Here is a 49,224-nt window from a genome sequence, read left to right on the forward strand (position 1 = left end):
GTGATGAGCAGGGAGGGGTCGCTCATGAGCCGTCCGAGGCGGGTCAGTTCGTCGAAGGTGCGGGTCCAGGCGCCGCCGAAGGAAAGGGTGTGGTGTGCCAGCTGCGGCCACGTCCGGCGGGTTCCGGCGTGCAGCACGAACGCGGAGGGCGACCAGCGCAGCCGTACCGGCCGCCGGGGGACGCGACCGAGGAGCCGGTACGCCACCGGCAGGTCGGGGGTGAGGACCACGGCGTCACAGGCGAACCGTTCACCCTCGGCGGTGCGTACGGCCGTGACCCTGCCGCCCGTGCTGCGCTCCAGGACGGCCACCTCGCTGTGGTAGCGGAGGTCGGCCCCCGCGCCGGCGGCCTCGGCGGCGAGCGCACGGGCCACGGCGTGCATGCCGCCTCGTGGGAAGTACACACCGGCGACCGTGTCCATATAGGCGATCACGGCGTACGCGGCAAGCGCCCGGGCGGGTGGCACTCCGGCGTACAGGGCCTGGAACGAGAAGACGCGCTGCAAACGCTCGTCCTTGACGAAGCGCGCGATGCGCGGCTGGAGCCGGCCGAATCCGCCGAGCGCCGCCAGCCGGGCGAGGTCGGGGGTGAGCAGCGACAGGGGCGAGTCGAAGTTGACGTCGATGAAGCCGCGCATCTGCACCCGGTACAGCTCGCTCAGCCAGCGCCGCAGCCGCCGGTACCCCAGTGCCTCCCGCCCGCCTGCGAACCGGGCGACCTCGGCCTCCATCACGGCAGGGTCGGAATGCACGTCGAGGGCGGAGCCGTCGGCGAACTGCGCGCGGTAGGCGGGGTGCAGCGGCTGTAGCTCCACCCGCGAGGCCAGGGTGCCGCCGGTGGCCGCGAACGCTTCCTCGAGGAGATCGGGCATGGTCAGTACCGTCGGCCCGGTGTCGATGCGGTAACCCCCGAGCTCGAGCAGACCGGCGCGGCCCCCGGGTCCACCGGCCCGCTCGAGAACGGTCACCCGGCGACCCGCGCCCAGCAGGTGCAGTGCAGTGGCCAGCCCGGACAGCCCTGCGCCGACGACGACCACGTGATCGGTGGGGCCCTGAACGGACCTCATCAGCAGTCCTCCTGCGACTCGGGGGCGGGTGGAACCGGCGGCGTCATACGACGGCGACCGCACCTATACGGCGGGCCAGCCGGGCCAGGGAACGGACGCCCTGCGGTTCGAGGAGCCCGGTTGTGAGGAGACCGGCGGCCTCGTCGGCCAAGGCGGCGATCCGGGTCTCCACCGCCTGCACCGCACCCAGGTCCCGCAACAGCCCGCGGAGGCCGTCGAGCGCCGTCTCGTCCGCATCGGGGTTGCCGAGCGTCGCGCGGATGCGGGCTTCGGCTGCGGGCGAGCCGGACCGCCGGGCCAGTTGCAGCGCCACGGCCGTCAGGTACGTGAGCTTTCCCGAGCGGATGTCGTCGCCTGACGGTTTGCCCGTTTCTGCCGGGTCCCCGTAGACGCCCAGCAAGTCGTCACGGAGCTGGAAGGCCAGGCCGATCCGGCGGCCGAACTCGTGCAGGACCTCGGTCGTGCGGTCGTCCGCACCGGCGGCGACCGCGCCCACTGCCAGCGGGCGGGCGACGCTGTAGAGGGCGGACTTCAGTTCGGCGGTACGCAGGGCCGCCCTGGGGTCGTCCGAGCGTTCCGCCTGCAGGCGCAGGTCGAGGTGCTGGCCCGCCACCATCTCGGAGCGCATGGCCTGCCACAGCCCTTCGACCTGACGGCGCACCACGTCGCCCAGCGGCACGGTCCTGAGGAGGTCTTCCGCCCACACCAAGGCCAGGTCGCCGGCCAGCACCGCTTGCGCGAATCCATAGGCCGCCGCGTCCCCGGACCAGCCCGCCCGCAGGTGCGCCTCGGTGAACTGCGCGTGCACCGCCGGCCCGCCCCGGCGTGTGTCCGAGCGGTCCATCACGTCGTCGTGGATCAGCGCGCAGGCCTGCAACAGCTCCAGCGCCGCCCCCAGCCGTACCGGGGTCACGACCTCGTCCCGGGCGACCGGCCCACCCGCCGCGAGCCAGCCCCACCACAGGCAGCGTGCGCGCAGCCGGGCGCCACCACGCGACACGAACTCCGTGAGGGTGCCGGCCAAGGTGGCGTCCGCGGGCAGGACACCCGATCCGGTGAGGCGCCGTTCCGCCATGTAGGCGGACAGTTCAGCCTCGACCGCTTCCACCACCTCGGTGTCCGCTCCCGTCTCCGAGCTTCCCACGGCGGCCTCTCGGTCGATGCCCCGGGCGGCCGCGTCCCGCGCGGAGGCGGCTCCCTCTGACGACCGCTCCCCACCTCCGCGGCCTCGGAGCCTCGCGGGGTGATCACGGTCGTTCCCGACTCTGGCACCGGCTCGGCCACCGCGCATCTGCAGCCGTCCGTCCGAACCCGCCAGGGGAGGCGATCAGCCCTCGGCGCCGGTCGGGGCGGGTGGCGTCCCGTCGACCGCGAGGGCCTGTACAGGGCGGTCAGGCGATGGCAGAAGGTGATCAGCCGGAGGAGACGCTGCCGGCCACACCGACGGCCCTGAGCCTCGTATGCCCCGGCCTTCTCCGGTACGACGCGGAACAGGGACGCGTACGGCCGCACGCCCGTCATGCGGGAGTGCGGCCGCTGCCCCGCGTCTCGTCGACCGATCGCCCGGGGGAACCGTGGGGTTCGTGAGGCGGATCAGTTCTCCAGGGCCGCCTGCTTGGCCACCGGGGCCGGCGCGGCCTCGGCGTCGCCCGACGCGGCGCGGGCGGCCGGGATGGCCATGGCGACGAGCGCGGCGACCAGCGCGATGCCGCAGCCGATCACCAGGCCGGTACGGAAGCCGTTCTCGGAGGTGAAGGTGTAGCCGCCCACGGTCGTGGTCATCTGGGAGAGGACGACACCGATCACGGCGGCGCCCACCGAGGTGCCCAGCGAACGCATCAGGGCGTTGAAGCCGTTGGCGGCGGCGGTCTCCGACAACGGGACCGAACCCATGATCAGGGCGGGCATCGATCCGTACGCGAGTCCCACGCCGCTGTTGACGACCATGACCGCCAGCATCAGACCCCAGGCGGAGCCCGTCAGCACCAGCGACAGGCCGTACCCGGCGGCGAGGACCAGGGCGCCGCACATCAGGGTGAACTTGGGGCCGCGGGCATTGGTCAGCTTGCCGCCCAGGGGAGAGACGATCATCATCATGATGCCGCCCGGCAGGAGCCACAGGCCCGCCGCGAGCATGGACTGGCCGAGGCCGTAGCCGGTCGCCTTGGGGAACTGCAGCAACTGCGGGACGACCAGCATCCCGGCGTACATGCCGAAGCCCACGAAGACCGAGGCCAGGTTGGTGATCAGCACCCGGGGCCGGGCCGTGGTCCGCAGGTCGACCAGCGGGTCGCGGGTGCGCAGTTCCCACCAGCCCCAGCCGGCCAGCACGACGACGGCGGCACCGAACAGGCCGAGCGTGGTCGCCGAACCCCAGCCCCAGTCGGCTCCCTTGGAGACGGCGAGCAGCAGGCAGACCAGTCCGACGCCCAGTCCGAGCGCGCCGGGCACGTCGAAGCGCTGGCCCTTGGCGCCGGCGGGAACCTCGGGGATGAAGAACCAGATCAGCACCGCGACGACGGCGGCCAGGCCCGCGGAGCCCCAGAAGAGCACGCGCCAGTCGGCGTACTGGGCGATCGCTGCGGCGATCGGCAGGCCCAGACCGCCGCCGATGCCCATGGAGGCGCTGACCAGGGCGATGGAGGAGCTGAGCTTCTCCGCGGGCACCACGTCACGGAGCAGGGCGATGCCGAGCGGCACCATGCCCATGCCCATGCCCTGCAGACCCCGCCCGACGATCATCGGCGTGACGGAGGACGACAGGGCGCACACCACCGAGCCCGCCACGAGCGGCACCGAGCAGACCACCAGCATGCGCCGCTTGCCCACCAGGTCGCCGAGGCGCCCGAAGACGGGCACGCACACGGCCGCCACCAGAAGGGTGGCGGTGATCACCCAGGCGGCGTTCGAGGACGAGGTGTGCAGGATCTGCGGCAGCTCCGTCAGCAGCGGGGTGACGAGCGTCTGCATGATCGCGGCGGTGATGCCGGCGAGGGCCAGCGTGGCGACCACGCCCCCTGCACGGGCTGTGGGTTGTGGGGCGTTCATGACGGCACTCCTCGCCTGACGGTCCTGCGTTCGGGATCGATGTGCATCGTACATAGGAAGTGCATCACGCACATGATGTGGCTGGTGCACGCGCTGTGCGAGGATGACAGCGGGCGCCGCACACGCACACCGGCGGCCCGGCGGCCCGGCGGACGGCAGGAGGCGGAAGAGCTATGGGCAGGTCCACCCACGAGGTCGAGTACGAGCAGATGCTCCTCAGCCGCCACGAACTGCTGCGCCACAGGTCCGGCGCCCTGGACCGCAGCGCGTACATCCTCCTCAGCCGCATCCGGGTCCAGGGGCCCATGTCGATCGGCGAGCTGAGCGAGGCCTTCGCGCTCGACGCCTCGACCCTCAACCGGCAGACCGCCGCGGCCATGCGCGCCGGGCTCGTGGAACGCATCCCCGACCCGGAGGGCGGCATGGCGCGCAAGTTCCGCATCACGCCCCAGGGCGCCCGCATGCTGGACGAGGAGCGCGACGCCATCATCGGCGGCCTGGACAAGGTCATGGCCGACTGGCCGGACCAGGACATCGCCGCCTTCGCCTCCTACCTCAGGCGCTTCAACACCGACATCGAACGCCTCGCCGGACGGCCCTGGCCCCGCCCCTGAACCGCCGGGCGCCCGGCCCGCGGGCCGCCAACCCACCTCGTCGGCAGGATATTTGACGGGGCAAGCACTCCTCGATTTACTTGACGTAGCAATCACTTCTGCGACCGGTCCGGCTCGCCCGCGCCGTCACGCGCGGAAGTACCCGTCATTCCTTGGAGGTTGTGCAATGGGACGTCTACTGGGCCGCGCCGCGCTCGTCACCGGTTCGACGAGCGGCATCGGACGTGCGGTCGCGGAAGCCCTGGCACTTGAGGGTGCCACCGTCGTGGTCACCGGGCGCAGCGCGGAGCGCGGTGCCGGGGTCGTCGAGGGGATCACGGCACAGGGGGGCCGGGCGCACTTCGTCCAGGCCGATCTGGCGGCGGGCGGTGCGGAGGTCCGGCGGCTGGCGCAGGAGGCGTCGGCGGTCGCGGGCGGGCCGATCGACATCCTGGTGAACAACGCCGCCTACCTGGTCCCGCCGCAGTCGATGACGGAGGCGACCGAGGAGCAGATCGACGAGGCGCTGGCGGTCAACGTCAAGGTCCCGTTCCTGCTCGCGGCCGCGCTGGTGCCCGCCATGGTGGAGCGCGGCGCCGGATCGGTGATCAACGTGGGGTCGATCAACGGTGTCGTCGGCATGGACTTCGCGGCGCTCTACGGGGCCACCAAGGCCGGTCTGCACTCGCTGACGAAGTCCTGGGCGGTCGAGCTGGCCTCCAAGGGGGTGCGGGTCAACACCGTCGCTCCCGGCCCGACCGTCACCGAGGCCAACGAGGTCTACCGCACCCTGCTGGAGAAGCTCGCCCAGAACTACCCCGCCAAGCGGCCGGGCACCGCCAAGGAGGTCGCCGCCGCGGTGGTCTTCCTCGCCGGCGAGGACGCCGCGCACATCCACGGCGCCACGCTCCCGATCGACGGCGGCGCCCTCGCCCTCTGAGGCGGACACCCAGGCCCCGCCTCCGGCCCGTTCTCCGGCCCCACCTGCGGTTTCGCGCGTGGGGCCGCGTCGTCGCCACAACCTGACGAGCTCTGACTTTCATTATTAAATCCAGATGCTAGCCTGGAACCGCGGACCCCGAAGGGCCGCGTGCTCGAGCCGTGTCCGGTGCCCTGCCGAGAGGGCGTGTCGCAAAGGAAAGCCGTATGGACATCAAGGGATCCGTCGCCCTCGTGACGGGAGCCAACCGAGGGATCGGGCGCGCGTTCGCCCGGGCGCTCCTGGAGCAGGGCGCGGCCAAGGTCTACGCCGGCGTCCGCGACCCGAAGAGCGTGACCGATCCGGACCTCGTCCCGCTGCGGCTGGACGTGACGGACGAGGCGCAGACAGCCGCGGCCGCCGAGGCGGCGGGCGACGTCTCCATCCTGGTCAACAACGCCGGTATCGGAGGCGCGACCACCGGGCTGCTGTCGGGCGGCCTCGACGGCGCACGGCAGGCGATGGAGGTCAACTACTTCGGCACCTGGGCGGTGTCCCGGGCCTTCGCCCCGGTGCTGGCCCGCAACGGCGGCGGGGCGCTGGTGAACATGCTGTCACTGGCCTCCTGGGCCGGGCAGCCGCAGTTCCCCGGCTACGCCGCGTCCAAGGCCGCGCAGTGGTCGCTGACGGACGCCCTGCGCAAGGGCCTGCACGACCAGGGCACCCTGGTCGTCGGTGTGCACTGCGGATTCGTGGACACCGACCTGAGCGCATGGACGGACGCGCCGAAGATCAGCGCCGCCAGCGTTGCGGAACTGACCATGGAGGCCCTGGCCCACGACCGGTTCGAGGTCCTCGCCGACGAGCAGACGCGAAGCGTCAAGGCCGCCCTGTCCCAGCCCCCGACGGTGGGGCCCGCAGCCTGATCCGGCCGGCCCCGGTCCCGCCGCGCGGCAGGACCGGGGCCGCATCGGCCAAGCTGACACCTCCTCACCTGGCCGGTTCCGGCGACGAGATGACGCACGCGAACGGCTTGTCAGGGATTCCCTGACGCTCTAGCTTGTCAGGGAATCCCTGACAACCAAGGAGTGAGCCGTGCCCCCCTCTGGCATCCAGGACGCATTCACCCGGTGCTCCTTCTGCGGCAAGCCGGACCGCGAGGTCGAGAAGCTGGTCGCGGGCGCCGGCGTGCAGATCTGCAACGAATGCGTGGCGCTGTCCGCATCGATCATCGACGGAAGCCTGGGCACCCCGCCGGGAGCTCCCCTGCCGCTCTGGGCATCGCTGACCGACGCGGAGATGCTGGGCCACATCCCGCGCGTCGCCGCGCACATCGACCGGGCCGAGGCCGATCTGCGCTCATGGGTGCAGGAACTGCGGCGCCGCGGTGTCACCTGGACCCGGATCGGCGAAGCCCTCGGGATCGCCCGGCAGTCCGCGTGGGAACGGTTCTCCGGCGAGGAGTGACCGGCGCCGCCCCCTCCTGCCCGACCACGCGACGACCGGCGCGTTCGGAATAGAACGCTCCGGATGAACGTAATAAGGATGTAAAAGTCGCTGGTCAAGAGCACGCCGTCCGCAGGGGTGGGGTGCAGGTCGCCTGGGAGGCAGGAGTGGGCATACGGCGGACGACCCTTCCGGGCATCGGCACGCAGTACGACGTGACCACGCGCACCGGGCGGAACCTGTCGGTGGTGGTCCACCAGGACGGCCGGAGGTTCCTCGGCTTCTACGAGGCCGACGATCCCGACGCGTGCGGGATGTCGGTCCCACTGGAAGCCGACGAGGCCGCCGGGCTGGCACGGTTGCTGGACCCGACACCGCTGGAGGCGGTGCGGACGGAGGGCATCGGGCTGGTCACCGAACAGATCCCGGTGGACTCCAGGTCGCCGTACGCGGGGCGCCCGTTGGGTGACACCCGCGCCCGGACGCTGACCGGGGCCTCCGTCGTGGCCGTGATGCGCCGGACCACCGCGCACCCCTCCCCCGGGCCGGACTTCCGGCTGGCGATCGGGGACACGCTCGTGGTGGTCGGCACGCGTGAGGGCGTGGACGCACTGGCCGCGATCGTGGCGGGGCGGTGACGATGCACGACACCACCGCGCTGCTCATCGAGTTCGGCGCCGTCATCCTCGGGCTGGGCCTCATCGGGCGCTTCGCCGGCCGGATGGGGCTGTCGCCCGTGCCGCTCTACCTGCTGGCCGGACTGGCCTTCGGGCACGGCGGCATCGTGCCGCTGTCGGCGAGCGAGGACTTCATCTCCGTGGGGGCCGAGATCGGCGTGGTCCTGCTGCTCCTGCTGCTCGGCCTGGAGTACAGCGCGTCGGAACTGGTCACCAATCTGCGCGCGCAGTACCCGTCGGGGGTCGTGGACTTCGTCCTCAACGCGGTACCCGGCGCGGTGGCGGCGCTGTTGCTGGGATGGGGGCCGGTGGCCGCCGTCGCGCTGGCCGGGGTCACCTGGATCTCCTCGTCCGGTGTCATCGCGAAGGTGCTCACCGACCTCGGCCGGCTCGGCAACCGCGAGACGCCCGTGGTGCTCGGCGTCCTCGTCATCGAGGACCTGGCCATGGCGGTCTACCTGCCGCTGCTGACCACCCTGCTGGCGGGCCTGGGCCTGGCTGCCGGAGGCGTGACGCTGGCGATCGCCCTCGGCACCGTGGGCACGGTGCTGTACCTGGCGCTGCGCCACGGCCGACTGCTCAGCAAGGCGGTCTCCTCCGACAACCCCGAGATGCTCCTGCTGGTCGTGCTCGGCCTGGCGCTGGTGGTGGCGGGCATCACCCAGAAACTGCAGGTGTCGGCGGCCGTCGGGGCGTTCCTGGTGGGCATCGCCCTGTCCGGTGAGGTCGCGGCGGGAGCGGGACGTCTGCTGACGCCGTTGCGCGATCTGTTCGCCGCCGTCTTCTTCGTGTTCTTCGGGCTGTCCACCGATCCGGCGGCGATCCCGCCCGTGCTGCTCCCGGCGCTGGCCCTGGCGCTGGTCACCACGGGAACCAAGATCGTCACCGGTTGGTACGCCGCCCGGCGGGCGGGCATCCACGCGCGGGGCAGGCTGCGGGCGGGTGGCGCGCTCGTCGCACGCGGGGAGTTCTCCATCGTCATCGCGGGCCTCGCCGTCGCCACGCAGCCCCGTATCGGCCCCCTGGCCACCGCGTACGTCCTGATCCTGGTCGTCGTCGGGCCCCTGGCGGCCCGCTACACCGAACCCGCGGTCACCACGCTCGGCCGGCGGCTGCGGCGTGACGCCTTCGCGCAGCCGCTGCCGGGGGCCGTCGAGGCGTTCGAGGTGACGCCCCCCGAGGACTCCCCCGCCCGGCGGTGACGGCGGTCATCTCCGTCGGAGATGACAGATATCGTGATGCATCTTCCTCACCGGGGAAGCAATCCTCCGGTGCGGGCGCTGCAGCATTCGTCCGAGCGGCGCGAGGGGTTGCTCGGTCGCCACTCCACCCGCCCGAACCGCACCACCGGTTCCCGACACGAGGAGGTCCTCGTGTCCGCTCCCCGCACGACCAGGTCCGTGCGTCGTCCGGCGCCCGCCGGGGCCGCCCACGGCGTTCCGGGATGGCTGGTCGGGCTGCTGGCCGTCGCCTCCGGGTTGACCGTCGCCAACCTCTACTACGCCCAGCCGCTCCTGGCGTCGCTGAGCACGATCTTCCACCTCGGTCCGGCAGCGGCCGGCACTTTGATCACGGTGACGCAGGTCGGCTACGTGGTCGGCATGGTCTTCCTGGTCCCGCTCGGAGACCGGCTGGAGAAGCGCCGGCTGGTCACCGCGCTGCTGACCGTCACCACGGTCTCCTTGGTGGTGGCGGGTTTCGCCACGAGCTTCCCGATGCTGCTCGTCGCGTCCCTGGTCAGCGGTGCCACCTCCGTCGTCGCGCAGATCCTGGTGCCGTTCGCGGCGGGCCTCGCGCCCGACCGCGCCCGCGGCCGCATCGTCGGGCGGGTGATGAGCGGACTGCTCGCCGGGATCCTGTTGTCCCGCACCGTCAGCAGCCTGGTCTCCGACCTCGCGGGCTGGCGCTACGTCTACCTCGGCTCCGCGGTCCTGATGGCGCTCCTGGCCCTGGCGCTGCGCGCCGCCCTGCCACAGCACGCCCCGACGACCTCCCTGTCGTACGGGCGGGTCCTGCGTTCGACGGTGCAGTTGGTGCGGACACATCCTGCGTTGCGACGCCGGGGGCTGTACCAGGCGGCCATGTTCGGCGCGTTCAGCGTCTTCTGGACTCCCGTCTCCTTCCTCCTCACCGGCCCGTTCCACTACTCGCCGATCGGTGTCGCGGTCTTCGCGCTCGTGGGCGCGGCGGGTGCCGCGGTGGCACCGCTGGCGGGCCGCTGGGCGGACCGCGGCCTCGTCCGCCCGGTCACGGGGACCGCCCTCGGCGTCGCCGCCGTGGCCTTCGCCGTCGCGGGCTTCGGGCAGCACAGCATCATCCTGATCGCCTTCGCCGCGGTCCTCATCGACATGGCCGTGCAGACCTCGCTCATCCTCGGGCAGCACACGATCTACCAGCTCGACGCCGCCGCGCGGTCGCGGCTGAACAGCGCCTTCATCGCGATCTTCTTCGTGGGAGGCGCGCTCGGTTCGCAACTCGGGGCACTGGCCTACCACGCGGACGGCTGGAGGGCGGTCAGCGTCCTCGGGGCCGCTCTGCCCCTGATCGGCCTCGGCTACTGGGCGACGGAGCGTCGCGCCGCCCGCAAGAGCGCGGAGGCCGCGACCGCGCAGGCCCCCTCCCGGTAACGGGTCCGGCAGACTCCACGAGATGACCAATCGTCAGGCGGGGCCTACGGGTCCTTGGTTCGCAGTCACGAAGCGGCGGAGTTCCCTGCGTGTCCGTGCCATGCCGGCCGACCCTGGTGATGAGTTGTCGCGCCCGCACCCGTCACATCTACGACGGGACACGACGAGACCGAAGGTTGACGTGATGAGTGCGGACACGCGGTTGGAGGAGCTGGGCGGGAGCGGTCTCGGCGAGGTCGACGGGCCGGCGTACTCGGGGCTGGCGGAGCGGCACCGGCGGGAGCTGCACGTGCACTGCTACCGGATGCTCGGCTCGTTCGAGGACGCCGAGGACACCGTGCAGGAGACGCTCCTCCGTGCCTGGCGGCGGCGGGAGACCTTCGAGGGGCGGTCGACGTTCCGCGCCTGGCTGTACCGGATCGCCACCAACGCCTGCCTGGACCTGCTCGCCAAGCGCCGCCCGGAGCCCGCGACCGGCGGCGAGGTGCTGTGGTTGCAGCCCTACCCGGACCGGCTGCTCGACGAGTTGCCCGCGGCCGACGCCGACGAGCCGGAGAGCGTCGCCGTCGCGCGGGAGACGATCGAGCTGGCGTACCTCGTCGCCGTCCAGCACCTCGCGCCGCGCCCGCGCGCCGTACTCATCCTGCGCGACGTGCTCGGCTGGCCGGCGAAGGACGTCGCGGAACTCCTCGGCGACTCCGTCAACTCCGTCAACAGCGCGCTGCAACGGGCCCGCGCCGGCATGCGGGAGCACCTGCCCGCCGAGCGGCAGGACTGGAGCGGCGGCGCTGAGGACTCCGGGACGCGCGAGCTGGTACGTCGCTTCACCGACGCCAGCGTGGCCACGGACGTCGACCGGCTCGCCGGCATGCTGCGTGACGACGTCCGCTGCTCGATGCCGCCGACGCCGGGCCTGTCCCTGGGCCGCGACGCGGTGGTGACCGGCTGGGTCGCGGACGGCTTCGAAGGCATGCAGGGTCTGCGCGGCGTCCCCACGTCGGTGAACCGGCAACCCGCCGTCGCCTTCTACCTCTGGAACGAGCGCGAGGGCGCCTACCTGCCGTTGACGCTCGACGTCCTGCGCGTCACCGGCGGGGTGATCACCGAGATCGTCGTCTTCCACGCCGACCGGTTCCCGCGGCTCGGGCTTCCGGAGCGCCTGCCGGCGGACGGCACGGAGTAGCCCCGGTGCGGACGCTCGCGCTGCGCGGTGGCGCTCGTGTCACGGTGGTCGCCGCGCAATGGTGCGACGCCTTCGGCGTCGTCACCCGCGGGCGGGTGCGGCTGGAGCTGCGCGACGGCGAGCCCGGCCTCGGACGCGACGCCGGGTTCTGGCTTCGCGGCACCGGCGTCCGCTCCCTGCGCGACCCCGGCCGTCGCACGGCGAGGGTGCGCAGCGTCACCCCCAAGGCCAGGACCGTCACATGCCGGTCACCACACCCCGTACGCCCGTTACCGGATGACGGAGGAACGACATGAACACCATGAAGGGCACCGGGGTCGTCGCAGGCCCGGCATCGGGCCGGACCAGCCACACCCACCGACTCCGCAGGCTCGCCGGCACCGGCTTCATCGCCACGCTCGCAGCGATGGTGGCCACCACCCTCGCCGCTGCGCTTGCCCAGGCCGCCGGCGTCGGCTTCGAGGTCCCCGATGGTGGCGAGACGATCCCGTTGCCCGGGTTCGCCGTGGTGACCGGCCTCTTCTCGGTCGTGGGCGTCGTCATTGCCGTCGCTCTTCTTCGCTGGAGCGCTCACCCCGCCAGGCGATTCGTGTGGACGGCGGTGTCGCTGACCGCGATCTCGCTGGTCCCGCCCCTCCTGTCCGGGGCGGACACGGCCACCACCACCGCCCTCATCGGGCTGCACCTCGTCCCTGCGACGGTGATGATCCCCACCCTGGCGCGGAGCCTCCGTATCCGGACCGATTGACGATTCCGCAACCGAGCGACGCGCTGCGCCAGGGCGTGCGCGAGCGCACCAAGGTGGGTCGAACAGGTTCACGGCGCACCCCGGCGATCACCCCCACGTGGCCTGCTCTCCGCGTACGATCACTCGATGGCCGACATGACCGAAACCACGCCCGGCTGGCTGTCTCCGGACGACCTGGAGCTGACCCGCGCACGCATGCCGATCCTGTACGTCGACGCCGTGCCCGTGCGGGTCGACGACAGCGGGGAGGTGACACACATCGGTCTGCTCCTGCGCATCGGACCGGACGGGAACGTCAGCCGCGCCCTCGTCTCCGGGCGGGTGCTCCACCACGAGCGTGTCCGCGAGGCGCTCATCCGCCACCTGGAGAAGGACCTCGGGCCCATGGCCCTGCCCCGCATCCCGGTCTCGCCGCAGCCCTTCACCATCGCCGAGTACTTCCCGACACAGGGTGTGACGCCCTTCCACGACCCCCGGCAGCACGCGGTGTCCCTGGCCTACGTCGTCCCCGTGGCGGGCGACTGCCACCCCCGGCAGGACGCCCTCGACCTGGTGTGGTTCACCCCGCAGGAGGCGTCCTCGCCGCAGTTGCAGCAGGAGATGCAGGGCGGGCAGGGCGTCCTGCTCCGGCAGGCCCTCGCCCACGTCGGCTGCCTCACCTGAGCTCTGTGGCGGCCCGGGCGGTCCACTGCCCGCGCCGCCACACGCACGAGGGACCACCGCGCGGGTACGGGCACGCTCCAGCGGGTACGGGCACGCTCAAGGGGGGCCGGCACCGGTTGCCGGCACACACCGATCCGCGCGGGCCCCGGCCGCCGCCCGGCCACAGGAGCCCCGTCCGGGAGGCACCCTGATGAAGCTGTCGTTCCTGCAACCGCTGTTCGACCGGCCGGGCCCGTGGGCGAGCGCCTACCTGGACACCTCCCGGGACGTCGCGGATCCCGACCGCGTCATCGCACGGCGCTGGCGGCACCTGCGTGACGACCTCACCGCCCACGGCGCCGACCCGGCCACCGTCCACGCCCTGCACGCCGCTGTGGGCATGGACGACAACCTGCCCGGTCGGCACGGCCAGGCCCTGTTCGCCACCCGTGGGGAACTCGTCCTCGCCGCGGAGCTGCCCGAACCGCCCGTGCACGACACCGCCGACCTCGACGACCTGCCCGACGCCCTGCCCCTGGTGGTGCAGCGCGCCCCGGACCTTCCCTACCTGGCCGTGTTCGTCGGCCGCACCGAGGACGGCGGCGGCATCCAGGTCGCCGCCCAGACCGAGCGCTGGCCGGCTGGACGTATCGACACGGATCCGGCCGTCCGGCAGACCGTCCCGGCGGAGGACTGGCAGCGCACCGCCCCCCGTCTCGCCGGGGACCTGACCGACCTCGCCGACCGCGGCGCCGCCGAGGTGCTCGTGCTGGGCCGGGATCTCGGTGATCCCCGGACCGCCGGTGTCCTGGTCGACCACATGCCGGAACGCCTGGGGAACGCCCTCGTCACGGTCGGCACCGGCAACCCCGGCGGCGCTCCCGACCGGGCCCTGCTGGAGGAGCACCTCGCCCGCGAGCTCGGCGGCCGCCTCAACGCCGCCGACCAGGCCCGCCTCGAGGCGTATCTGATGCAGCGCGCCCAGGACCGCACCGCCTGCGAGGGCACCGGAGCCGTCGTCGCGGCGCTGGGGCGCGCGGACGCCGAGGCCGTCCTGGTCAACGATCCCCCGCCGCTCCCCGGGCACCTGCCGGCAGGGCCCGGCGAACCCGCCGGAGCGGCCCTGCTGCGTGCCGCGGCGTGCACCGGTGCCGAGCTGGTGGTCGTGCCCCGCGGCACCCTCGCCCTGGACGACGGGGTCGGTGTCCTGCTGCGCCGCCGCGACCCCGGCGCGTAGCCCCCGGCCTGCGGAATCGCCGGTGACCCGCCCGTGTTGTACCTGGAGGTACAACGAGAGGGATGGGATGGATACCGTCGACGCAGGGCAGCGGCCGGGCCGGCAGTCCCTGCCGGCCCAAACAGAAAGCTGGGCGCTCACCTACCGGCCCGAAGCCCCCGCAGAAGCCCGCAAACTCACCAAGGAAGCCCTGCACCGCTGGCAGGTGCCGGCAGCCACTGCCGACGAGATCCTGCTGGTCGTCTCGGAACTCGTCACCAACGCCTTCGAATACGCCCGGCCGCCCGTCGTGCTCCACCTGGACCGCGACCGCAGCACCGGGCAGGTCCGCGTGGAGGTCACCGACGGCGGACCGGCCGCCTCCGTCGGGGAATGGGCCGCCAGCTGCGGCGCCTGCGAACACGGCCGGGGCCTGACCATCGTGGACCAGGTGGCCTCGGCGCACGGCGACCGCTGGGAGACCGGCCGCTCCACCCACTGGGCCGAACTCGCTCCCGCCGCCGCCTGACCCCCGGCGGCATCGTACGGCGCGGGGTCCGCACCGGATCCCGCGCCCGCGTACGCGGGCGGCGACCGCCACCGGAGGCGGGCGCTCAGCCCTGCGCGGTGGGGCGTACGACGAGTTCGTTGACGTCGACGTCCGCGGGCCGGTCGACGGCGAAGGCGATGGCGTCGGCGATGGCGGACGCCGGGATCGCCAACCGCTCGGCGGCCGCGTGGGCGGCGGCCCGGGCCTCCTCGGATCCGCCGCGGTCGGTCAGCTCGCTCCGGGTGAAGCCGGGGCTGACGACCGTGACGCGGACGTCCCGGCTCTCCTGGCGCAGCCCCTCGGAGAGCGCGGCGACGGCGAACTTGGTGGCGCGGTAGACCGCCGCCGTCGGGTCCACCCGGTGGCCGGACACGGACGAGAGCGGGTCTTCACCGAGCTGACGACCCAGGCCGACGCCGATGAGGACCTGAATTGGGCGGTCTCGGTGGACTGCACCATCGTGCGCACGCATCAGCACGCGGCCGGGGCCCGTGGAAAAGGGCTCCGGCCGGCGAGCCCCACGATGCCACCGGCCGCTCCCGCAGAGGACTGAGCACCAAGGTCTGCCGCGCCGCAGACGGGAACTGCCGGCTCCAGGATCAAGAAATAGGCAGTGCGATGCTGTCGATCGCGGCGTCGGCGATTCGGTTCCTGGTCTTCACGTCGACCCCTGCCTTGGCGAGCGCTTCGAGCCCGCGATGCGTGGTGAGGATCAGTCCGCCGAGCGCCTCGGCGTCGGCGGCCGGATCCAGGTGCCCGGCGCGCTGCGCCTGCTCGACAAGCCGGCGGCAGCTGTCGAGCAGCACTTCGAACGCCGCGAGTGACCTGGTCGCGATGGCCTCGTTCTCCGACGCCAGTTCGGCCGTGGCCTTGGCCAGCAGACAGCCGGGCTGACCGGTGTGGTCGTCCGGCGCCGTGAGCCATTTGCGGAGGCGGTCGAGGGCCTGGTCCTCCGGGCCTTCGAGCAGGGCGGCGGCGCCCTCGTCGGAGTTTGCGCAGTACTCCTCGAATATTCGCTGGAACAGGGCCTCCTTGTCGCCGAACGCGCCGTAGAGGCTTCCCTTGCTGAGCCCTGTCGCGCGGGAGAGATCGTCGACCGAGGTTCCGTGGTAGCCGGTTTCGTTGAACTGCCGATGCACAGCGGCCAGGACGTCTTGCTCGCTGAATTTCCGTGGTCGCCCCATGCCTCCATGGTAGGCCGTTCTGAACCATCGGTCCAGATCTTCTGGACGTTCGGTCCAGAACCTGTATATTGGACCGTATGTTCAGAACTGGCACTTCACCCGACACCACCGAGTTCGCAGGAAAGCGCGCGATCGTCACGGGAGGCAGTCGCGGAATCGGCGCGGCCATCGTGCAGCGGCTGCTCGACGGCGGCGCGACCGTCGTCACCACGGCGCGTAACGCCTCCGACGAGACGCCGAAGGCCGCCACCTTCATTCAGGGCGACATCGGCACGCTCGCGGGTGTGCGGGCATTCACTGCGGCAGCGCTCGACGTACTCGGCGGCGTCGACATCGTGGTCAACAACGCGGCGGCGGCACGCGCCCACATCGGGGGCGTCTCATCCATCCCCGATGAGGAATGGATCGACGCACTCGACCTCAACTACCTGTCCGCCGTGAGGGTCAACAACGCGCTGCTGCCGGCGCTGCGCGAGGCCGGGTCGGGCAGCGTGATCGTCAACATCTCATCGGGAGCGGCCCTCACGCCGGCGCCGCCATTGGCTCACTACGGTGCAGCCAAGGCCGCCCTTAACACCTACAGCAAAGCGCTCGCTTCCGAGCTCGCGCCTGCCGGAATCCGCGTCACCACGATCATCCCCGGCAACGTGCTCACCCCGGGCGCCGACGCGATCCGCCAGAACTTCGCCGACGCGATGGACGTCCCGCTTGCCGCCACCACAGCGGGCATCCCTCTGGGTCGTCCCGGAGACCCGCGCGACATCGCCGAGGCCGTCGCCTACCTCGCATCGGACCGGGCTCAGTGGGTCACCGGAGTGAGCCTGACAGTCGACGGCGGTGAACTCCCCCTCATCTAGCTCCCGGTCCGGTCAGCCTCTTGTACGGTCCACAACGACCCCGGCGGCGCGAAAGCTGTCCCACGCCGCCGGGCGTCAGGTCGAGCAGTTGACCGGCAACGCGCCCGACGTCAGGTTCTCCTTCGCCGCCAACACCCCGGTATCGCTGAGCATCGGCAGGGAGTCCGTCACGTCGAAACCGTCCTCGGGCCTCCCCTACGTCCCCGCCGCGACCTGTCGCCCCGCGTCAGGCGCCCGGGACCAGCTCGCGCAGGATCGCCTGTCCGGCCGCGCGGTGCTGGGCGGCGGCGGACGGATCCGTGGCGTCGAGCACCGCGGCGATCCCCTCGTGGGCCAGCGCCTCCTCGTACCGGTACCCCACCCGCGGGGCGAGGTCGAGCGCCTGCCGGTGCAGCCGCAGGGCCTCCTCCGGCAGACCGGCCAACCGGCAGGTCTCGGCGTAGCCGTTGAGGAAGTGGATCTTCCACTGCTCCTCGAAGAGCTCGTCGAGCAGCGCGAAGGCCTCGCGATGGCTGGCCAGCGCCTCCTCGTAGCGGCCCATCCGTCGCAGGGCGACACCCAGGCAGTTCAGGCACCAGGCCTCGTTGTGCCGGTGCCCGTCCTCACGGGCCAGCGCGAGGGCGTGGTGCAGATGGCCGCAGGCGCGTCCGGGTTCCTCGCGCGCGATGGCCACCCCGAGGGTGATGAGCGCGGTGAGCGCCGGCGGCCACGCGGGGTCGGCGTGCGGGATCTCCAGCGCCTCGCGGGCCAGTCGCGCCGCTTCCTCGCCATGCCCCAGCTGCAGCATGGCCCAGGCCTCGTAGGCGGTGGCGTGGGCCGTGCCCATCGGGCAGTCGGCGTCCGCGTACAGCTTCCCCGCCAGCCGGAACAACTCCAGCGGCTCCTCGACGTACCCCTGGTCCCACCTCAGGTAGCCGCGCCGCATCGCCAGTTCGGCCTCGGCCCGGACGTCCCCCGCCTCCCCCACCAGGGCGGTGGCCGCCTCATACGCGGCACCGGCCTCCGCCATCCGGCCCGCGTTGTGGCGTGCGAAGCCCAGATCGCTGTGCGCCTCCCCGAGTTGCCGCGGGTCGCCCAGCCGCCGGGCGGCGGCCAGCGAGCCCTCGAAGAGGGAGTTGAGCTGTGTGGTGCCGCAGCGCCGGGCAAAGTACGACCTCATGAAGCGCGGCAGTTCGCACACATGGGCGTCGGCACCGGCGGCGAGGGCCGCCTCGAAGGCGGCCAGCAGATTGGTGTACTCGGCGCCGAACCAGGCGAGGGCGGCGTACTTGTCGGTGAACCGCGGCAGCTCCGCAGGGGCCGGGCCCGCACAGGCCTCCCGGCTGCGGGAGAGGAAGGGCATGGTGGCGTCGGCGGCGGCCGCCGCGTGCACGTAGTAGTCGAGCACCCGGCCCCGTGCCCGCTCCCGATCGGCCGCCGGGTCCTGCTCGGTCGTGGCCCGCAGTGAGTGCCGGTGCACCAGGTCGTGCAGCCGGTAGCGGCCGGGGGCGGGCTGCTGGACCAGGTGGGCGTCGAGCAGGTCCTCGAGCATCACCCGGGTGTCGCGCAGCGGCACGTCCGCGAGGGCGGCCGCGACGTACTCGTCGAAGGTCGAGCCCGGCAGCAGGCTCAGCAGGCGGAACAGGCGGCGCTGGGCACGGTCCAACTGGTTCACCGACATGGCGAACGCGGTGTCGAACTCGCTCGGGCCCTCCGCCATCCGCTCGACGAGGATGCCCACCGTCCAGCCCGGCCGGTGCCTGAGCCGGGCCGCGGCCAGCCGCAGGGCCAGCGGCAGGTTGCCGCACAGCCGCAGCACCTCGGCCGCCGCTTGCGGTTCGCGGGCCAGCCGCCCGTCGGACCCGCCGGGCTCGCCGCTGGCGCGGGCGAGCAGTTCGGTGCTCTCCTGCGGGGTCAGCACGTCCAGCGAGACCGGTGGCACCTCCTCCAGGCCCAGCAGCCGGTTGCGGCTGGTGACCAGGGCGACGGAGGGGCCCGCGCCGGGCAGCAGCGGACGGACCTGGGCGGCGTCCGCGGCGTTGTCCAGGACCACGACGGCGCGCCGGTGCGCCAGTTCCGAGCGCCAGCAGGCGGCCAGTTGCTCGACGCCTTCCTGCGGGATCCTCTCGGAGGGCACGTCGAGCGCCGCGAGGAGCGCCCGCAGCGCGGGGTCGGGGTCGAGCGGCCGCCGGCCCTCGGTGAACCCGTGCAGGTCCAGGTAGAGCTGGGCGTCGGGGTAGTCGGCGGCCAGGCGGTGTGCGGCGTGCACCGCCAGGCAGGTCTTGCCGACACCCGCCATGCCGTCGACGGCGACCACCCTGCTGCTGCCGACCGCAGCGAGCACGGCGGCGAGTTCGTCCGTGCGTCCGGTGAAGTCGGGGGCGTCACGCGGCAGATCGTTGCGGGGCGGCCGCGGGGCCGACGCGAGCGGCGTCGGGGGGTGGACCTGGCGGCTGGTCCTCGGGGGCGCGGGCAGCGGGTTGGAGGCCCGTTCCCACAGGGGCCGCAGCGGGCGCGGGTCGCGTGCGACGAGGCGGCAGAGCGCCACGACGGCGGGCCAGGGCGGCACGGTCCGGCCGGTGAGGTAGCGCGACAGTGACGACGAGCTCAGGCCCGTGTCCCGCGCCAGGGCCCGTACGCCCCGTCCGGACAGCTCCTGGAGCATGAGGAGCCGGGCGGCCAGCTCCTCCGGTGGGTCGGCCTCCGCCGTCCGTTGCTGCGCAACCACCCGTCCCCCGCCTTCCTGTCCCGCCCCCGAAGAACGCCTCCGGGCCGCATCGCCGCTGTACAAGGCCGTTCCGGCTGTCCCACGGTGTCCCACCGCCGTCGTCATGGCAAGTCCGAAGGGCTGTCATGGAGTCACGCCCCGGGGAGCGGGGAACCGAAGCGGAAGAGGGAGAACCATGATGCAGTCCCGTATGCAGAACCCGGCCGCCGTCCTGCCCGGCGCGATGCAGCCCATCCAGGAGCTGATCAAGGCCGTGCACTCCGGTGGGGTGGACGGGCAGACGCTGGAGCTGGTGCATCTGCGGGTCAGTCAGATCAACGGCTGCAGCGCCTGCGTCGACGGCGGCGCGAAGACGGCCCGCAAGGCCGGGGTGAGCGACGAGCGCCTGGCGACGGTCGCCGCATGGCGGGAAGCCCCGTACTTCAGCGAGGAGGAGCGGGCGGCGCTGGCGCTGGCCGAGGCCGCCACACGGCTGGCCGACCGGCCCGAGGCCGTCGGTGACGAGGTGTGGGACGCGGCCGCCACCTACTTCGACGAGAAGCAGCTCGCCGCGATCGTCCTGATGATCGGCGTGACCAACCTGTTCAACCGGCTCAACGCCACGACCCGGCAGATCGCCGGCGCCTGGGGATGAGGCGCGCGCCGTCCGGTCCCGGGCCGCGTCCACGACGCGCCGCCCGGGACCTGCGTGCCCGGCCGCCTGGGCCGTGCCGTCCACGGCGGCAGGGGCCTGAGCCGGGTCCCTCGGGCGGCCGGACCCTGTCACAGCGGCGGGGGCTGTCCGGTCAGGAGGGAGATGGCTCAACTTCTTCCCGCGTCCCACCCGGGCACGACCGATGATTGAACCCTCCCCCTACTGAAGCAGGGGGATTCCTGGCTCAGGAAGCCCCGCAGGTCAGCGACCCGCAAGGTCTTACTCCCTCAACACCAGCCGGGACGGAACCGCCCGGTTGTGTACGGCAAAGCTGAGGTGGCTCGTGCTTGGTTCTCGCAACGCACCGTCGCGCTGGCCTGGTTCTCGCTCAGCACGACACACACACCACCCGCCGGTCTTTCGCCCTGGGGGCGAAACCCTCCTTCCTGCCCTGCTCCGCAGGTGTCCGATTCCTCCCCGGCCTGAAGGCCGGGGCATCCTCGGAGGAACCTGGTGAGGAGGTGCGCCATGCTGCAGATCACCAGGGCCGTGTCGGCGATCGGGGGCACGCGTGGACACGACCAGGAGTACGCCCTCACGCCACGGTGCCCGCACGCGACCGCGTGTCGCGCCACCTCGGCGGACAAGTGGCTGGTGGGGTTCAGGGTCCGCACCCGTGGTCCCGCGGCCACCTGGCTCTACTACGTGGTGGACCATGCGGACGACGCGATCGCCGCGAAGGAGGCGGCCATCACCATGGCCGGTGACGAGATCGACGTCCCGTGCCTGCACGGGCTCGACGGCGTCGGGAGGACGGAGATCCGGCTCATCCACGACGACGGGATCGGACCGCGGCGGCTGCTGCGCTGCCCTTGACCGGGCTCCCGTGGCGGCGGTGTCCTCCGGTGCCGGGAACGCGGCTGCCGCCGGTGCCCCGGACCAGGTCCGGGGCACCGGCGGCAGTGGTCGTGCGCGACCGCTTCGTGAACTACTTCGTGAGCGGGGAGAGCTTCGAGTCGTTGGCGTAGGCCTCGGCCGCGTTCTCCTTCGTCACGATGACCGGCGGGAGCAGGTACGACGGGACGACCTTGCTGCCGTTGTTGTACGACTTGGTGTCGTTGATCGTCGGCTTGCCGCCCGTCTGCAGGGCCTGGACCATCTTGATGGTCTCGGCGACGAGCTTGCGGGTGTCCTTGTTGATGGTGGAGTACTGCTCACCCGCCATGATCGACTTCACCGACTCGACCTCGGAGTCCTGGCCGGTGACGACCGGGACCGGCTTGCCGGCGCCCTTCACCGAGGTGATGATCGCCCGGGCGAGGGTGTCGTTCGGGGAGAGCACGCCGTCGAGCGTCTTCTTGCCGTTGTAGGTGGAGTTCAGCAGCGAGTCCATGCGGCTCTGGGCGTTCTCCGCCTTCCAGCCCTGCGTCGCGGTCTGCTTGATGTCGGTCTGACCGGAACCGACAACGATGTCGCCCTTGTCGATGGCGGGCTTCAGCACCTCCATCGCGCCGTCGAAGAACACCTTCGAGTTGTTGTCGTCCGGCGAACCGGAGAACAGCTCGATCGTGTAGGGGCCCTTCGCCTTCTTCGCCTTCATGCCGTCCAGCAGCGCCTGGCCCTGCAGCTGGCCGACCTTGAAGTTGTCGAACGCGATGTAGTAGTCGACGTCCGGGGTGTTGGTGATGAGGCGGTCGTAGGCGATGATCGTCGCACCGGCCTGCTTGGCCTGCGCCACCTGGGTGGACAGCTGCGAGGCGTCGGTCGCACCGATGACGATGACCTTCGCGCCCTTGGTGACCATGGAGGAGATCTGAGCCTGCTGGTCCGCAACGGTGGTCGAGGCGCCCGCGTACTGCACGTCCGCCTTGAAGCCGGCGTCCTTCAGGCCGTTGGTGAACAGGTCACCGGCGAGAACCCAGTTCTCCGAGGTCTTCGCGGGCAGCGCGACCCCGACCAGGGCGTCCTTCGCGAAGCCGCCCTTGGCGTCGCTGGTGTCCTTGCCGGTGGAGCCCTCGCGTTCGTTGGAGCACGCCGTGCCCAGGGCGAGCAGCGCGGCGGCGCCGATCACGGCGACGGCTCTGGTGATGGTTCTGCGCATGTGGGTTGTGCCCTTTCCTGGTGATGCGGGGAGAATCGAGCGCCGCCCTGATGCGGCACCCTGGGTTACTGCCGGTCGGTCATCCTGCGACCGGAGCCTTGTCGGGGTCGGAGGCCGGGTTCGGCGGGTCGACCGGTGTGGACGTCTCGTTCTGGCGGAACGGACGCATCAGGGTGCCGATGATCGAGAAGCGACCCTGGCTCTTGCTGTAGACGTCGAAGGCGACGGCGAGGAGGAGGACCAGGCCCTTGATGATCTGGACCATGTCCGAGCCGACGCCCTCCAGTTGGAGACCGTTGTTGAGCAGCGCCATGACGAGACCGCCGACGATGGAGCCGCTGATGGTGCCGAGGCCGCCGGAGACGGCGGCGCCGCCGATGAATACGGCCGCGATGGCGTCGAGTTCCCAGCTCAGACCGTCCTGCGGGCCGGAGGCCGCGGACCGTGCCACGAAGATCATGCCGGCGAGCGCGGCCAGCACGGACATGTTCATCATGACGAGGAAGTTGACGCGCCGGAGCTTCACGCCGGACAGTTCGGCCGCGCGGGAGTTGCCTCCGACGGCGTAGATGTGCCGGCCTCCGATGGTGTTGCGGGTGTAGTACGAGTACGCGAGCACCAGGGCGATCAGGATGATCCCGGAGATCGGGAAGCTGGTGCCGACGCGGCCGCCGGCGAAGCGCAGCGTCGCGAAGACGATGACGCCCACCATCACGACCAGACGGATCCCCGTGACCCACAGCGGCGCGGCGTCGGCGTGCATGGCGCGCCGGGTCTGCCGGGCCCGCCACTCGCGCCAGGCCACGCCCGCGCAGGCGACCAGACCGAGGAGGAGGGTCAGGTTGTTGTAGCCGGTGTCCGGGCCCACTTCGGGCAGGAAGCCTGCGCCGATGTCACGGAATCCGGTGGGGACCGGCACGGTGTCGGCGTTGCCGATGTACTGGTTGCCGCCACGGAACAGGAGCATGCCCGCCAGGGTGACGATGAACGCCGGCACCCCCACGTAGGCGACCCAGAAGCCCTGCCAGGCACCGATCGCCGCGCCGACGAGCAGGCCGAGCACGATGCCCAGGGGCCAGGGGAGCGAGTGCTCCTGCATCGTCTTGGCGACCACGATCCCGGTGAACGCCGCCACCGAGCCGACCGAGAGGTCGATGTGCCCGGCGACGATCACCATCAGCATGCCGATGGCCAGGATCAGGATGTAGGAGTACTGGCTGACCACGGCGATGAGGTTGCCGGAGGTCAGGGTCAGCCCTCCCGTCCAGATCTGGAACAGGAGCACGATCGCGACGAGCGTGGCGATCATGCCGAACTGGCGGGCGTTGGAGGTCGAGCCTCCGAAGAGGTTCTTCTGCAGGTCTGTGATGCGGCTCATGGGCTCGGTGTCTTCTTCATAGAGGTCATCTGTTTCATGAGGAGTTCCGGGTTCGCGTCGCGGCGTGTCACCTCACCGGTGATGGCGCCTTCGAACACGGTGTAGATGCGGTCGCAGAGTCCGATGAGCTCGGGCAGCTCCGAGGAGATGACGACGACGCCCTTGCCCTGGCCGACCAGCCGCTGGATGATCCCGTAGATCTCGTACTTGGCGCCCACGTCGATCCCGCGGGTGGGCTCGTCGAGGATGAGCAGGTCGGGGTCGGTGAACATCCACTTGGCGAGGACGACCTTCTGCTGGTTGCCGCCGGAGAGCTTCACGACCTCCTCGTCCACGCTGGGGGTCTTGATCCTCAGGTTCTGCCGGTACTCCTCGGCGATCCGGTGCTCGCTCACCGGGTCGATGACCTGGTGGCGGGAGATCTTCGACAGCTTGGCGGCCACCATCGAGGTCTTGATGTCGTCCAGCAGGTTGAGGCCGACCGACTTGCGGTCCTCGCTGACGTAGGCGAGGCCGTGCCGGATGGCCTCCGGCACCGTCTTGAGGTGGATCTCCTTGCCGTCCTTGAAGACCCGTCCCGACAGGAACGTGCCGTAGGAGCGGCCGAACAGGCTCATCGCGAGTTCGGTGCGCCCGGCGCCCATGAGGCCTGCGAACCCGACGATCTCACCGCGCCGCACCGTGAAGCTGGACCCCTTGCACACGAGCCGTTCGTCGGACGCGGGATGCCGCACGGTCCAGTCGAGGACCTCGAAGAACACCTCGCCGATGTCGGGCGTGTGGTCGGGGAACCGGCTGTCGAGTTCGCGGCCGACCATGCCGCGCACGATGCGGTCCTCGTTCACGCCGTCGGCCTCGACGTCGAGGCTCTCGATCGTCCGGCCGTCGCGCAGGATGGTGATGGTGTCGGCGACCGCCTCGATCTCGTTCAGCTTGTGGGAGATCATGATGGAGGTGATGCCACGGTCCCGGAAGTCGCGCAGTAGGTCGAGCAGGTGCTGCGAGTCGGTCTCGTTCAGGGCCGCGGTCGGCTCGTCGAGGATGAGCAGCTTCACGTCCTTGGCGAACGCCTTGGCGATCTCGACGAGTTGCTGCTTGCCGACGCCGATGTCCTTGACGAGCGTGTCCGGGTCCTCCTTGAGGCCGACCCGCTCCATCAGCTCCACCGCGCGGTGCTGTGCGGCCCTCCAGTCGATCGAGCCGCGTTTGCGCGGCTCGTTGCCGAGGAAGATGTTCTCCGTGATCGACATGCCAGGGACCAGCGCCAGTTCCTGGTGGATGATGACGATGCCGGCCTGCTCGCTGGCCCGGATGTCGTGGAACCTCACGGTGTCGCCGCGGTAGACGATCTCGCCGGTGTAACTGCCGTGCGGGTGGACCCCGCTCAGCACCTTCATGAGGGTGGACTTGCCTGCGCCGTTCTCGCCGCAGATCGCGTGGATCTCCCCCTCCTTCACCACCAGGTTGACGTCCGCGAGCGCCGTCACGCCGGGGAACGTCTTGGTGATGGACCGCATCTCCAGCAGCATCGGGGCGCGGCTCATGCGCGGAGCTCCACGCTGCGGACGCCGCGGCGATCACGCGGGCCCGCCTCCCCTGGGATGCGACATTTCGTGGACATCAACTTGCCTCCGATGACACTGCGCCGTGCCTCCATGCCGGACCTGTTGCGGCTTGGGCACCGGACTTTAAATCCATTTGTTTTACTAAGTCAACGCCCTTGAGCGGTATCGTCATTGCGGTAAGAGAGGAACGCGTGTGCGGCAAGCAGGAACAAACCTCCCCAAAGTCGGGCGGTACAACCGGGCGGTGGTCCTGGACCAGATCCAACTCGCCGACGGGATCAGCCGGGTCGAGATCGCCCAGAAGACGGGACTGACCCCGCAGACCGTCTCGGGGATCGTGCGCCGTCTGCTGGACGAGGGCATCGTGCGGGAGGACGGGGCCAGTCGTGGCGCGGGCGGCGGCAAGCCCCGCACCACCCTGCGGGTCAACGCGGACGCCGGCAACGCGGTCGGCCTCGTCTTCGACCCGGTCGAACTCACCTGCTCCGTGGTCGACCTGCTCGGCCGGCCACTGGTCGTCAGACGGCACCCCACGCCTCCCGGTACCGATCCGACGCACGTGGTGGCCGCCATGGCCGACCTGGTCGCCGAGGTGCTCGCCGAGGCGGACGTGCCGCGCGCCAACGTCCTGGGGCTGGGCCTCGCCACCCCTGGGCCGATCGACCAGCGCAGCGGCATGATCGTCGCCCCGCCCCAGCTCGCGCACTGGACGCGGGTCCCGCTGCAGCAGATGCTCAGTGACGCGACCGGCCTTCCGGTGACGCTCGACAACGACGCCACGGCCGCCGCGGTCGGCGAGCGCTGGTCCGGCGCGGGCCGGGGCGTGGCGAACTTCGCCTACCTGTTCTTCGGCACCGGCATCGGCGGTGGTCTGGTCCTCAACCACCAGGTCTACCGTGGCGGTTCGCTCAACGCCGGCGAGTTCGGCCACTCGACGGTGCTGTCGGACGGGCCGGAGTGCTACTGCGGCAACCGGGGCTGCCTGGAGGGACTGGCCAACCCGTCCGCGATCGTGGCCGAGACGCACCGCCGCCTCACCGACAAGCCGGGCGGCAGTGTGCTGTCCCCCGCGTACGACCGGGACCCGGCCTCCGTCGACCACGCCGCGGTCCAGCGCGCGGCCGGAACCGGCGACCCGATCGCGGCCGCGGTCATCGACGAGGCCGCGCGTCACGTGGCCACGGTCGCCGTGACCATCGCCAACTTCATCGACGTGGACCTCATCATCCTCGGCGGTCACGGCATCCAGCACGTGGAGTCCCGCTACGTCGACGCCGTCGCCTCCGCACTGGCCTCACGACCCCTGGCCCGGCACATCCGCGTCGTCCAGGTCGCAGCCTCCCCCCTCGGCGCGGACGCGGCCGTCGTGGGCAGCGCCGCGCTCGTGCTGCACGCCACGTACTCGCCGCAGTTGTCGTCGCTCGTGCTGGACTGAGGTGCGCGTGCTTCAGGGCGACGGAGGATCAGGCCGGAGCACCAGCGCGCCGATGAGGCGCTCGACCGCCGCGGCGTAGGCGGCGTGGTCCAGTCCGGGATCCCAGGCGGTCTGCAGCGCCAGCCCCTGGTAGATCGCGACGAACACCCGGGCCAGGCCGTCGGCAGGCCACGCGGCGTCCAGCTCGCCGCGCTCCTGGGCCGCCCGGACGAGGTCGGTGATGACGGCGCGGGGACGGTCCACACCCTCGCGTGCCACCGCGTGCACCCGGGGTGCCCGAAGGGCCTCGGCCCAGATCTGGACGCCGAGTTGCACGCGCTGCCGCTCGTCGGAGCCCGCGAGTGAGCGCAGGAGTTCCAGGTAGCCTCCGGCGACCTCCCGGAAGGCGTCGGCGGTGTGCCCGGCGGGGTCGTCCAGGTGCAGTCGGCGGGCCTGGTCGTCGTGCCACCGGTCCGCGATGGCCGCGACCATGTCGTCCTTGTCGGCGAAGTAGCGGTAGACCAGGCCGGCGCTGAATCCGGACTCGGCCGCGATGTCCTGGATGGTGGTGCGGTGGAAGCCCGTACGGGCGAAGCAGCGGGCGGCGGCGTCGAGGATCTGCGCGCGCCGCGCCCGCAGGTGCTCCTCACTGACCTTGGGCATCACAACACCTCGGCCTGGGCGATCCGGTAGAAGGGCGCGGCCGGCTCGTGCCGCCCCAGGGGCTCCAGGTACTGCGCGGCTGCCTCCCTCGCCGACCGGTCCGAGGTGAGCTCCAGTCCCCGCTCGGCCAGGTACGCCCGGAGCTCGTCCGGGAGGAAGCCGAAGGTGAAGGGTTCCCCGGCCGTACGCACCGCGTCCGCCCACGCTGTGACGCCGTCGAAGTCACCGGTGCCGTCCAGGGCCCTTCGGTCCATGTAGGTGAGGACGATCCGGCTCCCGGGCGCCAGCGTCGTGGAGAGCGCCGTCAGCGTGGCGTGCACCGACGGCGCGTCGAGGTAGTTCGTCACGCCCTCCCACACCACCACCGCCCGGTCGCCGGTCAGTCCCGCCTCGCGCAGGGCGTCGCCGAGGTCCTGGTGCATCAGGTCCACGGGAACGAAGCGGATGCCGTCGCCCGGCAGGCCCGCCCGGGCGGACCAGGTGGCGGCCAGCCCCCGCTTGGCCGCCTGCGTCGCCGGGTGGTCGACCTCCAGGACGGTGGCGTCGTGCGCCGCGTCCAGGCGGAAGGCCCGGCTGTCGTAGCCGGCGCCCAGCAGGACGAGTTGCCGGGCGCCGTGTTCCAGGGCGTCCACGACCAGGTCGTCGATCAGCCGGGTGCGGACCACGGCCGAGGCGCGCGGACCTGCGGGCCAGCGCCGGTCGATCCACCGCTCAAGGAACCGCGCCACGCCCGGACAACGGGCGATCGTCACGGCCAGGCGGTAGCCGGGACCGAGGCACGAGGCGGCGTACGGGTCGATGAACAGGCGCGGCCCCGGGCGCACCGACTCCAGCGCCCGGAAGAGCGCGACGTGCTGCGCGGTGCGGCTGGGTGTGCTCTGCATGGCTCCATCATAATGAATGCACATCCATTTTTTATTCAGGGCGGCGGACGGCCTCCGGCGGCAGGGTGTCACTCCTCGTCGGACGGGGTCATCCCGACCTCGAGGACGCCGTCGTACCGGAAGAGCTCCGAAGCCAGCCGGCCGGGGTCGGCCGTACCCTCGACCTCGAGCAGGACCCGGGCGGCGGCATCGGTCCGGCCCGGCAGCCTCTCCACCCTCACCTCCCGGATGCGGAACCCGAGCCGCGTGCAGGTCTCCATCAGCCGGGGCAGCAGGGCGGTGCCCGTGCGGTAGGTCAGGCGCAGCTCGGAGACCGTCGCCGTCGCCCCGGGCAGCAGGCGCGGGACCAGCCGGGGGTAACCCCGTACCACCAGGAAGTGCAGGGCCGTGACGGCCAGCGCCAGGATCGGCAGCCCGCCCCCGCAGGCCATGCCGATCGCACAAGTGAGCCACACGGTGGCCGCCGTGGTCAGACCGCGCACCGCGTCCCTGCGCACGAAGATCAGGCCGCCGCCGATGAACCCGATCCCCGAGACGATCTGGGCGGCCACACCGGACGGGTCGAAGGAGACGTTGTCCAGCCCGAGCACATTGGTGAAGCCGTGCTGGGAGACCTCCATCATCAACGCGCTGGCGACACCGACCAGCGTGTGGGTGCGCAGCCCCGCGCTCTTCTGTTGCGCCGCCCGCTCCCAGCCGATCAGGCTGGAGAGCAGCAGGGCCGGCCCGAGCTCCGCCGGTTGCCGCAGCCCCTGCCCGTTCCCCACGTCCCACAGCGGCGCCGCCACCTCGGCCATGAACACCTCCGCCCCATGCGACGGCGTCCCTGAGGCCGCCGCACCCGGCAACTCCCAGAGCGTGCCCCGGATCCGGGGGGCGAAAAGCGCCGGTCGCGGATCGGCACAGGACCTGCGGTCACCCCGCCGGGAGCCGCACGCGCAGCAGCGCACCGCCCTGGGGTGCCTCACCGGCATCGGCCTGCCCGCCGTGGCGGTGGACGATGTCGCGGACGATGGCCAGACCGAGCCCGGCACCTCCCGCGTCGCGGGCACGGGACTCGTCCAGCCGGATGAAGCGGTCGAAGACGCGTTCACGGTCGGCCGCCGGGATGCCCGGACCGTCGTCGGTCACCTCCAGCAGGGCCCCCCGTCCGTCGCGGGTGACACGCACCGCGACCGAGTCGCCGGCGTGACGCTGGGCGTTGTCCAGGAGGTTGTCCAGGAGGCGTTCGAGCCCCCGGCGGTCACCGCGTACCGTCACGGCGTCCGTCGCGTCGACGGTCACGGGCACCCGGCCGGAGCGCAGGGCGGCCCTCTCGCGGGCCAACTCGTCCAGGGCGACCGGCTCCATGGGCATCTCCTCCCCCGCGTCGAATCGGGCGAGCAGGAGGAGGTCGGAGGCGAGCGTCTGGAGCCTGGCCACGTCGTTCACCGCGACGTCCAGGTCCAGCAGGGCCGGATGGGCGCTCGCCACCTCCAGTTCGGTGCGCAGCGCCGCGATCGGGCTGCGCAGTTCGTGGGAGGCGTCGGCGACGAACCGCCGTTGCCGTTCGACGGCGGATTCCAGGGCCGTGAGCGTGTCATTGGTGGCGCGGGCGAGCCGGGCCACCTCGTCCCGGGCCGGGGAGACGGGAACCCTGCGGGAGAGGTCGGTGCTGGAGGTGATGGCCTCCATCTCGGCGCGGATGGCGTCGACCGGGCGCAGCGCGTTGCGTGCGGCGAGCCAGGTCACCGTCCAGACCACGGCGAGCATGACGGGCAGTCCGGCCAGCAGGAAGACCACCGCCGTACGGACCGCGTCCTGTTCGGCGGCGAGGGAGGCCCCCGCGGTGACGGTGTAGCGCTCACCGTCGCGTTCCCCCGAGAGGACGGCGAACCGGTACGACGCCTGCGTGCCGTCCACGGTGGCGGTCCCGGTGCCGTGCTCGGCCTCGGACTCGGTGTCGCCGTCCGTGTCCGGTACCGGCGCTCCGGTGATCCGCTGCACGTCCTCTCCGGCCGCGAGGAGACCGCCGCGGGCGTCGGCGACCCGGACCGGGTACTCGTCGCCGTCCGGCAGGTCGAGGCGGCCGTACGAGGTCCCGGCGGCGATCTGGGCCGTCACCTCACGCGCGGCGATCTCGGCCCGCAGGCCGGCCTGACCGGTGAGGTTGGCCCGGAGCGCGAGGACGAGCCCGAGGCCCGCCAGGACCAGGGCGACGCCCACCACCGCGGTGGCGGACAGGGCCGTGCGGGCGCGGACGGACCTCATCCGGCCTCCATCACGTATCCAGCGCCGCGGACGGTGCGGATGGTGGCGGCCCCGAGCTTGCGCCGCGGGGCGCTGACGTAGACCTCGACGATGTTGGAGTCGCCGCTGTAGGCGAAGTCCCACACGTGCTCGATGATGTCGGCCTTGGTGACCACCTCGCCGGCGTTCAGCACCAGGTGCTCCAGCACCGCGAACTCCCGCGCGGTGAGCGGGACCTCGGTCCCGTCGCGGGTGACCCGGCGGCGGGCGGGCTCGACGGTCAGCCCACCGATGGTGACCACCGGTGAGCCTCCGTGGGAACGCCGTCGCAGCAGCGCGCGAACGCGGGCCAGGAGCACGACGTAGGCGAAGGGCTTCGTCAGGTAGTCGTCGGCCCCGGTGTCCAGGCCCTCCGCCTCGTCGTACACCCCGTCCTTGGCGGTCAGCATCAGGATCGGCGTGTCGTCTCCGGCGGCCCGCAAGGCGGCACAGACGCGGTAGCCGTTCATGCCGGGCAGCATGATGTCCAGCAGGATCAGGTCGTAGGTCCGCTGCCCGGCCTGGTGCAGCGCTTCGTCGCCGTCGTGGACCACGTCCACGCCGAAGCCCTCGGCGGTCAGCCCCTTGGCCAGCGAAGCGGCGAGGCTCCGCTCGTCCTCCACGATCAGCAGGCGCATGGGTACAGCCCGCCAAAACGATCCTGAGGATTCCTTCAGGATCCTTCAGCGCCGCTTCAGGTACGGGGAGCGATCGTGGTGGTCACCGGACCGCTACGGAAGGACACACCATCATGAGGCGCAAGATGCTGATCGCCACCGCGGCCGCCGTCGCCGTCCTGGCCGGTACGGGGGGCGTCGCGGCGACCGCACTGGCGGACGACGACGACCGGCAGCCGGCGTCCGCCGTGGTCACCGACGACCGCGGCGGCCACGCCACCGATGGCGACGGTCCCCGCGACGACGACCGCGGCACCGACGGCGAGGAACGGACCAGCGGCTCCCGCACGGTGAGCCTCACCGACGCCGTCGCCACGGCGCGGGCACAGGCCCCCGGCACCGTGGTGTCCGCCGAACTGGACGACGACCGCGGCCGCACGGAATGGGAGGTCGAGACGCTGGCCGGGGACGGCACCTGGCACGAGGTGACGATCGACGCCGCGAACGGCGAGGTCGTCACCGCCCGGCAGGAGCAGGACCGGCAGGACGCCGACGAGGCCCGGGACGCCCTCCGTGGTTCCCGCACCGACCTCCTGGAAGCGGCGAAGGCGGCCGGGGACGCCCGGCGCGGCACGGTCACCTCCGTGTCCCTCGACGACGACACCCGTACCTGGGAGGTGGAGTTCCACAAGGACGGCTCCGACCACGAGGTCCACGTCGACCCGGCCAACGGGGCCATCGGCTGACGCGGCCGGTCCGCGCCCTCACATCCGCAGCTCGGGCGGAAAGCCGGTCCAGCGCAGCTCCGCAGGGAGGTGGCGGGTGTCGTTCTGGACCAGGACCGAGACGGGCCGCCCCGGCGCATAGCGGATGACGGTCAGGGCCGCGTTGCCCTGGTTGACCCCGAGCCACCGCCACGGCGGGGCGTCCATGGCGTGCCTCACCAGCCAGCCGACCAGGAAGTTGTGGGTGACGACCAGTTCGTGACGCTCCTGATCGCCCTCCACGGGACCGGTGAACTGCTCGAGCGCGCGCAGGGCCAGCGACGGACCGAGCGCGCGCTCCTGCGCCTTGGCGCCGTCGAGGAAGCGCAGGAGGTGGTCGGCGCTGTCCGGGGGCAGTTCGTCCCGCCCCGGGAAGTACGGGACGTAGTCTCCGGCGGTCTCCGAGACGCGCAGGACGGCACCGTCCAGGTGCTCCCCGATCAGGGCGGCGGTCTGCGCGGCCCTGGGCAGGGGGCCGTGATGGACCACGGATATCGGGTGGTCCGCCAGCCGGCGGCCGAGCAGGGCGGCCTGGCGGCGCCCGTCGTCCGACAGACCGCTCTCGTCCGGCACGGCCTCCCCGTGCCGGACGAGGTACAGGTAACGCGTGGCCACAACCGTCATGCCCGGGCTCCTTCACGATGCTTCATGATCGAGTGGGTCGTCCCTGGGCACGACGCCCCCGCTGCCGTTCCGGTTCCGGATGACGGTCCGGGCGGCGGCGTCAGGGCAGGAGGGCGAGGGCGCTGTACCAGACCGGGCCCGGGTTGAGGCGGTCCGGGTGGAGCTGCAGCATCAGGTCGTAGAACGTGCGGGGGCGGGGTTCCTCCGCCAGCAGGCGCTGGGCGTCGAGCAGGTAGTCGCGGGTCTGCCGCAGGATCACGGGGTCGTCGGGCAGCGCCTTGTTCTTGTGGCCGGCCACGACCGCGCGCGGGTGCAGCGCGAGCACGGTGCCGATCGCGGCGAGCCACTTGTCGATGCCGCCGCCGGCGCTTTCCCGCAGGTACTGGTGGACCCCGTTGTAGGCCACGTCACCGGCCACGACCAGGCCGATCGACGGGATGTGCAGGACGGTCGTGTCGTCGGTGTCGGTGTGGCCGGTCTCCACCACGCGCAGCGGGTGCCCCTCCAGCGTGAACCCGTCGGCCGGGACCACCCCGTAGACCACGGGGCTGTCCGGGATGAGCCCGGGGAAGTCCACGTCCCACCTGGTTCGGCGGCCCTCGGTGGCCTGCCAGCGCATCAGCTCGATGGTGCCCTCGGTGGCGTACGGAACCGCCCCGGGGAAGCGTCGCAGCAGCAGATCGGTCCCGAACCAGTGGTCGCCGTGACCGTGGGTGGCGTAGACGTACGTCAGCCGTCTGCCGGAGCGTTCGATCCAGCCCCCGACACCGTGCACCTGCTCACGGGTGAACGGCGGGTCGACGAGGACCGCTTCCGCGTCGCCGAGGACCAACGTCGAGGTCAGCGGCGAGGAGAAGATCGGGCTCCCGTCGGGCAACCGGGGACCCTGGGCGCGGCGCAACCCGTCGCACACGAAGGTGCCGTAGCGCAGATCCGTCATCGTCGGGTCAGCCGAGCCCGGCGGGCACCGGCGCCTCCATCAGTGTCAGCAGGTGGGCGACCTTGTGGTCCAGTTCCAGGCCCACTTGGGCGATCTCCTCGCTGCCGTAACTGCCGAAGTGGGAACTCGGCTTGTCGATCACGAATCGCGGTACGTCGTCGTCGCTCCGGTAGATCTCGGTGCGCAGCGGCGCGTGCATCATGGCGGAGGGATCGTGGCGGAACATCCGCTCGGCGATGGCGTAGTTGCCCATCAGGTACATCACGAACGGCGTCGTGTCCCCGGCGATGCCCATGAGCGCCGTTCCGGAGTCCCTCCAGAAGATCATGAATCCGTGGGGCGCGTTCCCCTCGGCCAGCGCGAGGGCGCTCTCCCAGGAGCCGCCGGACCGGACGAGGTCCCGGATCTCATCGGCCCGGTACTGCGGCACCAGGGACTCGTAGCGCCGCACGGCCTCCTCGAACGTCCCGGGCAGGGGGACGTCGAACCTGGTGACGCCGTAGTCGACCGTTCGCGCCTCGGACACCTGGACCACCTCGGACGGCACGGCACACCGCCGCGCCCTCCTCCCATCGTCCCTCCGCGGCACGTCGGCGCAACTCCGCGCTCACACCCAGTTGCGCCGGGCCGCCGCGACGCCGGCGCCGAACCGGTTGGTGGTGCCCAGTTCCGTGTAGAGGTCCTGGATGCGCCGGCGCAGTGTCCGCGTCGAGATCCCGAACTGGCGGGCGATGGCGTCGTCCTTGACCCCGGCGGCGAAGAGTGCGAGCAGGTTCCGCTCCTCGTCGGTGGGATTGCGCACCTGCTCGCCGGGAGTGGAGGGCTCCGGTGGCGGTGGTGGCTGCGAGCTCGGCCCGCTCAGTGAGGCGGCACCGGCCCAGTAGTGCTCGAAGAGCTCGGTCAGGGCTTCGAGCAAGGGGGGCGCCTCGGTGTAGAGCGTGTCGGTGCTGTCGGGGCCCAGGCTCAACGACACCATGGCCGCCGAGCGGTCCGCCATGGTCAGCTTGACGGGCAGCGAGGACACGACCCTGGCCTCCTCGCCGCGTGAGACCAGGCTGCCCAGCTCCTGCCCCCCGCCGTCCTCGTCGAAGCTGGCGGCCGCGTAGACGACCCGCACCCGTACGCCGCGCCGTACGGCGGCCTCGTCGAGCGGACCGTTCGGAACGAACAGGAAGGGAGGTCGGGCCAGGCCGCACATCTCGTACTTGGCGGCCTGGTGCAAACGGTAGTAGCAGTCCCCGACTTCCTCCGGGCCGCTGATCGTCCGTGTGGCGGGTTCGCCGGCGCTGGACCGCCTGGCCTCGTCGAACAGCGCGCCGAGCGGCCCGGTGGCGTCGCGTACGGCGGCCAGTTGGCGTTCGCGTGACTCCACCAGTGTCCGCAGCGCGTGACGCGGATCCACGGTCAGGTACTCCCCCGAGGAGCGGCGGCTGAGCAGCCCGGAGTGGTGCAGGCGTTCCAGCAGGGCCACCGCCGCTCCGGTACCCAGCCCGAACGTCGCGGTGACGTCGTCGGCCGTACCGCCACCGTGTGCGAGCAGTTCGCGGTAGACGGCCTCGGCCCCCGCGTCGAGTCCGACCAGCTCCAAGGGTGCGGCGCCTTCCGTCATCCTTCTCCACCTCTGACCTTCGTGCACGCGAGCGAACTGACGTCATGTCAGCAGCGTGTGATGGATGTGCCGCTGTGCGGCGGCCGCTCACACCGTGCAGTGTGTCTCGCTTGCCGATCATTGCGCCGCTTTGCGCCGTGTCCACTTGGTGACATGGCACAGAAGTGCCAAAGGGCCGCCTTTACAGCGATGCGAACGGATGGCTGACTGCGTTCCACCCCACCCCATCGAGTCCATGAGGTTCCCTTGCGCATGCCTCCGTCCCGCAGACGCGGGCTGACAGCCGCCGTCGCCGCCCTGGTGGTGCTGACGGCCACGGGTCCGGCCGCATCGGCCGACCCCTCGGCGACGTCCCCCTCCCCCGCCGCGACCGGTGCCGCTTCCGCAGCCGTGCGCACCGTCACGCTGATCACCGGCGACAAGGTCACCGTCACCGGGGACGGCCGGGCCCAGGCCGTCACCTCGGTCACCGACCCGAACGGCAGGACCGGCGGCGCCCACGTGATGTCGGTGGGCACCGACACCTACGTGTATCCCGACGCCGCGGTCCCCTACATCGCGTCAGGAGCCCTGGACGAGGGGCTCTTCAACGTCACCGCGCTGCTGAAGGACGGCTACGACGACGCGCGCAGCGACCGGCTGCCGCTCATCGTCACGTACACCGACGCCGCCGCCCGCTCCCGCAGCGCCAAGACCCCGGAGGGCGCGCGCAGGACGCTGACCCTCAGCAGCATCCAGGGCGCGGCGATCTCCGCCGAGCACGAGCGGGCCGCGGACTTCTGGTCCTCCCTGACCGGTGCCGACGCGAAGGCCACCGCGGCCGCGAGGACGGCGGAGGGCGGACGGCTCGCCGGCGGCATCGCCAAGGTGTGGCTGGACGGCAAGGTCAAGGCCACGCTGTCGGACACCACGGCGCAGATCGGCGCCCCGGAGGTCTGGGCCGGCGGGGACACCGGGCAGGGCGTGGACGTCGCCGTCCTGGACACCGGCATCGACGCCGCGCACCCGGACTTCGCCGGCCGCATAGCCGCGACGGAGAGCTTCGTGCCCGGCGCGGACGTCACCGACCGGCACGGTCACGGCACCCACGTCGCCTCGACCGTCGCCGGGACCGGCGCCGCCTCCGGTGGCACCGAGAAGGGCGTCGCCCCGGGCGCGTCCCTGCACATCGGCAAGGTCCTGGACGACTTCGGCAGCGGCCAGGACTCCTGGATCCTGGCCGGCATGGAATGGGCAGCCCGCGACCAGCACGCCAAGGTCGTCAGCATGAGCCTGGGCGGCGACGCCACCGACGGCACCGACCCGCTGAGCGAGGCCGTGAACCGGCTCAGCGAGGAGACCGGGGCGCTGTTCGTCATCGCGGCGGGCAACTCCGGCCCCGCGCCGTACACCGTGAGCGCCCCCGGTGCCGCCGACGCCGCGCTGACGGTGGGCGCGGTCAACGGCCCCGGCAAGGGCGTGGACCAGCTGGCATCCTTCTCCAGCCGCGGCCCTCGCGTGGGCGACAACGCCGTCAAGCCCGACCTGACCGGCCCGGGGGTGAACGTGCTGGCCGCGCGCTCGCAGTACGCCCCTGAGGGGGAGGGCGCGTACCAGACGATGAGCGGCACCTCCATGGCGACGCCGCACGTGGCCGGCGCCGCGGCCCTGCTGGCCGCCCAGCACCCGGACTGGACGGGGCAGCAGCTCAAGGCCGCCCTGATCAGCACCACCGCGAGCACCATCGAACGCTTCAGCCCCTTCGAGGCGGGCAGCGGGCGCGTGGACGTCGCCGCCGCCGTGAAGGCCACCCTGGTCGCCTCCGGCGACGCGTACGCGCAGACGCACTACCCGTACACGCCGGGTCAGACGGTCCGCAAGGACGTCACCTACACCAACTCCGGTGCCGCACCGGTCACCGTGGACATGTCCCTGAACCCGGGCCAGTTGCCCGAGGGCCTGTTCACGCTGACCGAACCGCGGCTGACCGTGCCCGCGCACGGCACTGCCTCCGTCGGCGTGATCACCCACCTCGACGCGGCCGAGGACAACGGCGCCTACTCCACCCGACTCGTCGCCACCGGCGCCGACGGCACGGCCCTGGCCCGCACCACGGTCGGGGTGAACAAGGAAGGCCGCCGGGTCAACCTGACGGTCACCGCCAAGGACCGGCACGGCAAGGCCCTTCCCGGCACCCTCATCCTCAAGGACGTGGAGCGCAACTCCGCCCCCAAGGCGTTCGCCGTCGACGCCTCGGGCCGCATCGACCTGCGCCTGTCCCCGAGCACCTACTCCGCGTGGCTGAACGCGGACGTGCCCGGCATCGACGGTACGCACACGCTGGGCTTCGCGATGTTCTCGGCGCCTCAGATCGACCTCGACACCGACCGCACCGTGCGGTTCGACGCCGCGAGCCTGCGCAAGGCGGCCGCCGTCACGCCGCAGCCGACCGCCAACGAGTTCATGCGGGTGGACCAGTACCGCACCAACGGCGACCTGTTCCCCTTCCTGGACAGCTACATGCCCGAGTACTGGCGCTACGACAGCCTCTGGGTGACGCCGACGCCGAAGGTGACGAAGGGCTCGTACCACTTCGCGACCCGCTGGCGGCAGATCCAGCCGCCGCTGACGTTCTCCTCCGGCTCGCAGACCTACGACGACGTCACCATCCAGAGCATGTCCCCCAAGCTGCGGGACGGCACGGGCACCTACCGCGCGGTCTGGGCCGGTGACGGCTCAGCCGCGGCGTTCCGCAGGCTCAAGGTGCGCGGCCAGGTGGCGGTCGTCCGTCGCAGCGACACGGTGTCCGCCCCGGACCAGGCCGCCGCTGCGGCGAGGGCCGGCGCGCGGCAGTTGCTGATCCTGAACGACGGCTACGGCAAGTTCGACCCCTGGGCCGACCTGCCCGACGCCGCCCCCCTGCCGGTGGCCTCGCTCGGCACCGACGACAGCGCACGGCTGCTGAGCCGGCTCCGCAAGCCCGGCACGGCGACGCTGAAGGTGGTCTCGCACCCGTACCCGCGCTACGCGTACGACCTGATCCGTCACCACGACGGAGCGGTCCCGAAGGACCCGTCCTACCGTCCCCGTCCCGGGGACCTGGCCCGTATCGACGAGTCGTTCCGCAACAGCACGCAGGCCGAGGCCGTGGCGTACCGCGAGGACGTGTCGCTCATCTTCAACCGGCCCACGCTCATCCAGGCGACGCGGGTCGCGGCCCAGGGCACCCTCACGTCCTGGGTCTCGGCGGGCGACGACGCCCGCTGGATCTCCTCCGCCGCGATGCGCGACCTCGGCCAGCGGGGCGTGATGCGCACCTACAAGGCGCGCAGCACGAACACCGAGACCTGGTTCTCGGCGATCCAGCACCCGCGGGTGCTCAACGACGGCATCAGCTGGACGGCCCCCTACCGGGTGGGCGACATCATCAGCACGTCCGTGCTGCCGGCCTGGGGCGACTCGGGCGGTCACTCGGGCGTCGCCTGGGTGGACGGCAACACCTCGAAGGTCTCGCTGTACCAAGGCGACCAGCTGCTCGGTGAGGACTACAACGAGCGGATCGTGACCGTCGAGGGGCTCTCACCGGACCCGCAGCCCTACCGGATCGTGGTGGAGGGCGAGCGGAACGTGCCGGACCGTCCGTACTCGACCCGCACCCGCACCGAGTGGGGCTTCACCTCGAGCACGACGGACTACTCGGCCATCACGCCCCTGCCGCTGGTGCAGCTCGACTACGCGGTGGCCACCGACCTGTCCGGCAAGGCCAAGCGGCGCACCGCCCTGACGGTCACCGCCTCGCACCTGAAGGGCGCGGCGGGCGCCGGGGCGATCCGCACGGTGACCCTCGAGGTGTCGTACGACGACGGCGCCACCTGGCGCAAGACGACGCTGCGGCAGTCGGGCGGCGGCTGGAAGGCGCAGCTCGACGCGCCGTCCCGGGCCCGCTTCGCGAGCCTGCGCACGACGGCGCGGGACGCGAAGGGGAACAGCGTCAGCCAGACCCTGATCCGCGCCTTCGGCGTCAAGTAGCCGACGGCGGTACGGACGAAGGGCCCTTGTCCCCGGTGCACCGGGGACAAGGGCCCTTCCTGGGGTGTCGGCTCGGGTCGGGGCCGACGCGACGCGGGAGGCGTTGAGGAGGGGGTCGTCCTCCCGCGCCGCGGTCCAGTGGGGTTACTTGGTGAAGCCGATCCGGGTCCAGTCGGTGTCCTGGAAACCGAAGGCGCCGTAGTTGGCCACGTCGGACTTGGTCGCGACGATCTGCGGCCGCTGGTAGAGCGGCAGGTTCGCGGCCAGCTTCCACAGCGCGGCGTCGGCCGCGTCGAGGTCGGCGAGGTAGGCGGAGTGGCCGACCTCGGTGCCCGCCTTGTGCATGTCGGCGTCGATCCCGGCGGTGCCGATGCGCGAGTAGTTCTGGCCGACGTTGCCGTGCTCGGGGGAGACGAAGGACGCCGCACCGTTGGTCAGCGGGAAGAACGGCACGGAGCCGATGCCGCTGAACAGCGTGAGGTCGAACTTCCCGGCGCTGACGTCGTTGAAGAAGTCGTCGCTCGGCTTGACCTTGGTGTCGAGCTTGATGCCCACGTTCTTGAGCATCGCCGTGAACAGCTGTGCCTCGTTGGCGGCGATGGGCGTGCCCGACGGGATGGTCAGCGTCAGCTCCAGCGGCCTGCCGTCCTTCTCACGGACGTCGCCGTGCGGTTTCCAGCCCGCCGCGTCCAGTTGCCGCCCCGCCGCGGCGGGGTCGAAGCGGCCGAGGGAGCCGGCGTTGTCCTTGTAGGCGACGTCGTTGTTGACGAGGAAGTGGTTGTCGAGGGGCTGGGCAGGGAACGGCAGGCCGTTGAGGTCGGCCTTGCCGATGGCCTGGCGGTCCAGTGCCATGAACAGGGCCCGGCGGACACGGACGTCCTTCAGCAGCGGGCTCGCGCCGTTGACCACCATCTGCCGCAGGTTCGGGGCGCCCGCCACGCGGATGGAGGTGTGCGGCACCTTCTGCGCCTGCTTGTAGGCGGCCACGTCGGGCCCGATGTCCTCGACGTCGATCTCGCCGGAGGCGAAGGCCCCGGGTGTCGACGCGGCGTCCAGGGTGCGGAAGTTGATGCCGTCCAGCACCGGCTTCGGGCCCCACCAGTGGGGGTCCCGGACCTCGGAGACGACCTTGGTCGTCGGGTCCATCCTGCTGACCTTGAACGGGCCCGCGGTGACCGGGATCCGGTTCTTGTAGCCGGCGTCGAACTTCTGCGGGGTGTCGATCTGCGATGCCGGGTACAGCGGCGAGAACAGCGTCTGCCATTCGGAGAAGGGTGTGGCGTAGGTGACGACGACGTGCCGCGCGTCGCTCCCCTCGGCGACCGAGGAGATCTGCTCGTAGCCGGAGGTGCTGACGGGGGTGTACTTGGGGTTCTTCCCGTTCTGCGCCTGCCAGTCCGCGCGGAAGTCCTTCCAGGTGATGGGTGTGCCGTCGGACCACCGGGCCCTGGGGTTGAGCGCGTAGGTGGTGACCTGCCTGCCGTGCTTGACGGCGGTGCTCACCTTGCTGAGGTAGTTCGGGTTGGGGGTCCGCTTGTTGTCGGGGGTGCTGTGGAAGAGCGACGGCAGCAGGGGGGCCATCGTCGTGGTCACGGCGACGGTGTTCTGCGAGGCCGCGTTGAGGCTGTTCCACTGGGTGGGGTACTCGTCGACGGGGAAGTTGAGGGTGCCGCCCTGCCGGAGTCCCGCGGGGTCGGCGGGGTTGATCTGGTTGAGGGTCGCCTTGGGCGGGGCCTTGGGCGCCGACGAGCTCGCGCCGCCGTTGCCGCTTCCGCACGCGGTGGCGCCGGCGAGGAGACCCGCGGACACCACGACTGCCGTGGCCAGCTTTACGGACTTTCGGTTCAACTGACTCTCCTTGTGGGTTCCGTGGGTCGGGTGTCCGCCGGGCGGGACGGCCGGGGGTGCGTCACAGGCCGGCGCGTCACAGGCCGGGGGCGCGTCACAGGACCTCCAGGGCGGCCGCGTGGTGGCAGGCGGCGGTGTGGTCCTCGCCCAGGGCCCCTGCGGCGGGGTCCTCGGTGTCGCAGCGTCTGGCCTCGGCCGGTGCGAGCTGCAGGTACTTGGGGCAGCGGGTGCGGAACCGGCATCCCGAGGGGGTGTCCGCGGGGCTGGGCAGGTCGCCCTGGAGGATGATCCGCCGGCGCTGCCGCTCCTTGCGGGGGTCGGGCAGCGGCACGGCCGACAGCAGTGCCTGGGTGTAGGGGTGGGCCGGTCGGGCGAAGACGTCCTCGACGTCGCCGGCCTCGACGATGCGGCCGAGGTACATGACGGCGACGCGGTCGGCGATGTGCCGGATGACCGACAGGTCGTGCGCGATGAACAGATAGCTCAGGCCGAGTTCTGCCTGCAGCTCGTCGAGGAGGTTGATCACCCCGGCCTGGACCGAGACGTCCAGCGCGGAGACCGGCTCGTCCAGCACGACCAGCTTGGGGTCCAGGGCCAGCGCCCGGGCGATGCCGATCCGCTGCCGCTGTCCTCCGGAGAACTCCGCGGGATAGCGCTCGGCGTGCTCGGGCAGCAGCCCGACGAGGCGGAGCAGTTCGGGGACGCGCGCGGCGATGCGTTCCCGGTCCCAGCCGTGGGTGCGCAGCGGCTCGGCCAGGATGTCGCCGATCGGCATGCGGGAGTCCAGTGACGCCATCGGGTCCTGGAACACCACCTGGAGGTCCCGGCGCAGCTCCCGCCGCGCCTTCCCGTCCAGTTGCCCGACGTCCCTGCCGAGGACGGCCACGGTGCCGCCGCGCTGCCCGGCGAGGTCGAGGATCTGCAGCATGGTGGTGGTCTTGCCGCAGCCCGACTCGCCCACCAGCGCGAGGGTCTCGCCCTGGCGGATGTCGAAGTCCACGCCGTCGACGGCGCGCACCGTGCCCACCCGGTGCTTGAACACCGCGCCCTTGAGGAGCGGGAAGTGCTTGGTGAGGTGGGTGACCCGGAGCACCTCGGGCCGTGCCGCGCGCGGGGGTCCGCCGGGCCGCCGCGGTGAGGCGGGGGTGGGGAACATGCCCGGGGAGGGGATCCCGCCGGGCGTGTCGATCTCGTGTGCGCGATGGCACGCCGTGGCGTGACCGGCTCCGGTCGCGACGGCGCGCAGGCCGGGCTCCTCGGTACGGCAGCGGTCCACGGCCACCGGGCAGCGCTCCGCGAAGGGGCAGCCGGCCGGGAGGTCCACCATCGACGGCGGCGTGCCCTCGATGGGGGTGAGGGCCGTCCGGTCCCCGGTGTCGAGCCGCGGCACCGAGCCGAGCAGGCCGATGGTGTAGGGCATGCGGGGGGTGGCGAACAGCTGGTCGGCGGTCCCGGTCTCCACCGGCTTGCCGGCGTACATGACGACCACCCGGTCGGCCATGCCGGCCACCACGCCGAGGTCGTGGGTGATCAGGAGGATCGCGGCTCCGGTGACCTCCTGGGCCTTGCCCAGGACCTCCAGCACCTGCGCCTGGATGGTGACGTCGAGCGCCGTGGTGGGCTCGTCGGCGATGATCACCTCGGGGTCGTTGGCGATGGCCATGGCGATCATCGCCCGCTGGCGCATGCCGCCGGAGAACTCGTGCGGGAAGGCGTCGACGCGCCGCCTCGGGTCGGGGATGCCCACCAGGTCCAGCAGTTCCAGGGCCCGTTCGCGGGCCTGGGCGGCGGTGAGGTCCTGGTGGATCCGCAGGGCTTCCACCAGCTGGGTGCCGATGGAGAAGACGGGGGTGAGCGCCGAGAGCGGGTCCTGGAAGACCATGCCGATGTCACGGCCGCGGATGGCTGACATCTGACGGTCCGGCAGTCCGAGGAGCTCGCGGTCGTTGAGCCGTACGGAGCCGGTGACCTCCGCGTCGTCCGGGAGCAGGCCGAGCACGGCGGTGGCGGTGACGGACTTGCCGGAGCCGGACTCGCCGACGACGGCCAGGGTCTCACCGGCGCGGAGCGTGAAGTCCACCCCGCGGACCGCCTGCACCCGTCCGGCCTCGCCGGGGAAGGACACCCGCAGGTCGCGCACGGTCAGGACCGGGTCGCCGGAGGCCGGCCGCGGGGTGGGGACGCCGGGGGCGGCGGTGGGGACGGTCACCAGGTTCCTCCGCGGATGCCCCGGCCTTCAGATCGGGGAGGGATCGGACCCCTGCGGAGCAGGGCAGGGAAAGGGGTTTCGCCCCCAGGACGAAAGACCGGCGGGTAGTGTGTGTGTCGTGCTGAGCGAGAACCATGCCAGCGCGACGGCGCGTTGCGAGAACCAAGCACGAGCCACCTCGGCTTTGCCGTACACAACCGGGCAGGTTCCATCCCGGCTGGTGTTGAGGGAGTAAGACCTTGCGGGGTGCTGACCTGCGGGGCTTCCTGAGCCAGGATTCCCCCTGCTTCAGCATGGGGAGGGTTCAAGGGGTGACTCCTTCCTCGGTGGGTGCGGCGGTGATGACCGCGGCTGAGGGCTTGCTGGGCGGGACCTGCCCGGCCTTCGCGTGCCGGGAGGTGGGCGTGCCCGGCCGGGCGCGCCCCCGGGACTTCGCTCCCCGTGCCGTCGGGTCGAAGGCGTCCCGCAGTCCGTCGCCGATGAACGCGACGGAGAGGCCGATCAGGACGAGGAAGGCGGCGGGGAAGAAGAACAGCCACGGGGAGGTGTTGGCGTCCGGCGTTCCGGCGGCGATGAGGGTGCCGAGGGACACGTCGGGCGCCTGGATGCCGAACCCGAAGTAGGACAGCGAGGTCTCGCCGAGCACGATCGCGCCCACCTGGACGGTCGCGTCGATGATGAGGATCGACGCCGCGTTGGGGAGGATGTGCCGGAAGATGATGACCAGCGGGTGGACGCCCATGTAGCGCGCGGCGAGGACGTACTCCCGCTCCCGCAGGGTCCGGGTCATGCTCCGCACCACCCGCCCGGTGATCATCCAGCCGAACGCCGCGAGCAGGACCACGAAGAACAGCCAGGTCCCGTGCTGGAACGCCGGTGACAGGACGGCGAGTAGCAGGAACGCCGGGATCACCAGCATCAGGTCGAGGAACCACATCAGGACGCGGTCGGTCCAGCCGCCGAAGTAGCCGGCCGAGGCGCCCACCACCGCGGCGATCAGCGTCGTGAGCGGCCCTCCGACGAGTCCGACGACCAGTGACTTCTGCAGGCCCCTCAAGGTGAGCGCGAACAGGTCCTGGCCCGAGTGGGTCGTGCCGAACCAGTGCGCGGCCCCGGGCCCGGTGTCCAGGCTGGCGAAGTCGTTGTCGTGGTACGTCCAGTGCAGGAACGGCGGTACGGCGTACGCCAGGAGCACCAGGGCGATCACCAGGGCGATGCCCACCAGGGCCAGCCGGTTGCGGGCGAAGCGGGCGAGGACGAGCGCGCCGCGGCTCCTGGTCCGGTGTGGCGCCGCGGTCCCGGCGGCGGTTGCGGGGGTGGTCATGAGGGGATCTCCTCGAGTCGGTCGACGTGGGCCGTCTCAGGTGCGGACCCGAGGGTCGAGCGCCGCGTAGACGAGGTCGGAGAGCAGTCCCGCGATCAGGACGATGCCGGCGGTGAAGATCGCCACGGCGGCGACCGCGTTGACGTCGTTGCTGGTGATGGAGTCGACCAGCCACTCCCCCATGCCGTGCCACCCGTAGATCTCCTCGGTGAAGGTGGCGCCGGTGAACAGCAGCACGACGTTGTAGACCACCAGCGGCATCACGGGGATGACCGCGGTGCGCAGTCCGTGCCGCAGGACCGCCTGACGCCGCCGGAGCCCCTTGGCGCGGGCCGTCCGCAGGAAGTCGCTGCCCAGGACGTCGAGCATCGTGCTGCGCTGGTAGCGGCTGAAGAACGGGATCTGGGCGAGCAGCAGTGTCAGGGTCGGCAGCACGAGGTGTTCGAGGTTGTTGAGGACGACCGGGAGGGTGCCGTGCACCTTCGGGTCGTACATCCCGATGTACTGCACCAGCGGCCCGTCACCCGCGGTGTCCAGGGTCCGCAGTCCGACCGCGATCACCACGACCGGGGTGGCCAGCAGGACGTAGGAGACGATCGTCGACACCCGGTCGGAGGGCCGGTACTGCCGCAGTGCGTTCCAGGCGCCGACCGCGACGCCGCCGACGGCCCCCAGGACGGTCGCGACGAAGAGGAGCTCGGTGCTGACCAGGACGCGGCGGCCCAGCTCGGTGTTGACCGATGCGCCGTCGTAGGTCCTGCCGAAATCGCCGTGCAGCACGATCCCGGTCAGCCAGCGCCAATACCGGAGGTACACGGGCGTGTGCGGGTCGAGGTTGTAGGCGTGCAGGATCGCGTAGATCGAGTGCAGGGGCGGCCGGGGATTCTTCGACAGGTAGTTGATGTCGGGGTGGAGGGTGAAGGATGCGAGAAAGTACGTCGCGCTGGCCGCGATGAACACCAGGATTGCGTAGTTGCCGAGGCGGCGCAGTAGGTAACGGCCCAACGTGCTTTCTCCTTCGCGTGGCACGCCCTGTGACCAGGGCCGCACCGGCTCCTACGGGGGCGTGACCCGGGTTCGGCAGCGCCACCCGGATGTCGCCGTATCGGAGCGGGGAAACAATGGAGCGTCGCGGTGGGACGGCTCGGGAAATATCCTCCTGCCACCCGCGTCCATATGAGGCAATACGCGCACAAAGAATTGGCAATACGCATTGCGGGACGGAATTCCGGGAAAAGGGTTCCGAGTCGGGTGGAATTCTCTCTATGACGTGCGCCACTTTATGTGATGTTGATATCGGCGATGCGGGCGCCGTTCCGGGCAGCACGAAGGGCGGGCGCGGAGTCGGCTCCGCGCCCGCCCCTGGGGGTGCTCCCGCGTCAGTCCACCGCGAGGGTGAAGACGTGGAGGTCCGTGTTCTCCGGGAGCTTCACGCTCGTGATGGTCTTGCCGTCCGGTGCCGGGAAGGGCTTGGTGGCGAAGACGTACGTGGCCACCGGGTCCTTGTCCGCGCCCGCGACGTTGCGGTAGGCGGTCTTGGCGACGACCTCGTTGCCGAACTTGACGCTGCCTCCGCCACCTCCCACGGTCCAGTCGGTGAAGGACAGGTCGACGGCACCGGTGCTGCCGTCGGTGTAGGTGACCGTCGCCGTCGTCTGCTGGTCGCCGTTGACGGCGCTGCCGACGAACGACAACCGCGAGGCGGGCGTGTCCAGTTCGATGGTCTGGCCGGTCGCCGAGGCGTTGTCGGGGCGGCCGGCGGGGGAATCCGGCCAGGTGAACGCGAGGCCTCCGGTGACCGTGCCCTGCGTCCCGCCGGTGAGGCCGGCCGCAGCGAGCGCCTGACGGGAGTAGCTCCAGCCGCCGCCGTCGTAGTCCGCCTCGTCGTGGTCACCGGCGTCGTCCGAGACGCCCGTGCTGTTGTACGCCGCGATGAGGGAACCGGGAGCGGCCACCGTCAGGGACACCGGCTGCTCGTACGAGGTGTCCCCGTAGCTCACCGCCACCTTGGCGTCGTAGAAGCCCTGCTTGACGTCGCCGGCGGTGGACAGGGTGATCTCCTGGGAGCCGTCCGTGAACTCCCCCTCCGCGGGCGACGCCGTGACGCCGTCGGGCACCTCGACGCGGAAGCGCACCTTCGGTGCGGCGCCGCCGCGCAACGACAGGGCGCGGATGCCGACCTTGGTGCCGCCGCCCGGGGCGATCGTCGCCGTGGTCGGGCCGACGCCGACCTGGTGCGGCTGCTCACCCTCCCGGAACGAGGGCGGTGCGTCGGCCGCGTCCGCTCCCCAGGTGCGGTCCGCGGTACGCGACAAGGTGTAGTCGAGCCTGCCTCCGTCCTCGACGAAGGAGGCGGGCAGCCACGGCCGGTCACTGGCACGTCCGTTGACCTTCAGCGACCGGACGTACGGCGCGTCGGCCGCCGCGCCCGCCGCGCGGATGGAGATGTCGTTCCCGGCCGGGCGGTCGATCTCGATCCGCGGGAACAGCGGGGAGCCCAGGACGAGTTCGGCGCGGGAGGGCACCTGCGGGTACATGCCGAGCGCGGAGAAGACGTACCAGGACGACATCGCGCCGAGGTCGTCGTTGCCGGGGATGCCGCCCGGCTGCGTGGACCACAGGGCGCCCATCGCGGCCCGCACGGTCTCCTGCGTCTTGTAGGGCGCGCCGGCGTAGGCGTAGAGGTACGGCACGTTGATCGACGGCTCGTTGTCCATCTCCGACTTCTCGCCGCCGCTGCCGGTGAAGGCCCACTTGCCGTCCGCCGTGTGGAAGAACGAGTCCAGCCGGTCGAGGGCCTCGCCGCGGCCGCCCATCGCCGCGAACAGCCCGGCCGGGTCGTGCTGCACCATCCAGGTGTACTGGGCGGCCGTGCCCTCGACGAAGCCGTTGCCGGTGGCCGGGGTGAACCCGGTGACCCAGCTGCCGTCGGCCGCGCGGTTGGCGATGTAACCGCCGCTCGGGTCGGCGGCGAGGTTGAAGTTGTTCTGCCACCACTGGGAGCGCCGGGCGAAGTCGGCGGCGGTGTGCTTCCGGCCGGCGGCCGAGGCGAGCTGCGAGAGGGCGAAGTCGGCGCCCGACATCTCCAGCGTCTCGGCGGCGCCGCCCCAGGCGTTGGAGACGGACGGCATGTAGTGCAGCTTCAGGTACTTGTCCAGGGACGGGCGCTGACCCACGGAGAGGATCGGCTTGCCCACCGGCGACAGGTCGCGCTCCGTCGGCACGGTCGCGGCCTTCACCAGGGAGTCGAGCGCGCCGCGCAGGTCGAAGTCCGTGCCGCCGAAGGCCCGGATCCCGGCGAGGGCGGCCGGTGACGGGTCGCCGTTCATGACGTGCGTGCCGGAGGCGCCGTGCAGCCAGCGGTCCCAGACGCCGCCGTTCTGCTCGGCGAGCTCGTACAGGGACTGGGCGATGTCCGAGCCGGTGCGCGGGCTCAGCAGGGTGAGTAGCTGCACCTGCGAGCGGTAGACGTCCCAGCCGGAGAAGGTGCCGTACTGCGCCTGGTGGCCGCGGGCCACCGTGTGGACCTCGCCGTCGCTGCCGCGGTATCTGCGGTCGGTGTCGCTGATGACGTTGGGGTGGATCAGCGCGTGGTAGAGGGCGGTGTAGAAGGTGCTGCGCTCGGCGTCCGTGCCACCGCCCACCTTGATCGCGCCCAGCCGGTCGCGCCAGGCGCGACCGGCCGCGTCCCGTACCGAGTCGAAGGAGCGGTGCCGCGGGTTCTCGGCGGCGAGGTTGGCCTCGGCGCCTGCCTGGCTCACGTACGAGATGCCGACCTTGACGTTCACCGGTCCGCTGCCGGGCGCGAACTCCACCCAGCCGCCGGCGCCCTTGCCCGCGACCGGCGTCCCGCCGTGGGAGAAGCCTCCCGTGCCGCCCGAGGCGGTGGTGGAGCCGGGGGTCACCTTGTCGTCCTGCCAGGTGCCGGTCGCCTTGAAGGAGCGGTCGAAGCGGGCGGTGAAGTAGAGGGTGTAGTAGGAGCGCCGGCCCTCCGGGTCGAGGTAGCCGCAGAAGTTCCCGGAGGTGACCGAGCCGGAGACGGTACGGGCCTGCGGGTCGATGATCACGGTGGAGTCCGTGGACCCGACCTCGGAGTTGGCGGTGCGGATCAGCATCGAGGCGGGCTTGTCCGCGGGGAAGGTGAAGCGGCCGGAGCCGGTGCGCGCGGTGGCCGTCAGGTCCGCCGTCACGCCGGAGGACAGGCCCACCTTGTAGCGGCCCGGCTCGGCGGTCTCGTCGGCGTGCTTGAAGTCCGCGGCGTACACCGCGTCCTTGGTGTCCGCCGCGGGCGAGGTGGTGACCTCTCCGGCGTACGGGAGGAACGGGATGTCGCCGCTGCCGCCCGCGCAGCCGGTGCCCGACATGTGGGTGAGGCTGAAGCCCCGGATGCGGGTCGCGTCGTAGTGGTAACCACCGGGCGCCGTGGTGCGGGTGGCGTCACCGCGGGTGGTCTCGGGGCTCCAGGACAGCATGCCGAGGGGGACGACGGCGCCGGGGAAGACGTTGCCGCCGTTCTTGGTGCCGATCAGGGGGTCGACGTAGGCGGTGGGGTCCTGTACGAGATCGGGTGGCGGCGCGGCGGGCGCCGCGAGGGCGGGAGTGGCACCGCCGACCGCCAGGACGGCGGCCAGCAGAACGGACGTCGTACGCAAACGCATGACGCGGCCCTTCTTCTCTCGGACGGGTCGCGCGCCACGGGTCACACAAGCCGCGGGGACAGTAGCGTGCCCCACGGGTGCGCGGGAAGACCCCCTCGGGTGCACGTCAACTCCCTTGACATCGTTGCCTTCTCAGCCGGTATAGTCATGCCCAGCTCAAATGACAACGTTGTCGCGCACCACGGTTCCACAAGCCCCCCACGCCCGGCACCGCTCTCCCCCTCGTCTCCCTGGCCACCCGCCCGCAGGTAC

Annotated in this window: 41 protein-coding genes and 1 pseudogene; 19 read left to right on the plus strand and 23 right to left on the minus strand. The window is 71.7% G+C overall.

Annotated features, from left to right (window positions below; genetic code table 11):
- The 3 genes from crtI to PV341_RS11170 form a co-directional block, all read right to left on the minus strand.
- Positions 1-1,067, minus strand: a 1,067-nt coding sequence (crtI, locus tag PV341_RS11160) for a phytoene desaturase family protein (protein ID WP_500357546.1), incomplete at its 3' end; no start/stop codon positions are given.
- A gap of 43 nt (positions 1,068-1,110) precedes the next feature.
- Positions 1,111-2,211 carry a polyprenyl synthetase family protein gene (locus PV341_RS11165; protein WP_500327516.1) on the minus strand — a complete coding sequence of 367 codons (1,101 nt, stop codon included), beginning with the start codon at positions 2,209-2,211 and terminating at the stop codon, positions 1,111-1,113.
- A gap of 449 nt (positions 2,212-2,660) precedes the next feature.
- Positions 2,661-4,115 carry an MFS transporter gene (locus PV341_RS11170; RefSeq protein ID WP_500327518.1) on the minus strand — a complete coding sequence of 485 codons (1,455 nt, stop codon included), beginning with the start codon at positions 4,113-4,115 and terminating at the stop codon, positions 2,661-2,663.
- A gap of 173 nt (positions 4,116-4,288) precedes the next feature.
- On the opposite strand from PV341_RS11170, the gene PV341_RS11175 reads away from it, so the two are divergent.
- The 13 genes from PV341_RS11175 to PV341_RS11235 all read left to right on the plus strand — a co-directional run bounded on the left by PV341_RS11175 (position 4,289) and on the right by PV341_RS11235 (position 14,695).
- The gene (locus tag PV341_RS11175) at positions 4,289-4,729 is read left to right on the plus strand and encodes a MarR family winged helix-turn-helix transcriptional regulator (RefSeq protein ID WP_499509010.1); all 441 of its coding nucleotides are present in this window, start codon (positions 4,289-4,291) and stop codon (positions 4,727-4,729) included.
- A gap of 166 nt (positions 4,730-4,895) precedes the next feature.
- Positions 4,896-5,648 carry an SDR family NAD(P)-dependent oxidoreductase gene (locus PV341_RS11180; RefSeq protein WP_500357547.1) on the plus strand — a complete coding sequence of 251 codons (753 nt, stop codon included), beginning with the start codon at positions 4,896-4,898 and terminating at the stop codon, positions 5,646-5,648.
- Positions 5,649-5,854: 206 nt separating this feature from the next.
- A complete protein-coding gene (locus tag PV341_RS11185; RefSeq protein WP_500357549.1) occupies positions 5,855-6,553 on the plus strand; it encodes an SDR family oxidoreductase in 699 nt (232 codons plus the stop codon).
- 169 nt (positions 6,554-6,722) lie between these two features.
- On the plus strand, positions 6,723-7,094 hold the full coding sequence (locus PV341_RS11190; protein ID WP_500327522.1) for a ClpX C4-type zinc finger protein: 372 nt from the start codon (positions 6,723-6,725) through the stop codon (positions 7,092-7,094).
- A gap of 146 nt (positions 7,095-7,240) precedes the next feature.
- Positions 7,241-7,711 (plus strand): cation:proton antiporter regulatory subunit, encoded by a 471-nt coding sequence (locus tag PV341_RS11195; protein WP_500357551.1) that lies wholly within the window; start codon positions 7,241-7,243, stop codon positions 7,709-7,711.
- Positions 7,712-7,713: 2 nt separating this feature from the next.
- Positions 7,714-8,952, plus strand: coding sequence for a cation:proton antiporter (locus tag PV341_RS11200; RefSeq protein ID WP_500357583.1), 1,239 nt, complete (start codon positions 7,714-7,716; stop codon positions 8,950-8,952).
- A 171-nt stretch (positions 8,953-9,123) separates the two neighbouring features.
- Complete coding sequence (locus PV341_RS11205; RefSeq protein WP_500327527.1) at positions 9,124-10,377, plus strand: MFS transporter; 1,254 nt, start codon at positions 9,124-9,126, stop codon at positions 10,375-10,377.
- 184 nt (positions 10,378-10,561) lie between these two features.
- Positions 10,562-11,560, plus strand: a complete 999-nt coding sequence (locus PV341_RS11210) for an RNA polymerase subunit sigma-70 (protein WP_500357553.1) — start codon at positions 10,562-10,564, stop codon at positions 11,558-11,560.
- A gap of 5 nt (positions 11,561-11,565) precedes the next feature.
- Positions 11,566-11,856 carry a hypothetical protein gene (locus tag PV341_RS11215; RefSeq protein WP_500327530.1) on the plus strand — a complete coding sequence of 97 codons (291 nt, stop codon included), beginning with the start codon at positions 11,566-11,568 and terminating at the stop codon, positions 11,854-11,856.
- On the plus strand, positions 11,853-12,308 hold the full coding sequence (locus PV341_RS11220) for a DUF6069 family protein (RefSeq protein ID WP_500357555.1): 456 nt from the start codon (positions 11,853-11,855) through the stop codon (positions 12,306-12,308). Before PV341_RS11215 ends, PV341_RS11220 begins: the two co-directional genes overlap by 4 nt.
- Positions 12,309-12,434: 126 nt before the next feature.
- Positions 12,435-12,971: an NUDIX hydrolase family protein gene (locus PV341_RS11225; protein ID WP_499509019.1), complete on the plus strand. Its 537-nt coding sequence runs from the start codon at positions 12,435-12,437 to the stop codon at positions 12,969-12,971.
- A gap of 190 nt (positions 12,972-13,161) precedes the next feature.
- The gene (locus PV341_RS11230; RefSeq protein ID WP_500357557.1) at positions 13,162-14,187 is read left to right on the plus strand and encodes a baeRF2 domain-containing protein; all 1,026 of its coding nucleotides are present in this window, start codon (positions 13,162-13,164) and stop codon (positions 14,185-14,187) included.
- 67 nt (positions 14,188-14,254) lie between these two features.
- Positions 14,255-14,695 carry an ATP-binding protein gene (locus PV341_RS11235; protein ID WP_500357559.1) on the plus strand — a complete coding sequence of 147 codons (441 nt, stop codon included), beginning with the start codon at positions 14,255-14,257 and terminating at the stop codon, positions 14,693-14,695.
- A gap of 85 nt (positions 14,696-14,780) precedes the next feature.
- Here PV341_RS11235 and PV341_RS11240 read toward each other — a convergent pair.
- Positions 14,781-15,098, minus strand: a pseudogene (locus tag PV341_RS11240) (SDR family oxidoreductase); the annotation flags it as partial.
- 217 nt (positions 15,099-15,315) lie between these two features.
- The gene (locus tag PV341_RS11245) at positions 15,316-15,900 is read right to left on the minus strand and encodes a TetR/AcrR family transcriptional regulator (protein ID WP_500327537.1); all 585 of its coding nucleotides are present in this window, start codon (positions 15,898-15,900) and stop codon (positions 15,316-15,318) included.
- 77 nt (positions 15,901-15,977) lie between these two features.
- On the opposite strand from PV341_RS11245, the gene PV341_RS11250 reads away from it, so the two are divergent.
- Positions 15,978-16,757: an SDR family oxidoreductase gene (locus PV341_RS11250; RefSeq protein ID WP_500327539.1), complete on the plus strand. Its 780-nt coding sequence runs from the start codon at positions 15,978-15,980 to the stop codon at positions 16,755-16,757.
- A gap of 226 nt (positions 16,758-16,983) precedes the next feature.
- Here PV341_RS11250 and PV341_RS11255 read toward each other — a convergent pair whose 3' ends face one another.
- Entirely contained in the window at positions 16,984-19,464 is a 2,481-nt protein-coding gene (locus tag PV341_RS11255) for a helix-turn-helix domain-containing protein (protein ID WP_500357561.1), read from the minus strand.
- Positions 19,465-19,642: 178 nt separating this feature from the next.
- Between PV341_RS11255 and PV341_RS11260 the strand changes: the two genes are divergently transcribed.
- Entirely contained in the window at positions 19,643-20,098 is a 456-nt protein-coding gene (locus tag PV341_RS11260; RefSeq protein ID WP_500327697.1) for a carboxymuconolactone decarboxylase family protein, read from the plus strand.
- A 528-nt stretch (positions 20,099-20,626) separates the two neighbouring features.
- The gene (locus PV341_RS11265; RefSeq protein WP_500327545.1) at positions 20,627-20,974 is read left to right on the plus strand and encodes a hypothetical protein; all 348 of its coding nucleotides are present in this window, start codon (positions 20,627-20,629) and stop codon (positions 20,972-20,974) included.
- A 112-nt stretch (positions 20,975-21,086) separates the two neighbouring features.
- Here PV341_RS11265 and PV341_RS11270 read toward each other — a convergent pair whose 3' ends face one another.
- From PV341_RS11270 to mmsA, 3 genes are all read right to left on the minus strand, one after another.
- Positions 21,087-22,199, minus strand: a complete 1,113-nt coding sequence (locus tag PV341_RS11270; protein ID WP_500357562.1) for a substrate-binding domain-containing protein — start codon at positions 22,197-22,199, stop codon at positions 21,087-21,089.
- Positions 22,200-22,278: 79 nt separating this feature from the next.
- Entirely contained in the window at positions 22,279-23,577 is a 1,299-nt protein-coding gene (gene mmsB / locus PV341_RS11275; protein ID WP_500327547.1) for a multiple monosaccharide ABC transporter permease, read from the minus strand.
- On the minus strand, positions 23,574-25,121 hold the full coding sequence (gene mmsA / locus PV341_RS11280) for a multiple monosaccharide ABC transporter ATP-binding protein (RefSeq protein ID WP_500357564.1): 1,548 nt from the start codon (positions 25,119-25,121) through the stop codon (positions 23,574-23,576). Before mmsA ends, mmsB begins: the two co-directional genes overlap by 4 nt.
- Before the next feature lie 265 nt (positions 25,122-25,386).
- Between mmsA and PV341_RS11285 the strand changes: the two genes are divergently transcribed.
- On the plus strand, positions 25,387-26,577 hold the full coding sequence (locus PV341_RS11285; RefSeq protein ID WP_500327551.1) for an ROK family transcriptional regulator: 1,191 nt from the start codon (positions 25,387-25,389) through the stop codon (positions 26,575-26,577).
- A 12-nt stretch (positions 26,578-26,589) separates the two neighbouring features.
- Here PV341_RS11285 and PV341_RS11290 read toward each other — a convergent pair whose 3' ends face one another.
- The 5 genes from PV341_RS11290 to PV341_RS11310 all read right to left on the minus strand — a co-directional run bounded on the left by PV341_RS11290 (position 26,590) and on the right by PV341_RS11310 (position 31,009).
- Positions 26,590-27,219 carry a TetR/AcrR family transcriptional regulator gene (locus PV341_RS11290; protein ID WP_500327552.1) on the minus strand — a complete coding sequence of 210 codons (630 nt, stop codon included), beginning with the start codon at positions 27,217-27,219 and terminating at the stop codon, positions 26,590-26,592.
- The gene (locus PV341_RS11295; RefSeq protein ID WP_500357566.1) at positions 27,219-28,103 is read right to left on the minus strand and encodes a class I SAM-dependent methyltransferase; all 885 of its coding nucleotides are present in this window, start codon (positions 28,101-28,103) and stop codon (positions 27,219-27,221) included. The genes PV341_RS11290 and PV341_RS11295 overlap by 1 nt, the downstream gene beginning before the upstream one ends.
- A gap of 68 nt (positions 28,104-28,171) precedes the next feature.
- Complete coding sequence (locus tag PV341_RS11300) at positions 28,172-28,900, minus strand: MgtC/SapB family protein (protein ID WP_500357568.1); 729 nt, start codon at positions 28,898-28,900, stop codon at positions 28,172-28,174.
- 118 nt (positions 28,901-29,018) lie between these two features.
- Entirely contained in the window at positions 29,019-30,353 is a 1,335-nt protein-coding gene (locus PV341_RS11305; RefSeq protein WP_500357570.1) for a sensor histidine kinase, read from the minus strand.
- On the minus strand, positions 30,350-31,009 hold the full coding sequence (locus tag PV341_RS11310; protein WP_500357572.1) for a response regulator transcription factor: 660 nt from the start codon (positions 31,007-31,009) through the stop codon (positions 30,350-30,352). The genes PV341_RS11305 and PV341_RS11310 overlap by 4 nt, the downstream gene beginning before the upstream one ends.
- 113 nt (positions 31,010-31,122) lie before the next feature.
- Between PV341_RS11310 and PV341_RS11315 the strand changes: the two genes are divergently transcribed.
- The gene (locus PV341_RS11315) at positions 31,123-31,734 is read left to right on the plus strand and encodes a PepSY domain-containing protein (protein ID WP_500357574.1); all 612 of its coding nucleotides are present in this window, start codon (positions 31,123-31,125) and stop codon (positions 31,732-31,734) included.
- An 18-nt stretch (positions 31,735-31,752) separates the two neighbouring features.
- Here PV341_RS11315 and PV341_RS11320 read toward each other — a convergent pair whose 3' ends face one another.
- From PV341_RS11320 to PV341_RS11335, 4 genes are all read right to left on the minus strand, one after another.
- A complete protein-coding gene (locus PV341_RS11320; RefSeq protein WP_500327563.1) occupies positions 31,753-32,376 on the minus strand; it encodes a histidine phosphatase family protein in 624 nt (207 codons plus the stop codon).
- Between the two features lie 100 nt (positions 32,377-32,476).
- A complete protein-coding gene (locus tag PV341_RS11325) occupies positions 32,477-33,316 on the minus strand; it encodes an MBL fold metallo-hydrolase (protein ID WP_500357575.1) in 840 nt (279 codons plus the stop codon).
- Between the two features lie 7 nt (positions 33,317-33,323).
- A complete protein-coding gene (locus PV341_RS11330) occupies positions 33,324-33,842 on the minus strand; it encodes a DUF302 domain-containing protein (RefSeq protein ID WP_500327567.1) in 519 nt (172 codons plus the stop codon).
- A gap of 81 nt (positions 33,843-33,923) precedes the next feature.
- Positions 33,924-34,925 (minus strand): LuxR family transcriptional regulator, encoded by a 1,002-nt coding sequence (locus tag PV341_RS11335; RefSeq protein WP_500327569.1) that lies wholly within the window; start codon positions 34,923-34,925, stop codon positions 33,924-33,926.
- Positions 34,926-35,177: 252 nt separating this feature from the next.
- Here PV341_RS11335 and PV341_RS11340 point away from each other — a divergent pair, with 252 nt between their 5' ends.
- The gene (locus PV341_RS11340) at positions 35,178-38,933 is read left to right on the plus strand and encodes a S8 family serine peptidase (RefSeq protein ID WP_500357577.1); all 3,756 of its coding nucleotides are present in this window, start codon (positions 35,178-35,180) and stop codon (positions 38,931-38,933) included.
- Positions 38,934-39,077: 144 nt separating this feature from the next.
- Here the strand turns inward: PV341_RS11340 and PV341_RS11345 are convergent, their stop codons facing one another.
- The 5 genes from PV341_RS11345 to PV341_RS11365 all read right to left on the minus strand — a co-directional run bounded on the left by PV341_RS11345 (position 39,078) and on the right by PV341_RS11365 (position 48,972).
- On the minus strand, positions 39,078-40,781 hold the full coding sequence (locus PV341_RS11345; RefSeq protein WP_500357579.1) for an ABC transporter family substrate-binding protein: 1,704 nt from the start codon (positions 40,779-40,781) through the stop codon (positions 39,078-39,080).
- 94 nt (positions 40,782-40,875) lie between these two features.
- Positions 40,876-42,990 carry an ABC transporter ATP-binding protein gene (locus PV341_RS11350; RefSeq protein WP_500327575.1) on the minus strand — a complete coding sequence of 705 codons (2,115 nt, stop codon included), beginning with the start codon at positions 42,988-42,990 and terminating at the stop codon, positions 40,876-40,878.
- Positions 42,991-43,294: 304 nt separating this feature from the next.
- A complete protein-coding gene (locus PV341_RS11355; RefSeq protein ID WP_500327577.1) occupies positions 43,295-44,314 on the minus strand; it encodes an ABC transporter permease in 1,020 nt (339 codons plus the stop codon).
- A gap of 36 nt (positions 44,315-44,350) precedes the next feature.
- A complete protein-coding gene (locus PV341_RS11360; RefSeq protein WP_499509040.1) occupies positions 44,351-45,319 on the minus strand; it encodes an ABC transporter permease in 969 nt (322 codons plus the stop codon).
- A gap of 374 nt (positions 45,320-45,693) precedes the next feature.
- A complete protein-coding gene (locus tag PV341_RS11365; protein ID WP_500357581.1) occupies positions 45,694-48,972 on the minus strand; it encodes a GH92 family glycosyl hydrolase in 3,279 nt (1,092 codons plus the stop codon).
- Positions 48,973-49,224 lie beyond the last annotated feature (252 nt).

The sequence above is a fragment of the Streptomyces sp. PA03-1a genome, assembly GCF_033792805.1.
Lineage (GTDB): Bacteria > Actinomycetota > Actinomycetes > Streptomycetales > Streptomycetaceae > Actinacidiphila.

Bases quoted from the DNA above. Each gene is read 5' to 3' on its own strand.
- PV341_RS11170 (WP_500327518.1), bottom strand. From the start codon at position 4,115: ATGAACGCCCCACAACCCACAGCCCGTGCAGGGGGCGTGGTCGCCACG.
- PV341_RS11175 (WP_499509010.1), top strand. From the start codon at position 4,289: ATGGGCAGGTCCACCCACGAGGTCGAGTACGAGCAGATGCTCCTCAGC.
- PV341_RS11180 (WP_500357547.1), top strand. From the start codon at position 4,896: ATGGGACGTCTACTGGGCCGCGCCGCGCTCGTCACCGGTTCGACGAGC.
- PV341_RS11185 (WP_500357549.1), top strand. From the start codon at position 5,855: ATGGACATCAAGGGATCCGTCGCCCTCGTGACGGGAGCCAACCGAGGG.
- PV341_RS11200 (WP_500357583.1), top strand. From the start codon at position 7,714: ATGCACGACACCACCGCGCTGCTCATCGAGTTCGGCGCCGTCATCCTC.
- PV341_RS11210 (WP_500357553.1), top strand. From the start codon at position 10,562: ATGAGTGCGGACACGCGGTTGGAGGAGCTGGGCGGGAGCGGTCTCGGC.
- PV341_RS11220 (WP_500357555.1), top strand. From the start codon at position 11,853: ATGAACACCATGAAGGGCACCGGGGTCGTCGCAGGCCCGGCATCGGGC.
- PV341_RS11225 (WP_499509019.1), top strand. From the start codon at position 12,435: ATGGCCGACATGACCGAAACCACGCCCGGCTGGCTGTCTCCGGACGAC.
- PV341_RS11230 (WP_500357557.1), top strand. From the start codon at position 13,162: ATGAAGCTGTCGTTCCTGCAACCGCTGTTCGACCGGCCGGGCCCGTGG.
- PV341_RS11235 (WP_500357559.1), top strand. From the start codon at position 14,255: ATGGATACCGTCGACGCAGGGCAGCGGCCGGGCCGGCAGTCCCTGCCG.
- PV341_RS11245 (WP_500327537.1), bottom strand. From the start codon at position 15,900: ATGGGGCGACCACGGAAATTCAGCGAGCAAGACGTCCTGGCCGCTGTG.
- PV341_RS11250 (WP_500327539.1), top strand. From the start codon at position 15,978: ATGTTCAGAACTGGCACTTCACCCGACACCACCGAGTTCGCAGGAAAG.
- PV341_RS11260 (WP_500327697.1), top strand. From the start codon at position 19,643: ATGCAGTCCCGTATGCAGAACCCGGCCGCCGTCCTGCCCGGCGCGATG.
- PV341_RS11265 (WP_500327545.1), top strand. From the start codon at position 20,627: ATGCTGCAGATCACCAGGGCCGTGTCGGCGATCGGGGGCACGCGTGGA.
- PV341_RS11270 (WP_500357562.1), bottom strand. From the start codon at position 22,199: ATGCGCAGAACCATCACCAGAGCCGTCGCCGTGATCGGCGCCGCCGCG.
- mmsB (WP_500327547.1), bottom strand. From the start codon at position 23,577: ATGAGCCGCATCACAGACCTGCAGAAGAACCTCTTCGGAGGCTCGACC.
- mmsA (WP_500357564.1), bottom strand. From the start codon at position 25,121: ATGAGCCGCGCCCCGATGCTGCTGGAGATGCGGTCCATCACCAAGACG.
- PV341_RS11290 (WP_500327552.1), bottom strand. From the start codon at position 27,219: ATGCCCAAGGTCAGTGAGGAGCACCTGCGGGCGCGGCGCGCGCAGATC.
- PV341_RS11295 (WP_500357566.1), bottom strand. From the start codon at position 28,103: ATGCAGAGCACACCCAGCCGCACCGCGCAGCACGTCGCGCTCTTCCGG.
- PV341_RS11300 (WP_500357568.1), bottom strand. From the start codon at position 28,900: ATGGCCGAGGTGGCGGCGCCGCTGTGGGACGTGGGGAACGGGCAGGGG.
- PV341_RS11305 (WP_500357570.1), bottom strand. From the start codon at position 30,353: ATGAGGTCCGTCCGCGCCCGCACGGCCCTGTCCGCCACCGCGGTGGTG.
- PV341_RS11310 (WP_500357572.1), bottom strand. From the start codon at position 31,009: ATGCGCCTGCTGATCGTGGAGGACGAGCGGAGCCTCGCCGCTTCGCTG.
- PV341_RS11315 (WP_500357574.1), top strand. From the start codon at position 31,123: ATGAGGCGCAAGATGCTGATCGCCACCGCGGCCGCCGTCGCCGTCCTG.
- PV341_RS11320 (WP_500327563.1), bottom strand. From the start codon at position 32,376: ATGACGGTTGTGGCCACGCGTTACCTGTACCTCGTCCGGCACGGGGAG.
- PV341_RS11325 (WP_500357575.1), bottom strand. From the start codon at position 33,316: ATGACGGATCTGCGCTACGGCACCTTCGTGTGCGACGGGTTGCGCCGC.
- PV341_RS11335 (WP_500327569.1), bottom strand. From the start codon at position 34,925: ATGACGGAAGGCGCCGCACCCTTGGAGCTGGTCGGACTCGACGCGGGG.
- PV341_RS11340 (WP_500357577.1), top strand. From the start codon at position 35,178: ATGCCTCCGTCCCGCAGACGCGGGCTGACAGCCGCCGTCGCCGCCCTG.
- PV341_RS11355 (WP_500327577.1), bottom strand. From the start codon at position 44,314: ATGACCACCCCCGCAACCGCCGCCGGGACCGCGGCGCCACACCGGACC.
- PV341_RS11365 (WP_500357581.1), bottom strand. From the start codon at position 48,972: ATGCGTTTGCGTACGACGTCCGTTCTGCTGGCCGCCGTCCTGGCGGTC.